This is a genomic window from Streptomyces beijiangensis, from assembly GCF_017315755.1.
Classification (GTDB): domain Bacteria; phylum Actinomycetota; class Actinomycetes; order Streptomycetales; family Streptomycetaceae; genus Streptomyces; species Streptomyces beijiangensis.
The window spans coordinates 1-54,427 of sequence record NZ_JAFLRJ010000179.1 but is presented as its reverse complement, the minus strand read 5'-3'; the positions used below and the strand labels follow the sequence as shown (position 1 = coordinate 54,427).

50 protein-coding genes, 1 tRNA gene and 1 pseudogene are annotated in these 54,427 nt (G+C 70.0%); 23 read left to right on the top strand and 29 right to left on the bottom strand.

The window, feature by feature from the left end:
• A pseudogene (locus J0695_RS19985) lies at positions 1–803 on the top strand (LCP family protein); the annotation flags it as partial.
• 19 nt (positions 804–822) lie between these two features.
• Here J0695_RS19985 and J0695_RS19980 read toward each other — a convergent pair.
• A tRNA-Trp gene (locus J0695_RS19980) sits at positions 823–900 on the bottom strand.
• 220 nt (positions 901–1,120) lie between these two features.
• Between J0695_RS19980 and J0695_RS19975 the strand changes: the two genes are divergently transcribed.
• The gene (locus J0695_RS19975) at positions 1,121–2,098 is read left to right on the top strand and encodes a formylglycine-generating enzyme family protein (protein WP_206963468.1); all 978 of its coding nucleotides are present in this window, start codon (positions 1,121–1,123) and stop codon (positions 2,096–2,098) included.
• Position 2,099: 1 nt separating this feature from the next.
• On the opposite strand, the gene J0695_RS19970 is transcribed toward J0695_RS19975, so the two are convergent.
• Entirely contained in the window at positions 2,100–2,645 is a 546-nt protein-coding gene (locus J0695_RS19970) for a hypothetical protein (RefSeq protein ID WP_242552918.1), read from the bottom strand.
• 98 nt (positions 2,646–2,743) lie between these two features.
• Between J0695_RS19970 and J0695_RS19965 the strand changes: the two genes are divergently transcribed.
• Positions 2,744–3,511, top strand: a complete 768-nt coding sequence (locus tag J0695_RS19965; RefSeq protein WP_307798698.1) for an ornithine cyclodeaminase family protein — start codon at positions 2,744–2,746, stop codon at positions 3,509–3,511.
• Positions 3,512–3,590: 79 nt separating this feature from the next.
• Here the strand turns inward: J0695_RS19965 and J0695_RS19960 are convergent, their stop codons facing one another.
• Together J0695_RS19960 and J0695_RS19955 are read right to left on the bottom strand one after the other, a co-directional pair.
• The gene (locus tag J0695_RS19960; protein ID WP_307798697.1) at positions 3,591–4,841 is read right to left on the bottom strand and encodes a L,D-transpeptidase; all 1,251 of its coding nucleotides are present in this window, start codon (positions 4,839–4,841) and stop codon (positions 3,591–3,593) included.
• A 133-nt stretch (positions 4,842–4,974) separates the two neighbouring features.
• Positions 4,975–6,045, bottom strand: a complete 1,071-nt coding sequence (locus J0695_RS19955) for a mechanosensitive ion channel family protein (RefSeq protein ID WP_206963465.1) — start codon at positions 6,043–6,045, stop codon at positions 4,975–4,977.
• Between the two features lie 157 nt (positions 6,046–6,202).
• Between J0695_RS19955 and J0695_RS19950 the strand changes: the two genes are divergently transcribed.
• Genes J0695_RS19950 through acuI form a run of 4 tightly spaced genes read left to right on the top strand, consistent with a single transcriptional unit; the run spans position 6,203 to position 9,785 of the window.
• The gene (locus tag J0695_RS19950; protein WP_206963464.1) at positions 6,203–6,874 is read left to right on the top strand and encodes a TetR/AcrR family transcriptional regulator; all 672 of its coding nucleotides are present in this window, start codon (positions 6,203–6,205) and stop codon (positions 6,872–6,874) included.
• Positions 6,875–6,895: 21 nt separating this feature from the next.
• Positions 6,896–7,654 (top strand): SDR family NAD(P)-dependent oxidoreductase, encoded by a 759-nt coding sequence (locus J0695_RS19945; RefSeq protein ID WP_206963463.1) that lies wholly within the window; start codon positions 6,896–6,898, stop codon positions 7,652–7,654.
• A gap of 43 nt (positions 7,655–7,697) precedes the next feature.
• Positions 7,698–8,738: an NAD(P)-dependent alcohol dehydrogenase gene (locus tag J0695_RS19940; protein WP_206963462.1), complete on the top strand. Its 1,041-nt coding sequence runs from the start codon at positions 7,698–7,700 to the stop codon at positions 8,736–8,738.
• A gap of 60 nt (positions 8,739–8,798) precedes the next feature.
• On the top strand, positions 8,799–9,785 hold the full coding sequence (gene acuI / locus J0695_RS19935) for an acrylyl-CoA reductase (NADPH) (protein ID WP_206963461.1): 987 nt from the start codon (positions 8,799–8,801) through the stop codon (positions 9,783–9,785).
• Between the two features lie 9 nt (positions 9,786–9,794).
• Here acuI and J0695_RS19930 read toward each other — a convergent pair whose 3' ends face one another.
• From J0695_RS19930 to J0695_RS19895, 8 genes are all read right to left on the bottom strand, one after another.
• Positions 9,795–10,724, bottom strand: a complete 930-nt coding sequence (locus J0695_RS19930) for a carbohydrate kinase family protein (RefSeq protein ID WP_206963460.1) — start codon at positions 10,722–10,724, stop codon at positions 9,795–9,797.
• A gap of 139 nt (positions 10,725–10,863) precedes the next feature.
• Positions 10,864–11,709, bottom strand: a complete 846-nt coding sequence (locus tag J0695_RS19925; RefSeq protein ID WP_242552917.1) for an NAD-dependent epimerase/dehydratase family protein — start codon at positions 11,707–11,709, stop codon at positions 10,864–10,866.
• A gap of 5 nt (positions 11,710–11,714) precedes the next feature.
• Positions 11,715–13,937 (bottom strand): FAD-dependent oxidoreductase, encoded by a 2,223-nt coding sequence (locus J0695_RS19920; RefSeq protein WP_206963459.1) that lies wholly within the window; start codon positions 13,935–13,937, stop codon positions 11,715–11,717.
• A 3-nt stretch (positions 13,938–13,940) separates the two neighbouring features.
• Complete coding sequence (locus J0695_RS19915; protein WP_206963458.1) at positions 13,941–16,235, bottom strand: hypothetical protein; 2,295 nt, start codon at positions 16,233–16,235, stop codon at positions 13,941–13,943.
• A 65-nt stretch (positions 16,236–16,300) separates the two neighbouring features.
• Positions 16,301–17,179, bottom strand: coding sequence for a carbohydrate ABC transporter permease (locus J0695_RS19910; protein WP_206963457.1), 879 nt, complete (start codon positions 17,177–17,179; stop codon positions 16,301–16,303).
• Positions 17,176–18,123: a carbohydrate ABC transporter permease gene (locus tag J0695_RS19905; RefSeq protein ID WP_206963456.1), complete on the bottom strand. Its 948-nt coding sequence runs from the start codon at positions 18,121–18,123 to the stop codon at positions 17,176–17,178. Before J0695_RS19905 ends, J0695_RS19910 begins: the two co-directional genes overlap by 4 nt.
• Positions 18,124–18,129: 6 nt before the next feature.
• Positions 18,130–19,509 (bottom strand): ABC transporter substrate-binding protein, encoded by a 1,380-nt coding sequence (locus J0695_RS19900; RefSeq protein WP_206963455.1) that lies wholly within the window; start codon positions 19,507–19,509, stop codon positions 18,130–18,132.
• A gap of 61 nt (positions 19,510–19,570) precedes the next feature.
• The gene (locus J0695_RS19895) at positions 19,571–20,557 is read right to left on the bottom strand and encodes a LacI family DNA-binding transcriptional regulator (RefSeq protein WP_206963454.1); all 987 of its coding nucleotides are present in this window, start codon (positions 20,555–20,557) and stop codon (positions 19,571–19,573) included.
• A gap of 192 nt (positions 20,558–20,749) precedes the next feature.
• Here J0695_RS19895 and J0695_RS19890 point away from each other — a divergent pair, with 192 nt between their 5' ends.
• A complete protein-coding gene (locus J0695_RS19890) occupies positions 20,750–21,892 on the top strand; it encodes a mandelate racemase/muconate lactonizing enzyme family protein (RefSeq protein ID WP_206963453.1) in 1,143 nt (380 codons plus the stop codon).
• Here J0695_RS19890 and J0695_RS19885 read toward each other — a convergent pair.
• Positions 21,879–22,682 (bottom strand): AraC family transcriptional regulator, encoded by an 804-nt coding sequence (locus J0695_RS19885; protein ID WP_206963452.1) that lies wholly within the window; start codon positions 22,680–22,682, stop codon positions 21,879–21,881. The two genes, J0695_RS19890 and J0695_RS19885, sit on opposite strands and share 14 nt — an antisense overlap.
• Positions 22,683–22,752: 70 nt before the next feature.
• On the opposite strand from J0695_RS19885, the gene J0695_RS19880 reads away from it, so the two are divergent.
• Positions 22,753–23,571, top strand: coding sequence for a phytanoyl-CoA dioxygenase family protein (locus tag J0695_RS19880; RefSeq protein ID WP_206963451.1), 819 nt, complete (start codon positions 22,753–22,755; stop codon positions 23,569–23,571).
• On the top strand, positions 23,568–23,840 hold the full coding sequence (locus J0695_RS19875; protein WP_206963450.1) for a hypothetical protein: 273 nt from the start codon (positions 23,568–23,570) through the stop codon (positions 23,838–23,840). Before J0695_RS19880 ends, J0695_RS19875 begins: the two co-directional genes overlap by 4 nt.
• Here J0695_RS19875 and J0695_RS19870 read toward each other — a convergent pair.
• The 8 genes from J0695_RS19870 to J0695_RS19835 all read right to left on the bottom strand — a co-directional run bounded on the left by J0695_RS19870 (position 23,827) and on the right by J0695_RS19835 (position 32,671).
• Positions 23,827–24,723, bottom strand: a complete 897-nt coding sequence (locus J0695_RS19870; RefSeq protein WP_206963449.1) for a hypothetical protein — start codon at positions 24,721–24,723, stop codon at positions 23,827–23,829. The genes J0695_RS19875 and J0695_RS19870 overlap by 14 nt on opposite strands.
• A complete protein-coding gene (locus J0695_RS19865; RefSeq protein ID WP_206963448.1) occupies positions 24,720–25,730 on the bottom strand; it encodes an SPFH domain-containing protein in 1,011 nt (336 codons plus the stop codon). Before J0695_RS19865 ends, J0695_RS19870 begins: the two co-directional genes overlap by 4 nt.
• A 105-nt stretch (positions 25,731–25,835) precedes the next feature.
• The gene (locus tag J0695_RS19860) at positions 25,836–27,263 is read right to left on the bottom strand and encodes an alkaline phosphatase family protein (protein WP_206963447.1); all 1,428 of its coding nucleotides are present in this window, start codon (positions 27,261–27,263) and stop codon (positions 25,836–25,838) included.
• Between the two features lie 256 nt (positions 27,264–27,519).
• The gene (locus J0695_RS19855) at positions 27,520–28,269 is read right to left on the bottom strand and encodes an ABC transporter ATP-binding protein (protein WP_206963446.1); all 750 of its coding nucleotides are present in this window, start codon (positions 28,267–28,269) and stop codon (positions 27,520–27,522) included.
• Complete coding sequence (locus J0695_RS45450; protein ID WP_206963445.1) at positions 28,269–29,171, bottom strand: ABC transporter permease; 903 nt, start codon at positions 29,169–29,171, stop codon at positions 28,269–28,271. Before J0695_RS45450 ends, J0695_RS19855 begins: the two co-directional genes overlap by 1 nt.
• Complete coding sequence (locus J0695_RS19845; RefSeq protein ID WP_206963444.1) at positions 29,164–30,111, bottom strand: TauD/TfdA dioxygenase family protein; 948 nt, start codon at positions 30,109–30,111, stop codon at positions 29,164–29,166. Before J0695_RS19845 ends, J0695_RS45450 begins: the two co-directional genes overlap by 8 nt.
• Positions 30,108–31,136: a MetQ/NlpA family ABC transporter substrate-binding protein gene (locus J0695_RS19840; RefSeq protein WP_206963443.1), complete on the bottom strand. Its 1,029-nt coding sequence runs from the start codon at positions 31,134–31,136 to the stop codon at positions 30,108–30,110. Before J0695_RS19840 ends, J0695_RS19845 begins: the two co-directional genes overlap by 4 nt.
• 293 nt (positions 31,137–31,429) lie before the next feature.
• Positions 31,430–32,671 carry an ROK family transcriptional regulator gene (locus J0695_RS19835; RefSeq protein WP_206963442.1) on the bottom strand — a complete coding sequence of 414 codons (1,242 nt, stop codon included), beginning with the start codon at positions 32,669–32,671 and terminating at the stop codon, positions 31,430–31,432.
• 229 nt (positions 32,672–32,900) lie between these two features.
• Here J0695_RS19835 and J0695_RS19830 point away from each other — a divergent pair, with 229 nt between their 5' ends.
• Positions 32,901–35,600, top strand: a complete 2,700-nt coding sequence (locus J0695_RS19830) for a glycoside hydrolase family 31 protein (RefSeq protein WP_242552916.1) — start codon at positions 32,901–32,903, stop codon at positions 35,598–35,600.
• Between the two features lie 399 nt (positions 35,601–35,999).
• Complete coding sequence (locus J0695_RS19825; protein WP_206963441.1) at positions 36,000–36,782, top strand: sulfite exporter TauE/SafE family protein; 783 nt, start codon at positions 36,000–36,002, stop codon at positions 36,780–36,782.
• On the opposite strand, the gene J0695_RS19820 is transcribed toward J0695_RS19825, so the two are convergent.
• Positions 36,779–37,435 (bottom strand): GNAT family N-acetyltransferase, encoded by a 657-nt coding sequence (locus J0695_RS19820; protein WP_206963440.1) that lies wholly within the window; start codon positions 37,433–37,435, stop codon positions 36,779–36,781. The genes J0695_RS19825 and J0695_RS19820 overlap by 4 nt on opposite strands.
• A gap of 94 nt (positions 37,436–37,529) precedes the next feature.
• Between J0695_RS19820 and J0695_RS19815 the strand changes: the two genes are divergently transcribed.
• The 3 genes from J0695_RS19815 to J0695_RS19805 all read left to right on the top strand — a co-directional run bounded on the left by J0695_RS19815 (position 37,530) and on the right by J0695_RS19805 (position 40,019).
• Positions 37,530–38,411, top strand: coding sequence for an N-acetylglucosamine kinase (locus tag J0695_RS19815; protein ID WP_206963439.1), 882 nt, complete (start codon positions 37,530–37,532; stop codon positions 38,409–38,411).
• A 91-nt stretch (positions 38,412–38,502) separates the two neighbouring features.
• Positions 38,503–39,096: a TIGR03086 family metal-binding protein gene (locus tag J0695_RS19810; RefSeq protein WP_206963438.1), complete on the top strand. Its 594-nt coding sequence runs from the start codon at positions 38,503–38,505 to the stop codon at positions 39,094–39,096.
• A 98-nt stretch (positions 39,097–39,194) separates the two neighbouring features.
• Complete coding sequence (locus J0695_RS19805; RefSeq protein ID WP_307798696.1) at positions 39,195–40,019, top strand: hypothetical protein; 825 nt, start codon at positions 39,195–39,197, stop codon at positions 40,017–40,019.
• Positions 40,020–40,047: 28 nt separating this feature from the next.
• Here J0695_RS19805 and J0695_RS19800 read toward each other — a convergent pair whose 3' ends face one another.
• Positions 40,048–41,331, bottom strand: a complete 1,284-nt coding sequence (locus tag J0695_RS19800) for an MFS transporter (protein ID WP_206963437.1) — start codon at positions 41,329–41,331, stop codon at positions 40,048–40,050.
• Between the two features lie 335 nt (positions 41,332–41,666).
• On the bottom strand, positions 41,667–42,032 hold the full coding sequence (locus J0695_RS19795) for a YybH family protein (RefSeq protein ID WP_206963436.1): 366 nt from the start codon (positions 42,030–42,032) through the stop codon (positions 41,667–41,669).
• Between the two features lie 272 nt (positions 42,033–42,304).
• Here J0695_RS19795 and J0695_RS19790 point away from each other — a divergent pair, with 272 nt between their 5' ends.
• Both J0695_RS19790 and J0695_RS19785 read left to right on the top strand, forming a co-directional pair.
• Entirely contained in the window at positions 42,305–43,252 is a 948-nt protein-coding gene (locus J0695_RS19790) for a LysR family transcriptional regulator (protein WP_206963435.1), read from the top strand.
• A gap of 21 nt (positions 43,253–43,273) precedes the next feature.
• On the top strand, positions 43,274–43,768 hold the full coding sequence (locus J0695_RS19785) for a GNAT family N-acetyltransferase (RefSeq protein WP_206963434.1): 495 nt from the start codon (positions 43,274–43,276) through the stop codon (positions 43,766–43,768).
• Between the two features lie 101 nt (positions 43,769–43,869).
• On the opposite strand, the gene J0695_RS19780 is transcribed toward J0695_RS19785, so the two are convergent.
• Positions 43,870–44,526, bottom strand: a complete 657-nt coding sequence (locus J0695_RS19780; RefSeq protein ID WP_206963433.1) for a hypothetical protein — start codon at positions 44,524–44,526, stop codon at positions 43,870–43,872.
• 451 nt (positions 44,527–44,977) lie between these two features.
• Here J0695_RS19780 and J0695_RS45445 point away from each other — a divergent pair, with 451 nt between their 5' ends.
• Both J0695_RS45445 and J0695_RS19770 read left to right on the top strand, forming a co-directional pair.
• Entirely contained in the window at positions 44,978–46,723 is a 1,746-nt protein-coding gene (locus tag J0695_RS45445) for a sensor histidine kinase (protein ID WP_307798695.1), read from the top strand.
• Complete coding sequence (locus J0695_RS19770) at positions 46,720–47,361, top strand: LuxR C-terminal-related transcriptional regulator (RefSeq protein WP_206963469.1); 642 nt, start codon at positions 46,720–46,722, stop codon at positions 47,359–47,361. Before J0695_RS45445 ends, J0695_RS19770 begins: the two co-directional genes overlap by 4 nt.
• A gap of 132 nt (positions 47,362–47,493) precedes the next feature.
• Here J0695_RS19770 and J0695_RS19765 read toward each other — a convergent pair whose 3' ends face one another.
• Genes J0695_RS19765 through J0695_RS19755 form a run of 3 tightly spaced genes read right to left on the bottom strand, consistent with a single transcriptional unit; the run spans position 47,494 to position 49,748 of the window.
• On the bottom strand, positions 47,494–48,156 hold the full coding sequence (locus J0695_RS19765) for an MOSC domain-containing protein (RefSeq protein WP_206963431.1): 663 nt from the start codon (positions 48,154–48,156) through the stop codon (positions 47,494–47,496).
• The gene (locus J0695_RS19760) at positions 48,153–48,779 is read right to left on the bottom strand and encodes a GNAT family N-acetyltransferase (RefSeq protein ID WP_206963430.1); all 627 of its coding nucleotides are present in this window, start codon (positions 48,777–48,779) and stop codon (positions 48,153–48,155) included. Before J0695_RS19760 ends, J0695_RS19765 begins: the two co-directional genes overlap by 4 nt.
• Positions 48,780–48,821: 42 nt before the next feature.
• Complete coding sequence (locus J0695_RS19755) at positions 48,822–49,748, bottom strand: alpha/beta hydrolase (protein WP_206963429.1); 927 nt, start codon at positions 49,746–49,748, stop codon at positions 48,822–48,824.
• A 256-nt stretch (positions 49,749–50,004) separates the two neighbouring features.
• Between J0695_RS19755 and J0695_RS19750 the strand changes: the two genes are divergently transcribed.
• Both J0695_RS19750 and J0695_RS19745 read left to right on the top strand, forming a co-directional pair.
• Entirely contained in the window at positions 50,005–51,015 is a 1,011-nt protein-coding gene (locus J0695_RS19750; RefSeq protein WP_206963428.1) for an Lrp/AsnC family transcriptional regulator, read from the top strand.
• 21 nt (positions 51,016–51,036) lie between these two features.
• The gene (locus J0695_RS19745; protein WP_206963427.1) at positions 51,037–51,369 is read left to right on the top strand and encodes a hypothetical protein; all 333 of its coding nucleotides are present in this window, start codon (positions 51,037–51,039) and stop codon (positions 51,367–51,369) included.
• A gap of 17 nt (positions 51,370–51,386) precedes the next feature.
• Here the strand turns inward: J0695_RS19745 and J0695_RS19740 are convergent, their stop codons facing one another.
• Positions 51,387–52,319 carry a DUF2510 domain-containing protein gene (locus J0695_RS19740; protein ID WP_206963426.1) on the bottom strand — a complete coding sequence of 311 codons (933 nt, stop codon included), beginning with the start codon at positions 52,317–52,319 and terminating at the stop codon, positions 51,387–51,389.
• Between the two features lie 74 nt (positions 52,320–52,393).
• Between J0695_RS19740 and J0695_RS19735 the strand changes: the two genes are divergently transcribed.
• Together J0695_RS19735 and J0695_RS19730 are read left to right on the top strand one after the other, a co-directional pair.
• Positions 52,394–53,620, top strand: a complete 1,227-nt coding sequence (locus J0695_RS19735) for a cytochrome P450 (RefSeq protein ID WP_206963425.1) — start codon at positions 52,394–52,396, stop codon at positions 53,618–53,620.
• Between the two features lie 92 nt (positions 53,621–53,712).
• Positions 53,713–54,427, top strand: a 715-nt coding sequence (locus J0695_RS19730) for a (Fe-S)-binding protein (protein WP_206963424.1), incomplete at its 3' end; no start/stop codon positions are given.

Genomic DNA, 54,427 nt, shown 5'->3' with positions numbered 1-54,427 from the left:
CTTCATGATGATCGACTTCTCGGGTGTGGTGTCGATGGCCGACGCTGTCGGCGGCGTACCGGTGTGTGTCAAGAGCAATGTCCACGACAAGCTGTCGGGCCTGAAGCTCACCAAGGGCACCCACACCATCAAGGGGCAGCAGGCCCTGCAGTGGCTGCGCACCCGGCACGGCTTCGAGGACGGCAGCGACATCGGCCGCACCCACGCCCAGCACCTCTATATGAACGCGATGGTGCGCCAGCTCAAGGCAGGCACCAAACTCACCGACCCCGGAAAGCTGATGAACCTCGCCGAGGCCGCGACCAAGTCGCTCACCGTCGACACCGGTCTCGGCTCGGTCGCGAAGCTGTACGGCCTGGCGGAGGACCTCAAGAAGGTCCCCACCTCCGGGATCACCATGACGACCATGCCGTGGGGCGCCGACCCCGAGAACCCGACGGCCCATGTGGTGCCGACCGCGGCGGCAGGCAAGCTCTTCACTCTGCTGCGCAACGATCAGCCGGTGGACGGCAAGAGCGCGGGAACGGACAGCAAGGCCACGGCCGCACCGACGGCGAGCGCCGCGCAGAAGGCCGGAATCGCGGTCACGGTACGGAACGGCACGTCCACCGACACCCAGACCCCGGTCAGCGGCCGGGCCGCCGAAGTCGCCGACAAGCTGACCTCCCTCGGCTATGCCAAGGCCGAGGTCGACGACACTCTGGTCTCCCGGTCGGGCAGCACGGTGGNNCGCGGCGGCCGCCGCGGTCAACGCGTCGGACGAGACCGCGTGCATGAAGGTCAATCCGAGCTACACCTGGTGAGGTGAGCGGCACCATGTCGTGGCAGGGGCGGCAGGATTCGAACCTGCGGCGTACGGGTTTGGAATCCGTGGCTCTGGCCGGGCTGAGCTACACCCCTCTGTGCCCGTAACACTGGCACACAGGGGTGCCCGCGATCCACGGGATTTCTCCCGCACAGGACGGTCGTGCGGCGTCCGGGATACGAGATCTCCGGCCGGACGATGTTGTCCCCGGTGCGCGCCCCGCCTAGGGTCGCGGCGTGGCGCGGACCTCGCGGGCCGATTTCCGCCCCGGCCGCATTCCGCACCCTCCCCGTACCACCGTCAGAGAGTCACCCCATGAGCCACGAGCAGAAGGCCTGCTGCGCCCCCGGCCGCGGCCCCGCCACGATCCCGCTCGGCGCACCGGCCGCCCCGGCGCCCGCACCGCCGTCCCCGGCGGCCGCCCGGATCGCAAAGCGGCTGCTGGCACTGCCCGGCGGGAGCTTCCTGATGGGTACGGACGACGCGATCGGCTACCCCGCCGACGGCGAAGGGCCCGTCAGGGAGATCGGGTTGAGCCCCTTCCGGATCTCCCCGACCGCGGTGACCAACACCCAGTTCGCCACCTTCGTGAAGGCGACCGGATATGTGACGGACGCCGAGAAGTTCGACTTCTCGTACGTCTTCGAGGGTTTTCTCAGCCGTGAACTGTCCGCCCGCGCACCCCGCGTCCCCGCCACCCCGTGGTGGCGCGGCGTACAGGGTGCGACCTGGCGGCGGCCCGAGGGGCCCGGCTCGTCCATCGACGCGCGCCAGAACCACCCGGCCACCCACATCAGCCACAACGACGCACTCGCGTACTGCACCTGGTCGGAAACCCGGCTGCCCACCGAGGCCGAGTGGGAGTACGCGGCCCGTGGCGGACTCGTACAGAAGCGCTACCCGTGGGGCGACGAGCTGACCCCGGGCGGCCGCCACCAGTGCAACATCTGGCGCGGCGTCTTCCCCACCCGCAACACCGCGGAGGACGGATTCCGTGCGACCGCGCCCGTCAACTCCTTCAGGCCCAACGGTTTCGGGCTCTACAACACGGTCGGCAACGTCTGGGAGTGGACGGCCGACCGGTTCAGCCGTGACCACCACCTGACCGGCGAACGCACCGATCCGACGGGCCCCGCGGCCGGCCCCACCCGTGTGATGAGGGGCGGCTCCCACATGTGCCACGACTCGTACTGCAATCGCTACCGCGTCGCGGCCCGCAGCTCCAACACCCCCGACAGCTCCGCCGGGAACATCGGCTTCCGTATCGCGGCGGACGGCCCGGCCGCCGGCTAGGTCACTCCTCGAAGTGGGAGTCGAGGACCGCGTCGAGCTGTGTCGTCCACTCCTCGAGGCGTTCCTTGTTCACGGCCGTGATCTCGACCCAGTACTGGTGGCGGTTGGGCATGTGGACGGTGACGGTGAGACGGCGGCCGAAGCGGGACGTGTTGTACTCGACCGCGCCGATCTCCTTCCAGTCGAAGTCGACCTCCAGATCGTCCTGGCGGAGCCGGACACCGTGGCGGTCCGCGACGACCGAGGCGCGGCGGTCCGAGGCCTCGCAGGCGGGGCTGTCGTCGTCATCACCGGGAGCACCGCTCTCGGCGACGCCGTCGTCGGAACTGTCGTCGGCAGCACTCGCATCGGGAGTGCCGTCCTCCAGTGCGGCCTCGTCCGGCTCGATCGCGGCGGCCTCGGGCGCACCGTCCTCGGGCTCGGCGGCCTTGACGTCGGGCGCGGCGGGGCGCGCGGGCATGGGACCGGGGACGAACGCCGGATCAATCGCGGCGGCGTGCACGGGAGGGCTGTCGGCGGGGTCTATGCGCTGGTCCACGGTGGGCATTATGGATGATGTACCTGTGTGGCGGGCGTCAACGCCGGGAAGCGGTCCGATATATGGGACCGCACTGTCCCGTTCGCCAGTTGAGTGAGGAAAATCCCGTGAACCAGCCGCTCTCGCTGCCGCTGACCGATGCCCGCGCCATCGCCCGGCTCGTCCCGATGTCCGCCGCCGTGGAGGCTGTCGAGACCGTCCTCGCGGCGGGTTTCGATCCGGAGGGGGAGCCGGACCGCTCCGTCGTCGACGTCCCCGGCGGGCAGTTGCTGCTGATGCCGTCGTCCACCGCCTCGTACACCGGGGTGAAGATCGCCACCGTCACGCCGGAGAACCCCGGGCGCGGAAGGCCGCGCGTGCAGGGCCTCTATCTGCTCCTCGACGGGGTGACGCATGCTCCGGTCGCCCTGCTCGACGGCATCGCCCTTACCTCGCTGCGGACCCCGGCGGTGTCCGCGGCGGCGCTGCGGAGCCTCGCGGTGGCTGACGCACGGCGGCTGTTGGTGTTCGGGACAGGACCGCAGGCGTGGGGGCATGTCGAGGCGGTGCGCGCGGTGCGGCCGATGCTGGAGCATGTGGATGTGGTCGGGCGCGACGCCGGCCGGGTGGCGGCCTTCGTGGCGCGCTGCCGCGCGGCGGGGCTCTCGGCGGACGCGGCGGGCGGGCAGGACGTGGCGAGCGCGGACATCGTGTGCTGCTGCACCACCGCGCGTGAGCCGCTGTTCGACAGCACGCTGCTCGCCCCGCACACCGCCGTGGCCGCGGTCGGCTCGCACGAACCGGACGCGCGCGAGGTGGACGAGCATCTCGTGGGGCGGTCACGGAACCGGGCGTGGCAGTCCCGCCGCAGCCGGAAATCAGCAGTGCGACGGTGAGGAATGCCAGTAACTGCCCCGCACGCGTTGCCACTTCCGGCCTCCCCGGCTCGCCCGACCGCACCGTACGGTCGCCATGCTAGACGGCGCTGCCCGCTTTCCAGCTCTCCCAGGAGAGGTTCCAGCCGTTGAGGCCGTTGGCGGGATCCACCGTGTCCTCCTTCGAGTTGACGACCTCCACCACGTCTCCGAGCATCGAGCTGTTGTAGAACTCGGCACCCGGCGTCGAGCCGTCGTCCGCGCCCTTCGCATCGTGCATACCGACACAGCCGTGGCTGGTGTTGCTGGAGCCGAAGACCGAGGTCGAGGCCCAGTAGTTGCCGTGGACGAAGGTGCCCGACGTGGTGAGACGCTGCGCGTGCGGTACGTCGGAGATCGAGTACTCGTCACCGAGGCCGACGGTCGAGGAGTCCATCTTCGTCTGCTTGAACCGCTCGCTGATCACCATCTTCCCCGACCAGGTGGGGTGCGAGGAGTTCCCGCCGCTGACGGGATACGTCGCGACGGTCCTGCCTCCCCGGCGGATGGTCATCTTCTTCGCCGACAGGTCGACCGTGCTGATCTGGTTGCGCCCGATGTGGAAGACGACGTCCTTGGACTGCTTCCCGTACACACCGTCCGCGCCCTCGACGTCCTGCAGCCGCAGGCTCAGGGTGACCTTCGTGCCCGCGGCCCAGTACTCCTCGGGGCGGAAGTCGAGCCGCGTGTCGCTGAACCAGTGCCCGACCACCTCCACCTGCGGGTCGGCGGTGACGGTGATGGCCTTCTCGACGGCGGCGCGGTCGGTGACGGCGTGCGTGAAGTTGATCGACACCGGCATGCCGACACCGGACGTCGAGCCCGCCTCGGGGGTGAAGTAGCCGACGAAGGTGGAGCCGGGGGAGCGGGTGGTGAAGGCCGAGGTGTGCGTGGTGCCCGCGCCGGATCCGCCGACCTGCGCCGTGACGGTGTACCGGGTGCCGGAGTACGGGTTGCCCGTGGACGTCCACAGGGTGCGCGCCGCGTTGAGTGTCCCGGCCAGGGTCTTGCCGCTCGCATCGGCGACCTTGACGGAGGCCAGGGTGTCGCCGGTCACCGCCACCGTCACCGGCGTGGTGAAATCGGCCTTGCCCGACCCGTTGGCCGGCGTGACGGTGACGGTCGCCGACGCGGACTTCGTGGCTGCCGCTGCCGCACTCGCACCGGAGGCGCCGGAGGTGCCCGCGGCGCCGGCGCACCCCGCCAGTGACGCGAGCGGGACGACGCCGAGCGCCGCCAGGACCCCGCGCCGGGTCCAGTGCCGGTCCGGGGCCGCTATCGGGGAGGAGCCAGCGGTCTCAGTGGTGCCCACATCACGCCTTTCGTACGTCCGACTACTGCCGTGACAGCGTGCTCCGCGTACATGTGGGCGGTCTGTGAGGGGCCGGTGGCACAGGTGAGATTCTCCTGAAAGTCCCCCCCGCAGGACGGGGCGCCGCCTCCGGTCAGGGGCTGACGGTGCGCTGGTGCGGGATCGGCAGGGCCGCTTCGGACTGCTGCACCGCCACGGTCCGCGTCGGTGCGGGGATCTTGATCCCCTCCGCGCGGTACCGCTGGTGCAGCCGCTTGATGAACTCGTGCTTGATCCGGTACTGGTCACTGAATTCGCCGGCCCGGAGGATCACCGTGAAGTTGATCCGGGAGTCCCCGAACGTGTGGAAGCGGACGGCCGGCTCATGGTCGGGGACGCCGCCTTCGATGTCGCGCATCACGCCCTCCACCACCTCGGTGGTCACCCGCTCCACGTGCTCGAGGTCACTGTCGTATCCGACGCCGACCTGGACGAGCACCGACATCTGCTGTTCCGGCCGGTTGAAGTTGGTCATGTTGGTGCTGGCGAGCCGGTTGTTGGGGATGATCACGAGATTGTTCGACAGCTGCTCCACCACGGTGTTGCGCCAGTTGATGTCGACGACATAGCCCTCCTCCCCGCTGGTCAGCCGGATGTAGTCCCCGGGCTGCACGGTCTTCGAGGCCAGGATGTGCACCCCAGCGAACAGGTTCGCGAGGGTGTCCTGGAGCGCCAGGGCGACCGCGAGACCGCCCACGCCGAGCGCTGTCAGGAGCGGGGCGATGGAGACGCCAAGGGTCTGCAGTACGACGAGGAAGCCCATCGCCAGCACCAGGACGCGGGTGATGTTGACGAAGATGGTGGCCGATCCGGCCACCCCCGACCTGGACTGGGCCAGGCGCTTCACCAGGCCGGTGATCACCCGGGCCGCGGTGAGCGTGGCCACCAGGAGGAGCAGCACGGTCAGCGCACGGTTGACGTTGTGCCCGGCCCGCGAGCTCAGCGGCAGTGCCGCGGCGGCCACGGCCGCCCCGGCGGCGACCGCCGCCCATGGGACCAGGGACCGCAGCGTGTCGACGATGACGTCGTCCCCGCTCCAGCGGGTCCTGCGGGCCCGCTCTCCCAGCCACCGCAGGGCGCCGCGGAGCAGCAGCCCCGCGGCGAGACCGGCTGCCACCGCGATTCCGGCGACGATCAGGTCATGGAGCGTGAGGGCCCGGTTCACCGGCCGTCTCCCGCTGCCGACGACGCCTGGGCGGACGGTATGTGATGTGTCGTCACCTTGTGTCTGCTCGATTCTCGGGTCCGAAACGATCTTTCATCCTGCCGTATGCGATCACCCATGTTATGTCCCATGGGGACATTAGTGTTACGGTCGTCGCATGGGCATCGAGAAGACCGGCCCGGACGGCCGGAGGCAGCGGACACTGCGAAGCCGCGAGGCCATGGTGGCTGCGGCGACCGATCTGCTGTTCGAGCGCGGCCTTGATGGTGTGACCGTCGAGGAGATCGCGGAGCGCGCCGGAGTGACCCGCCGCACCTTCAGCCGGCACTTCCCCGGCAAGGAGGAGGCGATCCTCGGCGAGATCGGCGACAGCGGGCACACGATCAACGACGCGCTCAGGGGCCGTCCCGCGGACGAGGCGCCGCTCATGGCGTACTGGCAGGCGGTCTGCGCATGGCTCGCCGACGAGTTCGGTGGCCACCGCACCACCGACCTGTCGCGCCGCATCGAGCTGTTCCGCAGGATCGACCGGGAGCCCGCGCTCTTCGCCGCCTTCCAGCACCTGCGGATCGACGCGGAAGAGGAGTCCGTACGGATCATCGCCGGCCGGCTCGGCGTCGACCCGGCGGTCGACCCCCGTCCCGCGGTGACCGTCGGCACCGGCGCGGGAACACTCACCGCGGTCCTCCGCGCCTGGGCCCGTGGCGGCGACCCCGACGCCCTCCCCGCTCTCGCGGGAAAGTACTTCGGAGCGCTCACCGGGCTGCTGCCCGGCGGGAGCACCGGACAGCAGCACACGCAACAAAAGCAGCACACGCAGCACCCGTAATTCCAGAAGGTCGTGAAGAACATGAGCACCACCCCTGAGTTCGACGGCAAGGTCGCCCTCGTCACCGGCGCCGCATCCGGCATCGGTCTGGCCATCGCGGAGAAGCTCGCCGCGAGCGGCGCCGCCGTCGTCATCGCGGACTACAACGAGACCGGCGCCAAGGAGACCGCGGACCGCCTCACGGCCTCGGGCGCCCGCGCCGCAGCCGTCGCCGTCGACGTCACCGACGCCGCCTCCGTCGAGGCCGCCGTCCGCTTCACCGTCGAGACGTTCGGCGCACTGCACCTGGCCGTCAACAACGCCGGGATCGGCGGCCCGTCGCGGCCGACCGGCGAGTACGAGATCTCCGACTGGGACCGCGTCGTCGCCACCAACCTCAGCGGCGTCTTCTACTCGCTGCGCCACGAGCTGCCCGCGATCGTCGCCTCCGGCGGCGGCGCCGTCGTCAACATGGCCTCGATCCTCGGCACCAACGGCTTCGCGGGATCGCCCGCGTACGTCGCCGCCAAGCACGGCGTCGTCGGCCTGACGAAGACCGCCGCGCTGGAGTACGCCGCCCAGGGCGTACGGATCAACGCGGTCGGCCCCGGCTTCATCGAGACCCCGCTGCTCGCAGGATCCGACGCCGCCTCCCATGACCACCTCGTCTCGCTGCACCCGCAGGGCCGCCTCGGCCGCGCCGAAGAGGTCGCCGAGCTCACCGTGTTCCTGCTCTCCGAGAAGGCCTCGTTCATCCAGGGCAGCTACCACCTGGTCGACGGCGGCTACTCCGCCCGCTGACCCCGCCGTTCCCCCGCATCCGTACAAGGAGGTACGAAGCATCATGAAGGCTCTGCAATACCGTGAGGTGGGTGCGGCCCCCGAGGTCGTCACCGTCCCCGACCCCGAACCGGGCCCCGGACAGGTCCTGTTGAAGGTGACCGCCGCAGGCGTCTGCCACTCCGACATCGCCGTGATGTCCTGGCCCGCCGAGGCGCTCCCCTTCCCGCTGCCGCTCACCCTCGGCCACGAGGGCGCCGGCACGGTCGCCGCACTCGGCGCGGGCGTCACCGGACTGAACATCGGCGACCCGGTCGCCGTCTACGGCCCCTGGGGCTGCGGCACCTGCGCCAAGTGTGCGGAGGGCAAGGAGAACTACTGCCTGCGCGCCGAAGAGCTCTCCATCCGCCCGCCCGGCCTCGGCGCACCCGGCGCCATCGCCGAGTACATGATCGTGGACAACCCTCGTCACCTGGTGCCGCTGGACGGCCTCGACCCGGTCAAGAGCGTTCCGCTCACGGACGCCGGGCTCACCCCGTACCACGCGATCAAGCGCTCCCTGCCGAAGCTGGTGCCCGGCTCAACCGCCGTCGTCATCGGCACCGGCGGGCTCGGCCACGTGGCCATCCAACTGCTGCGCGCCATGTCCTCCGCGCGGGTCGTCGCACTCGACGTCAGCGAGGAGAAGCTGGCGCTGGCCCGGACGGTCGGCGCGCACGAGACCGTGCTCTCCGACGCGAACGCAGCGGCCAAGGTGCGCGAACTGACCGGCGGACGCGGCGCCGAGGCGGTCTTCGACTTCGTCGGAGCCCCGCCCACCACCGCCACCGGGGGCGCATGTGTCGCGGTCGAGGGCGATGTGACCATCGTCGGCATCGGCGGGGGCACGCTGCCCGTCGGATTCGGTGTGATGCCGTACGAGGTGTCCGTCACCGCCCCCTACTGGGGATCCAGGGCCGAGCTGACCGAGGTGCTCGACCTGGCACGCGCCGGTGCGATCGACGTCCATGTGGAGACGTATTCGCTGGACGAGGCACCGCTCGCGTACGAGAGACTGCACGCGGGGAAGATCAACGGCCGGGCCGTGATCCTGCCCAACGGCTGAGTCCACACAGGGCACAGCCCGCAGTACGCAGCACACCGCAGAGAACCGGGAGAGCGAACCATGTCATTTCGCGCCATCAGGGTCGTCAGCGACGAGGCGGGCCGCCGCGCCGAGACCGTGACCCTCGACGAAAGCGATCTGCACGAGGGCGATGTGACCGTCGCGGTGGACTACTCCACCGTCAACTACAAGGACGGCCTCGCGCTCGCCGACAAGGGCATCGTGCGCACGTACCCGCTGGTCCCCGGCATCGACTTCGCCGGGACCGTCGAGTCGTCCGCGCATGCCCGGTTCGCACCCGGCGACAAGGTGGTCCTCAACGGCTACGGAGTCGGCGAGAGCCACCACGGCGGCTTCTCCCAGAAGGCCAGGGTCAGCGGCGACTGGCTCGTCCCGCTGCCCGCCGGGCTCACCACCCGGCAGGCAGCGGCGATCGGCACCGCCGGGTACACCGCGATGCTCAGCGTGCTCGCCCTGGAGGACGCCGGGGTGACACCGGAGAGCGGCGACATCCTGGTCACCGGCGCGGCGGGCGGCGTCGGCTCGGTGGCCGTCGCGCTCCTCGCGAAGCTCGGGTACCGCGTGCTCGCCTCCACCGGACGCCCCGAGACGTCCGACTATCTGCACGCTCTGGGAGCGGCCGAGATCATCGACCGTACGACCCTCTCCGAGCCGGGCCGCCGCCCGCTCGCCTCCGAGCGCTGGGCGGGGGCCGTCGACTCGGTCGGCAGCCACACCCTGGTCAATGTGCTCGCCGCCACCCGCTACGGCGGCACGGTCACCACCTGCGGCCTGGCCCAGGGGATCGAACTGCCCGGCACCGTACTGCCGTTCATCCTGCGCGGGGTGACCCTGGCAGGCATCGACTCCGTACAGGCTCCGATGGAGCGCCGTATCAGGGCGTACGACCGACTGGCCCGCGATCTCGACCTGGCGAAGCTGGAGTCGATGACCACGGTCGTCGGTCTCGACGAGGTGCCGGCCGTGGCGGACCGCATCCTCGCCGGACAGGTGCGCGGCCGCACGGTGGTGGACGTCAACGCCTGACGGGGGTACTCAGGCCCCCGACACGCCGGACGCCGGCAGTTCGTCGGCGTACGGCGGCTCGGCGCCAGCGCGCGAGCAGGTGACCGCCGCCGCGCGGGCGGCGAAGCCGAGCACCTCGGACCAGCCCTCGTGGCCAAGCGTCTCCAGTGCGCCCGGCGACAGCAGACCGCGCAGGGCGAGCGCGTGCAGCAGCGCCGCGTTCACCGTGTCGCCCGCGCCGATCGTGTCGACGACCTCGACCTTCTCGCCGGGCACCGAGAACTCCTCGCCGCCCCGGGCGAAGACCGTGAGCCCGTCGCCGCCCCGGGTGACGACGACCGCGGCGGGCCCGGCGGCCAGCCACCCCCGGACGTCGTACCCGAGCCAGTCCGCGTCCTCCTCGCTCAGCTTCAGCAGCGAGACATGCGGCAGCCAGCTCTTGAACCGCGCCCGGTAGGCGTCCGCGTCCTGAATCAGTCCGGCCCGGATGTTGGGGTCCAGTGCGATGAAGATCCCGCGCGCCGACTCCCGCCGCATCAGCTGCTCGTACGCACTCGCCCCCGGCTCAAGGACCAGCGAGCAGGTGCCGAACGACAAGGCCCGTGTCCCTGCGGGCAGTTCACCCGGCACCTCGAAGAGCCGGTCCGCGCTGCCCTCGACATAGAAGCTGTACGAGGCCGAACCGCCCGCGTCGACCGAGGCGACGGCCAGCGTGGTGGGCTCGGGGCCGCGCTGCACGAACCCCGTGCCGACCTTCTCCTCCTCCAGCCGCTCCACCAGCGCTCCGCCGAAGCCGTCGGAGGAGATCCGCGAACAGAAGGAGACCTCGGCCCCGAGCCGCCCGAGCGCGATCGCGGTGTTGTACGGACCGCCGCCGCGCGCGGGCAGCAGCGGCGTCAGCACGTCACCGCGGGTCTGCGGCACCAGGTCGATCAGAGCCTCACCGGCGACGACGATCACAGGGTGTTCCTTTCAGAGGTACGGCGGGACGGCCGGAGCCTACGAGTTCCGGCCGCCGCGATCCAGGACGGTCAGACCTTCACGGGCATACGGGCGGGCTCAGGGTCCGATGCGGGCAGGTCCGGGCAGGTCCGGCTCCTCAGTCCAGCAGGTGCCGCGCCCGGAAGCCGAGCAGTCGTTCTGCTGCCGCGAGCTCCACGGGGGCGGCGCGTCCGGGAAGCGGGCGCAGGAGCCGGGTGGTGGGGTGGTAGCGGCGCAGAAGGTCCTCGGTCTCGTACGGGACGAGGGTCTCGGGGGCGCAGAGGTGCACGGAGTGGGCGCCGGGGAGGGTGACGTCGAGCGCCAGGAGGGCGGCCCGGGCCGCGTCCCTGACTTCGAGGTATGTCCACAGGTCCCTTGCGCCGAGGGCCGGTTGGGCGGTGACGCGGGCCGCATGCGCACGCAGCCGTTCGTCGAAGCCGCCGACGAACGGGTAGCGCAGGCAGACCACGCTCATCCCGTGGCGTCGCGCCATCATCCGCGCGGTCAGCTCGTCGGCCTGCTTGGAGAGGCCGTACGCATCCTCCACCTGGGCCGGCATGGCCTCGTCGACCGGTACGTACGCAGGGTGCGGGTCCTCGACGGACGTCCAGGGCAGGCCTGTCACGCCCCACGAACTGGCCAGGGCGACATGCCGGACCCCCGCCCGCCCGGCCTCCTCAAGCACCGTGAAAGTGGCCCGGGTGTTGGACCCGAAGACCTCCAGGGGCGTGTTGCGCTCCGGTGTCGGGATGGCCGCCAGGTGGACGACCGCGTCGGCTCCCTCCAGCGCGGCCCGCACGGACTTCTCCTCGGTGGCGTCCCCCGTGACCACCAGCCGGGCGGAGAGGTCGCCCGGGTCGTCCAGGACAAGGGCGTTCGCCTCGATGCCCTGCTCTGCCAGCAGGGCGAGCACGGCGCGCCCGATCCGGCCGGCCGCCCCGGTGACCATGACTCTGCCGACCATGCCGACTACTCCTGTGCGTAGGCGCGTACGGCGACGATGTGCGCCGACGCGGCCCCGTTGGTCGCCTCCACGACGACCCGCAGCGCGTCCGTCGTCACCTCTTCCGCGAGGGGGTGGGACGTGCGGCGGCGCCGGTTGTCCTTCGTACGGGACAGTGTGTGCCAGGAGCCGTCGGGGCCGCGCGCCTCGATGCGGTAGTCGCGCAGCAGGGTGGGCAGCGTGTCGAACGGGGTCCTGTGGTGGTGCAGATTGATCAGATCCTCGTTGACGTCGTCGTCGGCGATGACCTCGATCCTGTGCAGGGTGACCGGCTCGGGCCAGGCCAGCTCCAGCCAGGCGCCGGAGACCGACGGCTCGGAGACCCATTGGTGCGGTCCCGCGTACGGGCGCAGATATCCGTCGACAGCCCTGGTGGGGGCGAAGGCTGACGTCTCTCCCGTACGAAGGCAGAAGGTGCGGCGCAGCAGACCGGCGTCGGTCCACTCGCGCAGTGGCTGCGGGGCCTCGTCCTGGGGGCGCAGCGGAATGCGGGTGAAGCAGAGGACGCCGGGGGTGGGCCGGTCGGCGGTGTGCAGGGCAAGCGCTTCATTGGCCCGTACGAGAACGAAGGCGTTGCGCGGAGTGGCGGGGGACCATTCCAGACCCGTCTTGACCCACTGGTGCGATCCGGCGGGCACGGGCACGGTGGCGGTGGCGACCAGGCGGCGCGGGACGTAGTTCTGGCCGAGCACGGGGTCGTACAGCTCGATGACGACCTCGGTGTCGTGCTCGGCGTCCAGGAGCAGTTCGATGCCGGTGAGCTGCGGATCGACGGGCAGCACGATGCCCGCGTCGGCGGTCAGTTGCCACGGCTCGTCCGGTGTTTCGACCGCGATGCAGGCCAGGGTGGAGGAGGCTGTGACCCTCGCGCGCGGAGCCAGGTCGGCGGAGTCGTCGCAGGTCAGGCCGATGACCGAGGCGTCCTCGCGCAGCAGCGTCCGCTGCAACGAGGGCACGTCCAGCGCGCGCGGGGTAAGACCCTGCTCCGCGCACAGTGCGGCCGCCGTCCCCGCCGCCTGCCCGATCGTGGCGCAGGTGGCCATCACCCGGGTCGAGCCGAAGGCGACATGGCTCGCGGAGATGTTGCGTCCCGCGAAGAGGAGGTTGGAGGTGTTCACCGAGTACAGGCTGCGGTACGGAATGTGGTAAATCCCGTCCGTGTAACGCTGCTTGGCGCCGTCCTCGGCCGCGTACACGCCCTGCGGCGGATGCAGATCGATGGACCAGCCGCCGAAGGCGACCCGGTCCGCGAACTCGCTCTGGCCGAGGATGTCCCCCTGGTGGAGAACGTAGTCGCCGAGGAAGCGCCGGTACTCGCGCTTGCCGGGCACCGAGCCCACCCACTCCAGGGTCATCGTCTCGGCGTCGAACCCGCCGGAGTTCTTGATGTGGTCCCAGATGCCGTAGATGACCGCCCACAGTTCGTCGCGGATCTCCTCGTTGTCGTGGACCGTGTCGAGCTCGCCGCCGAACTCGATCCACCAGTACGCGCAGCCGTTGTCACCGGCCTTGATGATGCGGCGCTGCGGGATGGAGGTCTTGGAGATGTCCTTCGCGAAGTTCGGCGGCACGTACTTGACCGGCCGCCCGGCGTCCTTCGTATAGAAGAGCAGCGTCGAGCCGAGCGTGATGTCGTCGGCGGCCCCGGGTGCCCACGGCTCTCCGTACTCGGCGTGTGCCTCGCGGCCGATGCGGTGGTGCGCCCCCGCGAGATGGCCGATCAGCCCGTCGCCCGTGCAGTCGAGGAACACCTTGCTCTCGAAGCGGATACGGCGCTCCGAGCCCATTGTCCAGCCGGTGACGGCGGTGATGCGCCGCATGTCGTCCGGACCTTCGGCCTCGACCTCGCGCACATCGGTGTTGAGGTAGAGCGTGAGATTGGGTTCGGCGCGTACGGCGTCCAGCACCACGGTGTCCCAGTAGTACGGGTTCCCGTCCGGGTTGCGGAACTGGTTCTCCACCAGCAGCTCGCCCATGATGCCGCCCTCACGGGCGTGGTGGTTCTTGCCGTGCCCGGTCGCGCCGCACACCCAGACCCGGACTTCGCTGCTCGAATTGCCGCCGAGCACCGGCCTGTTGTTGATCAGCGCGACCGTCCGGCCGAGGCGCGCCGCCGCGATGGCGGCGCAGACCCCGGCCAGGCCGCCGCCGACGACGGTGATGTCGTGTCGTGCGGTTTCGTTCCTCATGGCTTACTTCCAGTCGGGGTTGGCGGCGAGACCGTAGTAGACGCGCGGTGCGCCGTCGAGGGTGAGGGTGACCTTGCCGGCGGCGGCGGTGAGCGTGCTCTCCTGGCCGATGCAGTTCAGTACGGTCACCGTGCCCGCGACCGCGCCGGAGTGTGCGACGACGGCGGTCTTCGTCGTCCAGGTCTCGGTCCAGGGCTCCGGAGAGGCGTACCAGGCGTCGTCGCCGTGGTCGGCGTTGAGGACATAGCCGTCCTTTCGGCTCCACAGGATCGACACCGGACCCCGGTCCGGTGTGGTGAAGAGGAGCCCCTTGACGTCGGGGTCCGCGAAGACGAGCGGGCGGACGAAGGTGGCCCGGTCGAGGACGCGGGCGGCGGTTGCGTACGCGAAGAGCGAGGGCTTGGCGCTGGTGTCGCGGTTCATCAGGCCGGTGTGGTACTCGACGTTGGTGGGGTCCGCCGACTGCGGGTGGCTGATGACCGAGTCGTGCAGCTGGTACCAGTTGACGCCGCGCACCCCCTCGGACTTGGCCAGCGCGAGCGAGAGAAACACGTTCTCGGCGGCGTGCCGGTAGGTGTCGTGCCACCAGGAGTTGGGCTTGGTGGGGGCGTACGCCTCGCTGAGCCAGAGCTCCTTGTTCCCGCCGTACGTGTCGACGAGCTCCCTGGCCTTGCGCACCGCTCCCAGGAAGTTCCAGTACGAACCGGTCGACCCCAGGGTCCACTCCTCCACCGGCGGGGCGTAGTCGGCGGTGAAGTTTCCGCGGCCCGGGTGGATGGCGAAGGCGTCGATGAGGTCCCAGCCGCCCGCGGCGCGGAAGTTCTCGGTCCAGACGTAGTCCATGCCGCCGAGGCCCGCGTTCATGACCTTCATCGTCGATCCTGCGGCGGCCAGCCGGTCGGTGACCTGGCGCAGCCCGTCCCTGACGTACACATCGGCGCCCCGGCCCGACATCCAGGGGGTGTTGACCTCGTTGGCGACCTCGAAGTACGGGGCCTTCGAGTCCAGTGCCTTGGCGACGTTGGTGTCGGCCCAGGCGGCGATCTGTTCGGCGGTGCCGCCGAGGGGGATGCTGCTGAGCTCGACGTTGTGCCCGATGCCGTGGGCGTCGAGGGTCGCGATGTCGATGCCGGGCGCACCGGCGTAGGCGTTACGGACCCGCTTGATGCCCAGCGTCCTCATCAGACCGAGCACCGCGTCCTGGCTCGGCTTCAGCAGCCACGGGTAGTTGGCGATGCCGAACATCGACTCGCCGCCCGCCTGGTACGCGAAGTCCGGCAGGACGGAGAGGTTGGTGCGGGCCAGCGCCTTGTCGCTCCCCGCGACCGCCTCCACCTCGGTGAAGACGATGCCCTGCGACGGGGAGGTGAGAGTGAAGGCGGCGTCCCACGCCGTTCCGGCGGCGACCGTACGGGAGACCGTGCCGCCGGCGATCCGGGTCCCGGCGAAGTCGCGCGCCCACCAGTTCAGGGTCACCGACCGGTCGGCGGGCGCCCCGTTGACCACCTGGGTCTTGAGCGTCATCGTCTGCCCGGCGGCCTTGTAGAGGTTGAAAGGCTGGTCGGTCCAGACCTCCACGCCCAGCGGCCGGCCCTTCGCGAGGGCGCCCGCGCCGCGCGGCCGCATGGTGCCGAGCACGATGTCGGCCTCGGTGACGGCAGTGGTCGTGCCGGTCGACGTACCGGGGGCGTGGACCCACGTGGCGTTGGTGTAGGAGGGGGTGGTGGCGGACAGGCAGGTGAAGGCGGTGGCGTCCGGCCAGGTGTCGGTGTAGACGGCGCCCGCGTTGACTTCGTACGGGATGCCGCCCCGAGCGTCCTTCTCCCAGACGGTCAGCGCTTCGTACGACTCGCTCGCGCCGGTGCCCTGCGCGGTGCGGGCGAACAGGAAGCCGGTCGGCGTCAGCGTGGTGGAGCCTGCGACCTCCCACTTCAGGTGCGCCTTGTGCGCGGTGACGTCGAACGTGCCGGTCACCGTGATGCCGGGGGCGCCGCCGCCCAGGATGTACGTGATCCGCAGCGCGGGGCGTCCGTCGGGCAGCGTGATCTGCGACGGAGTGCCGCCGAAGGTGCGCTGCTGGCCCAGCACACTGTCCTTGATCATGAAGTGGGTGAGCAGCAGACGGTCGGTGCCGGCGGCGTCCTTGAGCAGCACACTCCCGTCTGCCTGGCCGACGAGCGTGATGCCATCGGCGGTGAGGATGACGGGGTCCGCGGCGTGCGCGACACCCGCCGGGAGGAGGGCTGCGCCCGTGGCGACGGCGGTGCCCTGGAGGAATCTGCGGCGTGCGACTGACATGGCAGTGCCTTTCTCTTGTCCCGAAGAGGAAGCTGCAATGAGGGGGCTGGACGTGAGGAAGGGCGTCAGCCCTTGACGCCGGTGAAGCCGAGTCCGGCGACGATGTACTTCTGGCAGACGACGAACACAAGGACCGGCGGAGCGACGGCGAGCACCATCGCGGCGATGAGCTGGTCCTGCGGCGCCTGGGTGGCGAGCTGGGCGAGGGCGACACTGATCGGCTGCTTCTGCGGATCGGTGATCGCGACCAGCGGCCAGATGAAGTCCTTCCAGCTGTGCATGACGGCCAGCAGACTGATCACGGCGAGTACCGGCCGGCTCATGGGCAGCACGATCTTCGTCAGGAGCTGCCAGGTGTTCGCGCCGTCGACCCTGGCGGCGTCGAACAGCTCCTTGGGCAGCGCGTCGAAGAACTGTTTGGCCAGGAGCACGGTGAAGGCGTTGGTACCGGCAGGCAGCCAGAGCGCCCAGTAGGTGTCGCCGAGGTTGAGGTGGAGCAGGGGCACGTCGATCACGGTCATGAAGAGGCTGACCATGTTGACCGAGTACGGCACGAACATCGTGGCCAGGATCGCCCCGTAGATCACCTTCCCGAACTTGGGCCGCAGCACGGACAGGGCGAAGCCCGCCGTCGAGGAGATGAAGAGCTGGACGAACCACGATCCGCCGACCACCAGGAAGGTGTTCATCAGGTAGTGGCCGATGCTCAGATCGGTGTACGCGGTCGAGAAGTTGCCCAGCAGCGGACGGTCCGGCCAGAGGGCGAGGGGGTGGTTGCTCAGCTCGGTGGGCGGGGTGACCGCCCCCTTGATCATCCAGTACAGCGGCCCGATGCCGATGAGCAGCAGCAGGATCAGGGTGAGTCCCTGGACGGAGCGCACGGCGGCCCGTACGCCCGGCCGCTGGCGGTCGTTGACGGAGACGAAGGTGGTCAGCGAGGTCATGTCTTGCTCCAGCTGCGGGTGGCCCGCAGATAGACCGCGGAGAGCAGGGCGAGGGCGAGCACCATCAGGAAGGAGAGCGCGGCGGCCTCGCCGTACTGGCCGTCCTGGAAGGCGTAACGGAAGATCAGCAGCAGCACGGTGAGGGTCGAGTTCTCCGGGCCGCCGCCGGTGAAGACGTACGGCTCGGTGAAGACCTGGACGGTGGAGATGAGCTGCACCAGGAGCAACAGGCCGATGACCGAACGTAGTTGGGGCAGCATGATGTGCCAGATCCGGCGCCAGATCCCGGCGCCGTCGACCTCGGCCGCCTCGTACAGCTCGCCGGGAATGCCGACCATCGCCGCGAGGTAGATCAGTACGGCGCCGCCCATGCCGGCCCAGGTGGCCTCCAGGACCAGCGAGAGCATCGCGGAGTCCGAGGACTCCAGCCAGGTGTACGGGCCGAGGCCGATCGTGCCCAGGGCGCTGTTGAAGAGGCCGCTGCCCGGATCGTAGAACCACTTCCACAGCAGGATCGCGACCACCGGCGGGATGACGACCGGCAGATAGACCAGGAAGCGGTACACCCCGGCGCCGCGCCGGACCGTCGACATGACGGCGGCCAGGATCAACGGGGCGGGGAAGCCGATGAGCAGGCCGAGACCGACGAAGAAGAGGGTGTTGCCGACGGCGGTGGAGAGCAGGGGGTCGTCGAAGAGCGCACGGAAGTTGTCCAGGCCGACCCAGGTGGCGGGCTCGACGAGGTTGGTCTTCTGGAAGCTCATCAGCAGGCTGCGCACGATCGGCCACCAGGCGAAGAGCCCGAAGACGATCAGGGTGGGCACGAGGAAGAGCCAGGCCGTCAGCTGCTTGCGCAGTGCGCCTCCGCGTCTGCGGTCCACGGCCCGTTTCGCGGGCTCCTTGGACACGGCTGCGGTGCGCCGGGGGTGGGTGAGCAGGGTCATGGCCGGCTACTTCTGGGCGGCGGCGAGCTTGGCGTTGACGTCCTTCTCCGCTGCGGCGAGCAGCGAGGGGATGTCCGCGTCGCGCTTGGTCAGCACCGCCTGGACGACCGTGTCGAGCGCCGTGTAGAGCTGCTGGGCCTGGTACGGCGGCTCCGGCTTGAGATCCAGCTTCGACAGGCCGTCGATGTAGGGCTTGAAGTGGTCGAGCTTCACATTGACGTACGGCTTGATCGCGGCGTTGATCTGCGCCTGCCGCGCTGCGTCGAACACCGGCAGGGTCGGCACGCCCACCGCGGACTTGGGGTCGGCGGAGAGGGCCTTGGCCTGCTGGGCGGCCGCGTCGGTGCTGTACTGCGGCTGGGCGTAGGCGAAGGTCAGCCACTTGACGGCGGCCGCGGCGCGCTGGGTGTCGGCGGACTTGGGGACCATGTAGATGTCGCCGCCGGTGAGGGTGGCGTTGCCGCCCGCCTGGGGCAGCGGGGCGACCCCGAAGGCGTCGGTGTTCTCCATGGAGAACTGCATCTTGGCGAGCCGGTAGGTGCCGGGGCTGCCCATGAACATGCCGACCTGCCCGGCCGCGAAGTTCTTGATGACGTCGTTCTGGTTGTTGAGCAGGTTCTTGCCGAGGGAGTCGTCCTTCCAGCGCATGTCCTTGAGCAGGCCGAGTGCCTTCTGGGTCGCCTCACCCGTGAAAGTGGCGGTGTACTTGCCGCCCTGCTGCGTCTGCAGGTCGCCCCCGAACGCGTAACTGAGCATCGTCAGCTGCCAGCCGCCCTGGTTCTCCTTGGACTCCTGGACGAAGCCCGCCTTGCCGGTCTTCTCGCTGATCGCCTTGGCGGCGGCCCGGACCTCGTCCCAGGTGGTGGGCGGCTTGTCGGGGTCGAGACCCGCCTTCTCGAAGAGTTCGCGGTTGTAGACCAGACCCTGCGCGTAAGGGTTCTGCGGTACGCCGTAGACGTCGCCCGCGGAGTCGCTCAGGGGCTTGAGGACCTGCGGGTTGAACTCCTTGAAGTGGTCCCAGGCCTTGAGCTGGCCGGTGATGGGCTGCACCTGCTTCTGCTGGATGAGGCGCTGCGGCTCGGTGAGCGGGACCTTGATGACGTCCTCGACGCTGCCGCCGGCGAGCTTGGCGGAGAAGGTCAGCGGGTCGAAGACGGTGGTCGAACCCTGCACCTTGATGCCCGGGTTGGCCTTCTCGAAGTCGGAGACCTGCTTCTTGAACAGGGCCAGGCCCGGCTTGTCGGTCGCCGGTGGCATGCCCTGGACGCGGAGCACGACATCGCCGTTCGCACCGGATTTGCTGGGCGTGACAGCCGCACAGCCCGAGAGGGCGACGGTGACGGCCACGCAGCCAAGTACGGCCGCACGGCGGGTTATTGGTGACATTTCGACTCCAAGAAGAGCAGGGGGTACCGAGGGAGGGCGGGCCTGAACGTCGTGAGAGGGGTCAGCGGGTGGGTGCGGGACCCGTGGAGGCGCGCGGGACCAGACGGGAGCCGATCTCCACGACCGAGGTCCCGTCACCACTGTTCGCGCGCCCGGCGATCGTTTCGAGGAGCAGATCGCCCGCCTTGGCGGCGATCTCCTCCGGGTCGATCCTGATGGTGGTGAGGCTGGGGGTGGAGACGGAGGCGAGCAGTGTGTCGTCGATGCCGATGACGCTGACGTCGCCAGGGACGCTCACTCCGAGCGAGCTCATCTGGTGCAGTACGCCGAGGGCGACCAGGTCGTTGTGGGCGATGACGGCTGTGGCCCCGTGCGCGGCGACGAGCGTGGCGGCATGCACGCCGGTCTCGAACCGCGGCTCGTAGGGGCCGAGTTCGACGATGGACAGGTCGAGGGCCTCGAACGACTCGTGAATGGACTTGCCGCGGCTGAGCTCGTCACGGGAGGCGTTGATGAAGACGCAGCGCCGGTGTCCGTACGCCCGCAGATGCTCGACCGCCTGGGTGATGCCGGCGGAAAGGGAGATGCGTACCTCCGCGATGCCGGGCACGTGCCGGTTGACGATCACCAGGGGCATCTGGCCCGCGAGTTCGAGCAGCCGGGCCTCGCTGAGCGTGGAGGCCCACAGGATCAGACCGTCGACCCGCTTGGACACGGCCGCGATGGTGGCCAGCTCGTCCGTCTCGTGCTCGTCGCTGTCGGCGACCAGGACGGTGTAGCCCTGGCGCCTGGCCCGGGCCTGGATCGCCTTGACGATCGGCGGGAAGAAGGGGTTGGCGATGTCCGGGATGATCATCCCCAGGGTTCCGGTGGAGCCGCCGCGCAGGCTGCGGGCCGCCGGGTTGGGTGAGTAACCGAGCTTGGCCGCGGCGTCCAGAATGCGCTGCCTGGTTCTCGGCTGCACCTGGTCGGGGGCGGTGAAGGCGCGGGACACCGTCGAGACCGAGACGCCCGAAGCGCTCGCCACCTCCCGGATCGTGACTGCCACGGACCGCCTCCTCGTCGTCGTACACCTGCTGGATGCGGTGGATCCTTGCGAACGTTCCCGGACGTGTCAAGAGTGTTTCAAAAAGGAAAATCCTTTGGTTGCAAGGGGCTTGTGCGGGTCGCACCTGGCTGCCGATGATTCCTTCTCAGCAACATCTCTGAAATTGCGGGAACGTTTTCATAGAGGAGTGGCATGAAGATCACCGGCCTGGAAGTGCTGACCCTCCCCGACCACGGAGACAGCATGATGCTGGTCGTCGTGGACACGGACGAGGGCATCCACGGACTGGGGGAGGTCGGTATCAGGTCCCGTCAGAAGGCGGTGGCGGGCGGGCTCGAACACCTTGCGGAGCTGATCGTGGGAGAGGACCCGCGGCGCATCGAACACCTCTGGCAGGTGATGTTCCGGCGCGGCTTCTTCCCCGCGGACCGCATCCTCGGATCCGCCATCGCCGCGGTGGACGTAGCGCTGTGGGACATCCGCGGCAAGGCGCTGGACGTGCCGGTGCACGAACTTCTCGGCGGCCGGGTGCGCGACCACGTCCCCGCGTATGTGCATGTCGGTGATGGTTACCACGACCGCGAGGGGTTCCTGGACCGCTGCCGCGAACTGGTCGCCGATGGCTGGAGCCATCTGCGCTTCGCCGCACCGCACGATGCCGACGACGTGCTGGACGCTCGCCGTTGTCTGCGTGACTCGGTCGCGCTCTTCCACCAGGTGCGTGAGACCGTCGGGGACGAGGTGGAGCTCATCCTCGATGTGCACACCCGGCTCGACCCGCCCGAGGCGCTGACGCTCTGCCGCGAAATCGAGGCGGCGCGACCGTACTTCGTCGAGGATCCGCTGCGCTGCGAGAACCCGGAGAGCTACCGGATGCTGCGGGCACGCACGGGTGTACCGCTGGCGGCGGGTGAACAGTACGGATCCAAATGGGAGTTCAGGACCCTCATCGAGGGCGACCTCATCGACTACGCCCGCGTGGACATCGGCGTCGCCGCCGGGCTCACCGAGGCGAAGAAGATCGCGGCGATGGCGGAGACCCACCACATCAAGCTCGCCACCCACAATCCCCTCGGCCCCGTCACCGCGGCCTCCTCGCTGCAACTCAATCTCGCCTGCCCCAACGTGGCGGTACAGGAGCACCAGACCGACCCCGAGCCGGCCATCGCCGCCCTCTTCACCCAGCGGCCCACCGTCGTGCCCGGGCGCATCGAGTACAGCGACCTGCCCGGCATCGGCGTCGTCATCGACCGTGAGGAGGCGCGCAAGTACCAGGCCACCGCGGCCGAACGGCCCCACCTGCGTACGGCGGACGGTGCCTTCACCAACTGGTAGAACCGGTTCGCGTGGCAGAGCGAACAGCACCGGACCGCACCGCGCGCGGTGAGCCGCCCAGTTCGCGGCGGCACGCCTTGTTGAACGCCTGGAGGTCGGGAATGCCCACGGCCGCCGCCACGGCCGGGATGGCCAGCGTCGAGGCGCGCAGCAGATGGCCGGCCCGCTCCAGGCGCCGCCGCCGGATGTAGGCGACGACGGTGAGACCGGTCTCGGCCCGGAAGAGCCGGGTGAGGTGGTTGTGGGAGAGCCCGGCCGCACGGGCGATGTCCGGCACGGTCAGCGGGCCGGCGAGTCCGGCCTCGACATGGGCCATGGCGGTGGCGACTGCCGGGGCGGGGCCCTCGGCGCGGCCGGGCGAGCTCAGTTCCACGATCTGCCAGAGCGCCGACCAGAGCGCGGCGGCCGCTTTCGCTGGCGAGCCGGGCATCGCCGTGACGCCCTGCCGCAACAGGGTGGAGAGCACCGGTGCTTCGGTGCCCGCGTCCTGCATCACCGGCACGGTGTGCGCCGTGCCGACGCCCGGCAGGCGGAAGTGCGCGTAGAGATGCTCGGACCTGCCCCGGTAGCGGTAGTGGACTTCGGTGCCGGGCGGGATCAGGCTGACGCGCCCCGGTCTGATGGGGTGGACCGAGGCGCCGAGGGCGAGCTCGCCCTCGTACCCGTACAGGTGCACCTGCCAGAGCCCGGACAGCCGGAAGACGTCGTGCGGACTCGTGACCCCGTGCACCCCGATGCCGATGTCGGCCACGCGGGGCGGCTCGTCGAGGGAAAGCGCCACTCGGTCCATGGTGAGAAATTACCAGTAGTCGATGATTGCAGGCCACGACAGAAAGCGCGTGGAAATCTACGGTTGCCCCATGACAACCAGCACCGAGCCGCTGACCTCGGTCCAGATGGCGCGCTTCGTCGCTCACGGATATCTGCGGATGGACGCGGTCGTCCCGCAGGCGATGAACGACAGGGCGATCGAGGTCCTCGACGCCGGAATCCCCGAGGTGCCCTACGGCACACCGCTCGACCAGGCCTTCCCCGAGGGGTCGTTCGCCCGCGAGCTCGTCCGGCTTCCCGTGGTCGCGGGGGCTTTGGCCAGCCTGGTCGGGCCCGGCCCGACCGTCGACCACCACGCCGTGCATATCCGCGAGGCCGAGAACGGCACCGCGCAGCCGCTGCACGGCGACGCGATCATCGACGTACGGCCCGATGCCTTCGACGTACAGCTCATGTACTACCCGCACGAGGTGACCGCCGACATGGGCGGCACCCTGAGCGTGCCGGGCAGTCATCTGCGCCGTACCAACGAGAGCGACACCGGCCGCTACCAGAACCTGCGCGGCCAGACCCGGCTGACCTGCCCGGCCGGCACGGTGGTGCTTCTGCACCACGGGCTCTGGCACGGGGGCCGCCGCAACGACAGCTCCGTACGCCGCTATATGTTCAAGATCCGCTTCAATCCGACCGTGCCACAGGTCCGCCTCTGGGACACCGGCGACCTCGCCGATCCGGCGGTCGCCGCCGAACTGCGCACCCAGTTCCCCTGGTACGAGCACGCCACCGGGCGGCTCGAGATCCACAACCGCATCCTTCTGTGGCGCGCGCTCACCGGCGACGCGACCTTCGACATCGACCACTGGACGACCAGGGTGGCCAACCGCCCGGCCGTCGGGAGCGACGCATGAGCACGAGACAGCAGGTCCTGGTCCTGTATCTGGCCACCTCGGCCCTGGACGCGGAGGTGGTGGGCTGGTCGCGTTACGACGGCACCGGCCTGACCCGCCCGGCCACCGGTGACAGCGACGAGCCGCCGTATGCGACCGGGGTGGCCGCCCTGGAGGACGGCTGGCGGCTCTTCCAGGCCTCCCAGCTGATACCGCCGCAGCCGGGCCACGAATACGACACGTCCTTCCTCAAGCACGAGTTCTTCTTCGAGAAGCTCACAGCAGTCTGAGGGAGTCCGCGCAGATGCCCACGCGGACGGTCTGGCCCCAGGTGAGCTGCAGTGCGTCGGTCTCGATCCCGTCGCCGAAGGCGATCAGCCGGTCGGACTCGACGGTCAGCCGCAGCTGGTCCGTCCGCGTGAGCAGCCCTTCCACGTACGAGGTTCCGGTGACGGGGGAGGGCCAGGCCTCCCGTACGAACCAGAGCAGCCGGGGATCGGTGGGGGCGGGCAGCGGCAGGGAGCTGGCGCGCTGCTGCCATAGGGAGCGCAGCCAGCCCGTCGCGCCGGTCCCGGTGCCGACCAGGACGCCCGAGGAGGCCTGGGGTTCGGCGGGGGCCGTGCCGTCGTCGGGGCCGAGGCGGTAGCGGGCGGTCTGGTGTCCCGGCGGGCCGAGGTAGATCTCGTTCAGGGCGAGCAGCCGCTGGGTGTCGTCGGCGACCGCCTCCACCATGGTGAGTTCATCGGCGGCCGCCCCGGGGGAGACCGCGGAGGCGAGCAGCTTCGCGGTGTCGATGGGGCTGTGCCGCACCAGGACGCCGGGGTTGCGGCCCGGGTCCGTGTCGATGCCCACGACCGGCTGCCCCGACAGGTACTTGGCCGCGTTGGCGACGAGACCGTCCTGGCCGACGACGACCACCACGTCCTCGGGGCCGAAGAGGAACCGGTCGAGGTCCGCCCGCTCCACGGTCGTCTGCCGCCACTGCAGCGGTACGGCCGAGGCCACCTGGGCGAGGGCCCGCCGCGTGCGGTGATGCCGCTCCGCCACCTCGTCGATCGACCTGCCACGGCCGCCGAGGAAGAACGCGGCCTGACCGTGGGTCCCGTGCCGCGCGAGCAACTCCTCGTACTCCGTGATGCGGTGGACCAGCACCGCGCGCGGGGCCAGGCTCATGACGTGCCGTCGCCGGGACGGGCGAGCTTGGCGAGCAGGCCGGTCAGGACGTCGGGGGAGAGGGTGAGGCTGTCGATCCGGGGGAGATTCTCGGCGAGACGCCCGGCGGCCAGCGCGTGGAGCGTTGCGGTGTCCGCGTCGCCGTGCACCCGCAGCCAGGCGGCCTGCGCCTGGGCACGCGCCTCTCCGACCTCGCGGGCGGCCTCGGCCTCGGCGCGGGCGAGCCGTACGGTACGTGCCGCCTCGGCTTCGGCACGTACCCCGTCGGCCGCCGCGTTCTCCTCGGCCTCGCGGCGGGCGTTGATGCCGTTCTGGTCGACCAACTGCTCTTCCTGGCGCGCCAGTTCAATCTTGCTGGCGAGTTCGTTCTCGGCGATGGTGCGCTCGCGCTGCACGGCCACGGCCCGCCGTTCGTACGTCGCCCGGTCCGCCTCCTGCTGGATCTGCTCCCGCGCGGGGGTACGGAGCGCACGCTCCACCTCCGCCTCGGGCCGCACCGCGACGACCCGTACGGCCACCACTTCGATGCCGGTGGCGGGCAGTCTGGGCTCGGCCGTGAGTCCGGAGGTGATCCGGTCCCGTACGGCTGATACCCCGTCAACCAGCGCCGAGGCGAGGGAAGTCCGGGCCAGAACATCGAGCGCGTGCTGCTGCGCGGTCTCGGTGAGCAGGGTGGCGAGCTGTTCCAGCGGTGCGCCGCGCCAGGCGCCGGTGTCGGGGTCGACGGAGAAGTCGAGGCGGGCGGCGGCGGTGGCCGGTTCGCTGATCCGGTAGGTCACGGTGGCCTGCAGGGTGACGTCCTGGAAGTCCGAGGTGCGGGCGTGGAACGCCATTGCCAACTCGCGGTCGTTGACCGGTACTTCGGAGAGTGCGGCGGTCAGCGGACGGAACCAGAAGCTCAGCCCGGTGCCGTCGTGGGCGAGCTGCCCCTGCTTGTGGTGGCGGATGTGGGAGGTGGGTGCGGAGCGGAGGTGGCGCCAGCCGAGGCGCCGGGTGATGTCTGCCATGGGAGGACCCTTCTCTTTTCGTCACCAAGACGATATTGGGTGGCGTCGATCTCGTCAAGGTGACGAAAAGGGAAGAGCGGTGGCCCGGGAGGACGGGCGGTCCTTCTATGTGTGCGGCCGGTGGCCCTTCTCCTGCTTCGGGAACGTCTGCTCGGCACCCGGAAGTGTGGGCTTCGGCAGTGTGGCCACGTCCTCCTTGGCCTGCGCAAGCTGCTCCGCCGTGTTGTGCGGCAGGCGCGGCGGGCGCGGACGGCTGTGGGAAAAGCGGAACGCGGACGTCAGATCACCGAAGGTGCGGCGGCGCCACTCGGTGACATTGGGCTCCTCGACGCCGGTGAAGCGCTCCAGGAACTGCAGCGACGAAGTGTGGTCGAACGCCTCGCTCGCCACCCAGCCGCCCACCGTCCAGGGCGAGATGATGATGGCCGGAACCCGGAATCCGCCGCCGATGGGCAGCCCCTGGACGAACTCGTCCGTCGTGCCGGCCTTCGGGGTGGGCGGGGGCACGTGGTCGAACAGGCCGTCGTTCTCGTCGTAGTTGAGGATGAAGGCCGTCTTCGCCCAGACCTTGGGGTTGGACGCGATGGCCTCGATCTTCTGGGCGACGAAGTCCGCCCCGGCCGCCGGGAGGTAGTCCGGGTGCTCGGACTGGAAGCTCGTCGGCATGATCCAGGAGACGGTCGGCAGGCGGTCGTTGCGGGCGTCGTCCTCGAAGGTGCCCTCGGGCTGCCGGCGCATCCCGCGCTCGTAGAGCTCGCCGCCCGGCTTGGCGTCCTTGAAGGTCTGGAACTGCTCCAGCATGTTGGTGCCGTAGTTGTCCTCCTGCTGGTACACCTTCCAGCTGACGCCCGCGGCCTGCAGTCGCTCGGCGTAGGTCGTCCACTGGTACGGCTTGGGCGCCTTGTTGCTGAGGACCGGACCCCCCTTGGTGCCGCCCGGGTCCACGGTGCCCGTCATCCAGTACAGGCGGTTCGGCCACGTCGGCCCGAAGACGGACGAGTAGTAGTTGTCGCAGATGGTGAAGGTCTCCGCGAGGGCGAACTGGAACGGTATGTCCTTGCGGGTGTAATACCCCATCACATAAGGGCCGTTGACGCCGTCCGCCTTGCGGTGCGCAGGCAGCCATTGGTCCATCTTGCCGCCGTTCCATGCCTCGTGCTGCACGGACCAGGCGTGGCTGGTGGAGGGGATGGCCTGAGCGCTGGAGCTGTGCGTGTCCAGGTGGAACGGGAGCATGTAGCCGTCGGGGTTCACCGCGTCGGGCTGGTAGAACACCGACCGGCCGTCCGCGAGTTTCAGCGCGTCCGGGTCGCGGAAGCCGCGTACCCCGGAGAGCGTGCCGAAGTAGTGGTCGAACGAACGGTTCTCCTGCATCAGCATGACGACGTGCTCGATGTCGCGCAGCGAACCGTGGCGCGGCGGCCCTGCCGCGACGGCCTTCTGCACGCTGGGCGGCAGAAGGTTGAATGCCGCGGCGCCACCGACCGCCCCGGCAGCGGATCCGAGCAGTCTGCGGCGTGTCAACTCAGCCATGAACATCCCTTCCAGAACCGTGTGTGGGGCACTTGTCGTGACCCCGTCGGAACTCTTCCGGGAGCGTGGAGAGGGGGGAAAGGGGGAGCCGATGAACAGGCGGACAATGCGTGGCAAGGGCATGGTCAAGTGCGGGCCGCGCACTTCTTTGCCGTTCCTGTACGGGCGAGGGATTGACATGCCCTGTCCGGCCGGGCCTCCACGGCCCGGGCCGCCGGCCCCGCCCGCCAGGTCCGGCGCCTCCCCGCGTCGGGCTTCAGCCCTCGGCCACCCCCAGTTCGGCCAGCAGATCCCCGCGCAGCCGCGCGAAGTCCGGGTCCGTGCGCCGGCGTCCCTCCGGCAGGTCCACCGTCCTGGGCGGGCCGATCCTGCCGTCGGTCAGTACGAGCACCCGGTCGGCGAGCAGAATCGCCTCGTCCACGTCATGGGTGACCAGCAGGACCGCCGGGCGGTGCACCGCACACAGCTCACGCAGCAGTGCGTGCATCCGCAGCCGCGTCAGGGCGTCCAGCGCGCCGAACGGCTCATCCAGCAAAAGCAGTTCGGGCTCGCGTACGAGCGCCCGGGCGAGGGCGGCGCGCTGCGCCTCGCCGCCCGAGAGTGTGCCGGGCCAGGCGCGTTCGTGGTCCGTGAGACCGACTTCGGCGAGCGCTGCCCTGCCCCGATCGCGCGCACCCTGCCGGGGCAGCCCGAGAATGACGTTCTCCAGGACCCGCTTCCAGGGCTGCAGCCGGTGGTCCTGGAAGACCACGGCCCTGCGCCGCGGCACGAGCAGCCGGCCGCCGGTCTCCGGGTCGAGTCCCGCCATCGCACGCAGCAGCGTCGACTTGCCGGAACCGCTGCGCCCGAGCAGGGCGACGAACTCGCCCCGGAAGATGTCGAGATCGATCCCGGAGAGGACTTCGCGGCCCGCGAAGGTGCGGGTCACTTTCCGTGCGGACACCGCCAGTTCGGCCGTCGCCGTATGCGCTGCCGTGTCCTTGTCCGTGTCTGACGCCGTCGTCATCAGGCACCTCCTTCGAATCCGTGCCGCCACGACAGCAGCCGTCGCTCCAGGAGCCGTACGAGCGCATCCGCCCCGAGCCCGAGCAGGCCGTAGATCAGCAGACCGAGCACGATGATGTCCGTCCGGTACCAGCTCTGCGCCTGGTTCATCAGGTAGCCGATGCCGTTGGTGGCGTTGAGCTGCTCAGCGATGATCATGATGAGCCAGGCGCCGGTGAGCGCGAACCGCAGCCCGACCAGGAAGCCCGGCACCGCGCCGGGCAGGATCACATGGCGTACGAGACCGAGCCGGCCGAGTCCCGCCGTGCGGCCCGACTCCACGAGCCGGTGGTCGACTCCGCGGATCGCCGAGTAGGTGTTCACGTACACCGGGAACGCGGTGCCGAAGGCGACCAGGGCGATCTTCGGGGTCTCGCCGACCCCGAACCAGATGATGACCAGGGGCAGCAGGCCCAGTACCGGCAGTGCGCGCAGTACCTGCATGGTCGAGTCGAGGAGCTCGTCGCCGAGCCGGAACAGACCGGCGACCACCGCGATGACCAGTCCCGCGCTGACGCCCAGCGCAAGACCGGAGGCGACGCGGGTGAGCGAGGCCAGCAGATGGTCCGTCAGTTCGCCGGTACGGGTGAGCTCCCAGCCCGCGGAGAACACCGCGCTGGGCGGGGCGAGCACCCGCTCGCCCACGACGCCGAACGTGCCGAGCAGCTGCCAGACAAGGACGAGCAGCAGCGGCCCCGCCAGCCGGCGCACCGGGCGGGGGAGGGGGATCAGGGTACGCCGCGGCTTGTTCAGCGCCACGGCGTCGACCAGTGCGCTCCCGGGCCCGGGGCCGGGAGGGCGCGCGGCGCCGCCGTCCCCCGTGAGGGACGACGGCGCCACGGCCTGGGCCAGTGCGTCAGGCACCGACGACCACCTGGTGATCGGCGGTGAAGGGCTTGCCCGACAGCAGCTCCGATTCCGTTCCGTCGGGCCCGACAGGGATCTCGCCGATCAGGGTGACCCGGTGCAGCGTGCGCTGTACGTCGAGGTGCTCGATGTCGCGCGGGGCCAGGTGCGCGGTGGCGCGGTTGTCCCAGAACGCGACGCTGCCCGGCTCCCAGCGGAAGCGGACCGTGTACTCGGGGCGCGTGATCTCCCCGTACAGCAGATCCAGGACGGCCTTGCTCTCGCGGGCCGAGACGCCCACGATGTGACTGGTGAACCCGGGGTTGACGAACAGGGCGCGCTCGCCGGTGCGCGGGTGGACGCGGACCACCGGGTGGACGGCGACCAGCAGATTGTCGTTGATGCGCTTGGCGTACTCGCTGTTGCCTTCGGTCTTCTCCGAGCCGCCGTAACGGTGTTCGGCGCGGAGCGTGTCGACGAAGGCGCGTACCGGCTCGGAGAGACCCTCGTACGCCGCCACCAGGTTGGTCCAGGAGGTGTCGCCGCCGAACTCGGGGACGGTCTCGGCGCGCAGGATGGACCCGGCGGGCGGGTTGACGGCGGCCGTCACATCGGTGTGCCAGCCGGAGAAGTAGCTGTACTGGCGCTTCTTGACGGCATCGCGGAAGCCCTTGCCGTACCGCTCCTCGTACCGTCGCGGGTCGATCGTGAAGATCTCCGGGTGGTCGGCCGGCGGGGCGTCGTCGTGCGGGTGGGCGTAGGTGAGGTCGCCGAACTGCCGGGCGAAGGCGATCTGCGAGGAGTGGTCGAGCTCCTGGCCGCGGAAGAAGACGACCTTCCAGCGGTCGAGCGCCTGCTGGATGGTGGCGAAGTCGTCCGCGGAGAGCGGCTTGGAGAGGTCGACGCCGGAGATGTCGGCGCCGGTGTGGCCGGATGCGGGGCGGGCGGATGCGGTCATGAGGAGGAACCCTTCTGTACGGTGCGGGCGTTGAAATCCCTGGATACGGATGGATCGAACTGCCCGGAGAGGTCGACCTTTCCGGGCAGTTGGCCGTTGGCGGTGAAGAGATCGGCCTGCTTCTGCTGGGCCTGGATCACCGCGTCGTCCACGGGGACGTAGGAAGTGCGGCCGACGGCCTCGAACACCTGCCGGCCGAGCGCGGGAGTCTGCTTGCGGATCTTGACGTAGTACGCCTGGACCCAGGCGTCCCGATGGCCGGCGATCCACGTGTTCGCCGTCGACAGACGCTGGGCGAAGTCGAGGAGCGCCTTGCGTTTGGCCGGGTCGGCGAGGGCCTTGTCGGTCGCGATCCGGAAGGCATAACCGGGCGTCACCGTACGGCCGTTGATGACCTGGACGGCGTCCGGGTGAGCCTGGAGGTACTTGGCGCGGGTCTCCTCGCTGACGGTCGCGGCGTCGACCGTCCCCGACTCCAGTACGTTCCCGACGTTCTGCAGTGGTACGTCGACGGGCGTGATGTCCTTCTGCTTCAGCCCGGCCTTGTCGAGCACGCGCAGCAGGAATCCGTGGTTGGCGGTGTTCTTGGAGAAGGCGATCTTCTTGCCCTTGAGGTCGCCGATCGAGGTGATGCCGCTGCCGGCGCGGGCGACGAGGGTGTAGCCGGGGCCGACCGTCCGGGTCACCGAGACGACCTTCGCCGGGATGCCGCTGGCCTGCGCGAGTACGGCGGGGGTGTCGCCCAGCACGCCGAAGTCGATCACACCGGCCTGCAGCCCCTGGTTCACCAGCGGGCCGCTGTCGAACTGGCTGATCTTCACGTCGTACGGAAGGTTCTTGAGCTGTCCGTAGACCTTGAGCGTGGTGAGCAGACTCTGCCCCTGGTCGCCGATGCGCAGGGTCACCTTGCCGCCGCCCGTCCCTTCGGCGGCACTGGACTCACCGCCGCAGGCGGCGGCGAAGGGCAGCAGTGCGAGGGCGAGGGCGGTGGCGAGCAATCGGTGGCGCGCAGCGGAAAATGTCATGGCAGAGCTCAGCTCCAGGGGAGGGCGGCAGGGGTGAACGGACCCACAGAAAAGGGCCGTTGGGAGAACTGGAGAAACTGGGAGAAACTGAGGAGTGTGCGCGTGTCAGCGCACGGCGCTGCGACGACAGCCGAGACCGGCGAAGTGATGGGCGCGGAAGGCGTTGACCGTCTCCCGCCCGGCGGCGTCCCGCGCCGCGGCCCTCACTGTTGCGTCCATGCCCTGATTCTCGACCAGCGGGCAGGCCCCCGGCAATGATTGGCGACGGCGTGGAACAAACCCCCGCGCCGCCCTCATGCGGAGCGTGCGGTACGCAGGTCCATGGGCCTGCGGTAGACCGCGTCCAGGACCACCGCCCCGGCGGCGACCCCGAGCACCTGGCTGCCGAACGGGGTCGGAACGACGGCCCGTTCCGGGTCGGTGCACAGATGGGAGTGCGCGGCGATCTCCTCGTACAGGTCGGGGAGCAGCTCCGGCAGATGGATGGCGGTCGTGTCGGTGAGCACCAGCACTTCGGGGTTGATGACGTCGAGCAGGAGGGCGCAGGCGCGTCCTGTCGTACGGAGCCGCTCGCGCAGGATGCGCAGCGCCGCCGGGTCGCCGTCCCCGGCCCGCTGCAGCAGCAGCGGGAACCGGGGGGCCGGGATGATCCCGGCCTCGAACGCCCGCCCGGCGACAGCGCGGTCGGAGACCGCGTCCTGCAGACAGCCGCGCCGTCCGCAGCCGCACCTCAACTCCGGGTCCCCGAGCGGCAGATGGGCCACATCACCGGCCCCTGACCTCCGGCCGCGCAGCACCGACCCGCCGGTGGCGATCGCCGCGTCCACCACATTGGCGACGAAGAGCTGCACCATCTCGGTGCGGCGCGATGCCGCCCCGAACAGCAGCTCGGCCTGCGCCAGCGCCCGTGCGTGGCCGTCGACATGGACCGGGAGCCGGGTCCCGGCCGCGAGGGTCTCCCGTACGGGAATGTCCCGCCAGCCCAGCGGGTCGTGCTCGACGACGACGCCCTGGGCGCTGTCCACCCAGCCGCCCGTCACCACCCCGATGCCGAGGACCGAGCGCCCGGCTGCCCGGCGTGCCAGGAAGGCGGGCAGGTGGTGCAGGATCTGTCCGAGCACACCGGGGGCGTCGCCGCTGTGCGGGATCCGCTGGAAGGCGGTGACCCGGCCGAGCAGGTCGACGACCGCGAACGTGGTGTGGGTGAGCGCGATGTGCACCCCGCAGACCACATGGTGGGCCGGATCGATGCCGACGGGGATCTGCGGACGGCCCGCGCGCGGCGGCCCGGCGGGCGGGGCGAGTTCGTGCAGCAGGCCGAGTCCGATGAGATCCGCGGTGTGCCGTGAGACGGCGGCCGGGCTGAGGCCGGTGGTCCGTGAGAGCGCCGTACGGGCGAGCGGGCCCTCGCGCAGCACCGTACGCAGGACGGCGGAAGGGCCGGTGCCATCGGCCCGGCCGGGGGGTTCCAAGGGTGCGGGCAGGGCGCGAAGGAGGGGCGGCGGCAGCGGAGCGGTGCTCGTGGCGGGCGGCATGGGGTGATGCTGGCAATCCGGACAAGGGACGGTCAACGGCGGGGAGTTAAGGCTGTGTGCCATTCCTGCGAAGTGGGACCCGGGAACTCCCTTTTACCGTTCCGGTACAGGCAGGTCGTTGACATGTACTGACCGAGAGGTGAATCGTGATGCTCGAAATCCCAGTGTTCCAAGCAACTTTGAGCAAGTCTCGCCCACTCTGCTGTGCGGTACGAACGGAGAACACTCCTTGCGGATCTTCCGAAACCGGCTCATCCCCAGAAGCCGGCGCATCTTCAGAAACCGGCCCGGTCGGCCGGCGACCGCCGCCGGGGCGGCGGCCGTCCTCGCCCTCACCCTCCTGACCGTCCCGGCCTCCTCGGCCCAGGCGGCGACCCCGCCCTCGGGCGTCCTGGACAGTGCGAGCAAGAGCGTCAGCTGGAAGAGCCCGGTCTATCCCCAGGGCACCGTCGGCTCGCCGGACAAGTGTCCCGCCGCCGCGGACGACCCGGACAACGCAGTCTGCGACCGCTTCGACCTGACGGTGAATCCGCCGGCCGGGCAGTGGGACGACAACCCCGAGGGCGGTGTCCCCGTCTCCATCCAGTGGGAGACGCCCACCGACGACTTCGACATGTACATCTACGACTCGGCGGGAAAGAAGGTCGCCGAGAGCGCGGGCACGGCCGATCCCGAGGCCACGGTCATCCCGAAGGCGTCCGGGACGTACCACGTGGTCGTCGTCCCCTACGACGTCCACAACAACTCCTTCACCGGCAAGGCCTACCTCCCCGAGGCCACCGACGCGGGCAACCTCACCGGCTTCAGCGGCTCGCACGGTACGTACGAGATCGCGGCCGGCGCCCTCAAGGCGCGCGCCGACTTCCTCGCCGACGACGCGCTGCGCCTGCAGGCCTCCCCGGACGGCGTCCTCGCCGACCCGCCCGGCAGCCACATGATCCGGACGCAGCCCGCGGCCCAGCGGCACACGAGCTCCTTCGACGCGGGCACCTACTACGGCATCCGCTCCAAGGACACCGTGCTGCGCGTCTACAAGAAGCCGCTGCGCTTCGGCCTCTACAAGGCCGACAACCGCACGCCCGTCTGGCAGGAGGACGCGCCCCTGCGCTGGACGTCGGGCGGGATGCGCCAGAGCCTGGGCCGAGGTGCCACCGAGCAGTTCTTCGGCGGCGGTGAGCAGAACGGTTCGTTCTCCCACCGCGACCAGGTCATGAACGTCGGCAACAACACCAACTGGAACGAGGGCGGCTTCAACAACTCCCAGCCGTTCTACCTCTCCACGGCCGGCTACGGGGTCTTCCGCAACACCATGACCCCCGGCGTCTACGACTTCGGGCCGCACGTCCGCACCGGCCAGCAGGAACGCCGCCTGGACGCGTACTACTTCACCGGTGACACGAAGAAGGTCATCGGCAAGTACACCTCGCTGGTCGGCAAGCCCTTCATGCCGCCGGTGTACGGCCTGGAGCCCGGCGACTCCGACTGCTACCTCCACAACGCCAACCGCGGCGAGCGCCACACCCTGGACGCGCTGAAGGTCTCCGACGGCTACGTCCAGAACCAGATGCCGCTCGGCTGGATGCTCGTCAACGACGGCTACGGCTGCGGCTACGAGAACCTCCCCGAGACCGGCGCGGGCCTGAACAAGAACAACGCCCAGCTCGGCCTCTGGACCCAGGACGGACTGCCCAACCAGGCCGACGAGGCCAAGGCGGGCGTCCGGGTACGCAAGCTCGACGTCGCCTGGGTCGGCGGCGGCTACGGCATGGCGCTCGACGCCTGCGACGAGGCCAAGGCCGGCATCGAGGACAACAGCGACGCCCGCGGCTTCGTCTGGATGCCCGTCTCCTGGGCGGGCGCCCAGCGCTGCAGCGTGCTGTGGAGCGGCGACCAGTCCCTGTCGTGGGACTACATCCGCTGGCAGATCCCGACGTACGCGGGGGCGACCCTCTCGGGCATCGCGTACAACACCGGTGACGTCGGCTCCATCTACCGCCACGACGCCAAGATGTACGCCCGTGACCTGCAGTGGAAGGCTTTCCTCCCGACCATCATGACGATGGACGGCTGGTCGAGCGACATCACCACCAAGAAGCCCATCGACCAGCAGCCCTGGCTGGACGGGGAGCCGTACACCTCCATCAACCGCAAGTACCTGCAGCTCAAGGAGCGGCTGCTGCCGTACATGTACACGCTCTCCAAGGACGCCACGAAGACCGGCGTCGGCGCGGTGCGGCCGCTCTCCCTGGAGTACCCGGACGACCCGGCGACGCTCGGCGCCGACGCCAAGTACGAGTTCATGTCGGGCCCGGACTTCCTGGTCGCGCCGGTCTACAGCGACACCAGCGTCCGCAACGGCATCTACCTGCCCAAGGGCACCTGGACCGACTACTGGACGGGCAAGACGTACCAGGGCCCGACGACCGTCGACAACTACGCGGCGCCCCTGGACACGCTCCCGCTGTTCGTGAAGAGCGGCGCGATCGTGCCGATGTGGCCCAAGGGCACGACATCCTGGCAGACCCGCGACAAGGGCGAGCTCGACTACGACATCTACCCGCAGGGCACCACCAAGTACACGCTGTACGAGGACGACGGCGTGACGCGCAAGTACGCGAAGGGCTCCTCGGCCACCCAGCAGGTCGAGGTGCGCGCACCCGGCCACGGCAGGGCGACCGTCATCAAGGTCGGTGCGAGCGTGGGCCGTTACGACGGCAAGGCGGCCTCGCGCTCGTACGGCTTCACGGTGCACGCCAAGACCGCACCGAAGCAGGTCGTGGCGGCGGGCGGCAAGCTGCCGCACCTCGCGGACGCGAAGGCGTTCGATGCGGCTGCCTCCGGCTGGTACACCGACCCCGCGACCGGAGTGACACACATCAGGACGCGGTCCCTCTCCACGGACCACGGCTTCTCGGTCGAACTGCGATAACCGCACCTCAGCTGGGGGTCGCCTCCGGGCGGCCCCCAGGCCCTGTCCGGCGGATCATGCCGCGGTCGCGCCGGTCTGGTGCGCACTCCCCCAAGCTCTTAAGGAGCAGGGGGGACCCCCTCCGGCGTTGTCGTCAGTTGCCAACTTCCCCAAGCTCTCGGCTTCTTCCCCAAGCTCTCAACTTCGTTCGAGCAGGGGAGGCCCCATTGAGCAGGGGAGGCCCCATTCGCGTTGTCGCCCTCCTCCGCCTTGCAGCTGCGCTCGGCATCCGGAGGATGAATCAAGAGCCGAGACGGAGCGAAGCGCAGTGCACCAGACCACCGCTCACCAGTGCCAGTTGCTCAACGCAAATCGCAGGCGGCCTGATCCGCCGGACAGGACCTAGCATGTGTGATCAACATGGACACGCTCATAGGTTCACCCAGCATCTGGGGAATGGTCGCGCTCGCCGCGGCAGCCGCGCTCGTCGGCTTCTCCAAGACCGCGGTCAGCGGCGCCAACACCGTCAGCCTCGCGGTCTTCGCCGCCGTACTGCCCGCCCGTGAATCGACCGGCGTACTGCTGCCGATTCTGATCGCCGGCGACCTGCTGGCCGTACGCACGTACCGCAGACACGCCCACTGGCCCACGCTCTGGCGGCTGTTCCCCGCCGTCGCCGTGGGTGTGGTGATCGGCACCGCCTTCCTCTTCTGGGCCGACGACGGCGCCGTACGGACCTCGATCGGGGAGATCCTCCTGCTGATGGCAGGCGTCACACTCTGGCGGCGACGCAGCGCGACCGACGAGGCACCGACCGACGAGGCACCGGACGACGGGGCGACCCGCGCGGGCCGCGTCAAGGCGCGCTCGTACGGAATCCTCGGTGGTTTCACCACCATGGTCGCCAACGCCGGCGGCCCGGTCATGTCCCTCTATCTGCTCTCCGCCGGATTCCGGAAGCTCGGCTTCCTGGGCACGTCGGCGTGGTTCTTCCTCATCGTCAACACCGCCAAGGTCCCCTTCAGCGTCGGGCTCGGCCTGATCGACGCGAAGTCCCTGCTCCTCGACGCGCTGCTGGTGGCCTTCGTCGTCCCCGGCGCGATCATCGGCAGGTACTGCGTGGACCGGATCGACCAGCGGCTCTTCGAGAGGCTGGTGATCGGCGCGACGATCCTCGGCGGCGTCCAGCTGCTGCTGCGCTAGCCCCTGACGTCCGTCGGGTCGATCACCATGACCGACCCCCAGCCGTGCCGCTCGGCCTCCGTGAACCCGAGCTTCAGATAGAAGGCGCGCGCCCCCGGATTACTGGCGCCCACACTCAGGTGCAGCCCCCGGACCCCGCGCTCGCGCAAGGCGTCGAGCAGGACATCGATCAGCCTCCGGCCGAGACCCGTGCCCTGCCCGCGCGGCAGGATGTCGATGTGGAGATGGGCGGGCCAGCGGTCGTACAGGGCGTCCGGGCCCGAAGGGCGGGGGGTGTGGATCTGTTCCACGCGCTGCCAGTCGAGGGTTCCGTCCCCCGGGTCCGCGGCGAGCGAACGCGGATAGCGGTGGCGCAGCGGGGGCAGCCAGGTCTTCTCGAGCCAGGCGTCGAATCCATGGCTGTCGGCCGTCGCCACGACATAGCCGAGCACACCCTGCTCGTCGGCCGCGACGAAACTCAGACCGGGATCGGCCACCGGATAGGGGCCCGCATAGATGTGGGCCAGCAGATCCGGATCGCGGTAGAGGGCGGTCGCGTCCTGGCCGGAGGCCCCGGTCTGCAGACAGACCCGGTACATCCCGGGCAGATCGAAAGCCGCGTAAGGGCGTATCTCGATACTTATCGGCTCACGGTCCTGCAGTTCGGCGCTCACCTCGGCAGCCTACGCGCCTCACCTGCGATGGCACCCGCCCGCCCTGGCAGACTCACGGGCACCACGCCGTCCCCACCACCGAGGAGCTCCTCGTATGCGCAGCACCGTCGCCGGGATCGACATCGGCGGTACCAAGACCCGCATCGTCCTCGCGCACGCGCACGACGGCACCGTGATCGAGGACCGCACCCTGCCGAGCACCGGATGGCAGACCCGGTCCCTCCCGGAAGCCGCGGCCTGGATCGTGGCGAAGCTGACGAGTGTCCCGGCGCGGATCGCCGTCGGCGCGCATGCCAGCGAGACGCCCGAGCAGTGCGAGAGCCTTGCCGACGAACTTCGGGCACTGCTCTCCGTGCCCGTCACCGTCGTCAACGACGCCGAACTCCTTGTCCCCGCAGCCGGGTTCGAGCACGGTGTGGGCGTCGTGGCGGGCACCGGCTCGATAGCAGTCGGACGGCACCGCGAGACAGGCGCCCATCTGACAGCGGGCGGCTGGGGCTGGGTGCTCGGCGACGAGGGTTCGGGTTCGGCGCTCGTACGGGAAGCAGCGCGGGCCGTCCTCGGACGCGCGGACGAAGGGGCATCGCCCGACCCGCTGGAGAAGGCGCTGCTCACGGCCTTCGGCGTCCCCGCCCTGCCCGAACTGGCGGCCGTCATGAGCTGGGACGGCGGTGTGGAGACCTGGGCACGCCACGCCCCGGTGGTCTTCGCGGCCGCCGACGAGGGCTCCGCACTGGCCGCGGACGTCATCGAGGAGGGCGGACGTCAACTCGCCATCCTGGTGGGCAGACTGGTCGCACGCGGGGCGCGGACCGACGCGGTCGTGGTGGCCGGCGGGGTCATCACCGCCCAGCAGCGCCTTTTCGACGCCTTCGCGCGCGCTCTCGCCGACGGGCTGCCCGGCACCGTACCAGTCCTGCTCGACGCACCGCCCGTACGGGGCGCGCTCGCCCTCGCCCTCGCGCTCCGCGAATGAATCCCGTATCGCCCCGCGTGAGCGACGACCGTGCTTAGGATCTGGCCAAGCGACCGGAAAACAGCACGAGTTGACCAGAGGCGGGGAACAGATGACCGGCACGGGTGCAACAGAATGGGCCGTCCTGGCCGAGGCGCACGAGGCGCTGCGTACCGCGGTCCGGGGTGTGCCGGCCAATGGCTGGAGCGGGCCGACTCCGTGCGCGGAGTGGAACGTCACCCAGGTGCTCCAGCACGCCGCGGGCGACCAGATCGCCTATGCGGCGGCCCTCACGGGAGGCCCCGGCCCTTCGGAGAATCCGTTCGAGCCGTCGGGGAAGCTGAGCGAGGACCCGGTGGAGTTCGCCGAGGCGGCGCTGAAGACCACAGCCGACGCGTGGGCGGCGGTCGCCCCTGACACGGGCGAGGTGGCGGTGCCGATCCCGCCCGGCAGGCTGACTGCTGCCCTGGGGGTGCGCGCCTGCGCCCTCGATGCCGCGGTGCACGCCTGGGACATCGCCCGCGCCACCGGAGGCCCGTCGCCGCTGACCCCGGCGCTCGCCGCCGAACTCCTCGGCGCGGCCCGCCAACTCGTCGAGCCCCTGCGGGCGTTCGCCTTCGCGCCGGCCATCGGACCGCAGGAGGGCGACGACGCGGCGGCCGAGCTGCTGCGCTATGTCGGCCGCCGCCCCGACTGGACCGCCTGATCTGCGATGGAACCGCGCCCGGTCAGCGTACGTCGGAGCACTGATGACGCGCGAGTGACAGGGGTGGGGACGTGCGGAGATGGACGTGGGGAGTTCTGGTGGCGGGAGTTGCCGCCACCGCGGGGTGCGGTGGCGGGGGCTCCGTCTCCGTGACCGACGGACTGGTGGTGAAGGGCAGCGCGCCCCCTTCCCCGTACGCGGGCCCGCTCCGCGTGAAGGCCGCCGCGTCACGTGACGACGATCCGCTCGCGGGAGCGGGCGCCGCCCTGAGGGCGCTGGAGTGCACGGGCAAGCCGTACCTGGGAGGTCCCGGCGAGGGCGAATGGGGAGACGGTGACGGAGGCGGAACCGCAGCCCAGGCACTGCAGTTGTTCCTGCGGGACGGCTACGAGGACACGGTGCCGGGGACCGGCTACCGCGTCGAACACCAGGACGCGGACCAGGTGCTGTACTCCTTCGACGCCGGCGGCCGTACACGCGTCGCGGTGATCGTCGCCAAGGACCGCCCGCACCAGCCCGGATGGGGTTGGGAGACGTTCGCGCAGTGCGATCCCTCCGAATTCCCGAAGTCCGTACGGGATGAACTGCCCCTCCGGGTCTGGGAGGACCGCACGGGCAGCCCCGTGCCGGTCACAGTCGTGCAGAGCCGTGCCGGCGCCGAGCACTGCGACTGGCAGGGCGTCGAGTTCCTGTCGCTCGGCACGCGCAGTTACGTACGGGACCCCGGGCACGCGCTCTCGCGCGAGCTCCTTCGCTCCGCCTACGGGGGAGACGTCCCGATGCCCGACGGCGCCACCGACACCGGATACCGTCGCGAGGGCCGCGCGCTGTGGCTCGCCGCCGACGGCTCGAGCGCCTATGTCCGTACGGCCGACGGGATCGAGCGCTGGCCGGGCACGACCGGGACGATCGCCTGCCAATAGTCGAGGCGGGCCGGCTCCCGGGAGCGGTTCAGCGCGCCAGTTCCTTGTGAGCGCTCTCCGGCAGCCGCAGGTACACCACGGACGACACCACGCAGAGCGCGGCCACGTACCAGGGGAAGAGTCCGGGGTGCCCTATCTCCTTGAAGAGCGTGCCGACGTACGGCGCGGTCCCGCCGAAGAGCGCGACGGTCAGCGAGTAAGGGAAGCCGATGCCGGCCGCCCTCACCCGCGCGGGAAAGATCTCGGCGTTGACCGCGGCCGAGATCGAGGTGAACCCGGTGAGCAGTACCATCCCCGCGCACTGGACCATCAGCAGCGAGATGAAGGAGCCGTTCAGGGAGCGCAGCAACGGCACACAGAACAGGGCGAATCCGACACCGAAGAAGAGCAGCAACGGGCGGCGGCCGAAGCGGTCCGAGAGCAGACCGCCGACCGGCTGCAGCAGCCCGAAGAAGGCCAGTGAGAGCGTGGAGGCGAGCAGGGCGTCGGACTTCGAGATCCCCGCGTTCAGTTCGGCGTACGTCGGCAGATAGGACGTCCAGGTGTAGTACGCGAGGGTGCCGCCCGCGGTGATCCCGCAGATCAGCAGCGACTGCCGCGGATGGTGGCGCAGGGCGTCGAAGAGCCCGGGGCGCGCCGCGTCTTCCTGTACCTCCTGGTGCGTCTCCTGCGCACCGCGCCGGATCCAGAAGCCGACCAGGCTCAGCGCCGCGCCCGCGAAGAACGGGACGCGCCAGCCCCAGCCGTCCATCTGCCCTTCGTTGAGGGTGTCGACGAGGAGGGTGGCGACACCGGAGGCGACGAGCTGGCCCGCCGTGGTGGAGACGTACTGGAAGCTGGAGAAGAGCCCGCGCCGTCCCGGTCCCGCCGATTCGACGAGGAAGGTGGTCGACGCGGCGAACTCGCCCCCGACGGACAGCCCTTGGAGCAGCCTGGCGACCACCAGGAACACCGGGGCGAGCACGCCGACCGCGTCGTACGTGGGCGTGAGCCCCACCAGCAGGCTGCTGCCGCCCATCAGCAGAATGGTCACGGTCAGGGCGGCCCTGCGACCGCGCCGGTCCGCGACCGCACCCATCAGCAGCCCGCCGACGGGCCGCATGAAGAAGCCGACGGCGAAGACGGCGAAGGTGGACAGCAGCGGGACCAGGGAGTTCCCGGACTCCTTGGGGAAGACCTCCCCGGCGATGTACGTGGCCAGGAAGGTGTACGCATACCAGTCGTACCACTCGACGGCATTGCCGATGGAGGCGGCTATGAGCTGGCGGAGTGGGTGGACAGGGCGGGTGGCAGTCTTGGTGATCTCTGTCATGATCCTGTCCCGTTCCCAGGAACACCCCTGTTCACGCGCAGGTTGAGGCAGTCGCCATCCTGCCCAGGCGGTCATCCGCTACGCACTCGACCGGATCTGATCCGGCACCGCGACGACCTTCAGGACGATGCGGGATCAGATGACGCTCAGCCGTTCGCCTGTCTCGGCGCCGGTCTGACGTGTCCGGGCGGCCAGGAAATCCTTTCCGCGGATCAGGGCGAAGGAGCAGGCGCCTGCGTTCAGGGCCACGACGCCGGGTCGCGGCAGAGACGACCACCAACATCCACCAACGTCCCAATGGAACGAGCCCAGATGCGCCGCGGCGGTGTCGCCGGTCAGTTACTGGGCGAGACGAACTCGGGCTGGTCGAGAACGCGCAGCCACGTGCCATCGGGTTGACGGCGTACCACCTGGGCGCGGGCACCGGCGCCGTCCTTCGGCGGGGTGGACGTGAGCGCGATGTCCCCGCTGATCAAGGTCGGCAGGGGCGGCTCCGGTTCAAAGTGGGGTCCGCTCGCCAGAGCCCTCTCCCACAGCGTCCGGATGGCATCGCGTCCCACCGTCAGCTGCCCCGGCGGAAAGGCGATGACCGCCTCCTCCTCATAGAGTTCCGCGACCCCTGCCGCGTCGCCCTTATTGGCGCGCTCGACAAACAGGCGCGTCAGGTCTTCCGGCTTGTACGCCTTCTCTTCGACAGACATGTGATCCCTCTCGTTGAGCACCGAACTCAGTACCGTCAAGGTTGGCCTCATAAAGCACGCAGGTCCAACACCTGTTGGTTCTGGCGGCCAGAACCTGCGGCTATGGAAAGCCGCGGCCGCGCCACGGAGGAACTGAACCGGGCCGCGCGGGCAGAGGCCGTCTCTCTGGCACCCGCAGGACTCCCGCGTCCGCCGCCTGGCCGCGGACGGTGCGAGTACCGCCGGACGACAAGCGGGACGGATGGAATTGGCGGTCGCTAGAATCAGCGGACATGGAGCTGAGGCAATTAGAGTATTTTATCGCTGTGGCCGAGGAAGCGAACTTCACGCGCGCGGCCGAGCGGGTGCACATCAGCCAGTCCGGGGTGAGCTCGCAGGTCAGGCAATTGGAGAACGAGCTCGGGGCGCAGCTCTTCGACCGCTCGGGCCGGACGGCTCGGCTCACACCGGCCGGGATCGCCGCACTTGAGCATGCCCGGGCCGCACTCGCCTCTGTCGAGGCGGCTCGCCAAGCGGTGGACGACGTGAACGGCCTCGTGCGGGGCAAGCTTGTGGTCGGCATGGTGACCGCCTGCACAGTCACCACACTCTTCGACGCCCTTTCCACCTTCCACCGCAGCCACCCCGGCGTGGAGATCACCCTGCTGGAGGACACCTCCGAACGCCTGGTGGAACGGCTGCGCGCCAACATGATCGACTTGGCCCTGGTAGGCACCTCCGTAACGAATCCGGCAGGCCTGGAAGCGTACGAGATCGCCCGTGAGCCCCTCGTCGCCGCCGTGCCGGTCGGTCACCCGCTCAGTTCACAGGGCCGAACGACCCTGGCCGACCTGGGACGTTACTCACTCATCAGCCTGCCGAGCGGTACCGGAGTACGCACCGCTTTCGACGACGCCTGCACGGCGATGGGCGTCCGTATGAGGATCACCCTCCAGGCGGGAGCGCCCGCCGCGGTCGCCGACTTGGCGATCCGCGGTCTCGGAGTCGCCATCATCTCCGCATCCATGGCCGCCCAGCAGGCGCCCTGGCTGACAGCCCTCCCCATCGAGGGCGTCGAGGCGGAGACCGTCCTCTCCTTGGTCTGGACTTCCGTGACGAATCCTGCCACGCAGCACCTCATCGGCCACTGCCGTCGTTCGTTCGCCGCCTCCCGGCCCCTCTCTCACCCCGCGCCGGAGCCTGAACTGTCCGCCCCCGTGAGCTCCTATGGTTCCAGCTGACGATCTGGGTAGGGTCGGGCAATGCCCGAGCTGAAGCAGTTGCGTGCCGGCCAGGCCTCGGCGGTCCTGGCCTTCGAGTTGGCGAACCGCGCCTACTTCGCCGCGTCGATCTCCGACCGCGGCGACGAATTCTTCGACCACTTCACCGACCGGTACAACGCCTCACTGGCCGAGCAGGAGGCCGGCATCTGCGCCTTCTACGTGCTCGTCGCCGAGGACGGCTCGGTACTCGGCAGGTTCAACCTGTACGACGTGGAAGACGGCACTGCCAGACTCGGCTACCGGGTCGCTGAGCGGGTCGCCGGCCGTGGCGTGGCGACCGCGACCGTCCGGGAGCTGTGCCGGATGGCGACGGAGATGCACGGCCTGCGCACACTGCGGGCGGCCACCTCCCACGACAACGCCGCGTCCCAGAAGGTCTTGGCCAAGGCCGGGTTCGTCCCGGATGGCCCTGCCACCCCGGCCGATCTCGGCGGCAAGGCAGGCACTTGGTACCAGCGTGACCTCCGGCCATAGCCCTTGATCTTGCTCATGGTTCGGCTGCGGGAAGGCTGCGGCCACCGCTGATCGCCGGCGTGTGAAGACCAACGATCTTGCGGGTCTTGGCACTGGGCAATCTATTCGGCCGGGTCAGCGTTCCCGTTTCCGCCGGGCCGACCTTGCTCGCCCCGCCCGACCATGACCTCGACCAACACGGTCAACGCGGTGGCGCGTTGCTCCTCGCTCAATCCTGAGTCGGCGATGAGGCGTTCCGCGGCGAGGTACCGGGAGAATTCCAGCGGTTGGTCGAAGTACGCGCGCAAGTGGCCGGCGGCGGTCTCCTGGGAGCGAATGAACGTACGGCTCACGTAGGCGGCCAATCCGGCTGCGACCGCACCCAGGCCGCCCGCGACGACGCTCCCGGCGGTGGTGTCGGCACGCAGGGCGACTATCACGAACGCGACGAGGAGAACGAAGCCGAGCACCATGGCGGCCTGGGCGTTGCGAAAGGAACGAGACGCCTGGCCCAGCGCGATTTCGTGGTAGAGGTCGAGGCGTCCGTGGTTGACGGCCCACAGGTGGGACAGTGTGAGCCGTGTGTCTCTGGGGGCGGAGGCATCGGTGATCACGCGCCGGCCGTTCTGTGAACTGGGTTCTTCCTGCTCGTCCTCATCTCTCGGGGAGTCCGCGCCTGGTTGCGGAAACACGACGTTGCCGTGCACTACGAGGTTGGCGCCCTCAAGCAGTGCCGGGGGCCTGAGCGCCTGTTCGAAGCCGTCTTCCGCGGCACGCAACCGTTCCCGCCCAGCTGACACTCTCTGAGCCTGCCTGGCATTTCTCCGCCAGAGAGCGAAAAATATGGCGGGTACAGAAACCGCCGTCACGCCCGCAAGTACGGCCCCAGCGGTTGCGGGCGTCATGCCGGGCATGACGGAGGCACCCGTGACGGCCGCTGAGCCGGCGCCCACGAGGCCGCCCACGAGGCCGCCTCGCGCACCTGCCGAAATCGGAATCCGACGGAACCAGTTCGAGGGACCGGGATCCTGCGGGCTGTCGGGGCCCGCAGGGGGAGAGGGCTCGCGAGCGGGTTCGGCGTCCATGAGTGACGAGCATGCCCAGCGTGGCGTTGATCGGCCACCCGTTCTGAGAATTCGTGGGTACGGTCGCGCGCCGCGTTGCTGAATGTCCGTGCCCGGCGTGCTCGCCCCGTACGCCCGTACACGGGCATGGCCTACGGTGTGGCGCGTGGACAGGCAGGGAAAGCGGGCGCCGAGCCTCCGGTGGGGCGCGGCCGCCGCGGCGGCGGTCGCCTCGGGGGCGGCAGGCAGCTGGGCATACGCACAGGCGGGCGGGTCCGGCGCGGACATCGCGCGGGACCTCGCGGTGGGCTGGGCGTACGCCGGGGCGGGACTGGTCGCCTGGTGGCGCAGGCCCGGCAACCGCACCGGACTGCTGATGGTCGCCGAGGGCGTCACCTGGTTCCTCGGCAACCTCCAGGGCACATCCGTCCCCGCGCTCTTCGCCGTCGGCGCCTGGTGGGAGGCGCTCAACATGGCGGTCCTCGTCCATCTGGTGCTGGCCTTCCCCGAAGGGCGGGTGGCCTCCGCGTTCGCGAGGCGGCTGGTCGTCTTCTCGTACGGACTCGTCGCCGTCGGCGGACTGCTGCGCACGCTGGCCTTCGACCCCGGCATCTCCACCGACGCCACCTACCTGGCCTGCCACGGCTGCGGTCCCAACCCGCTCCTGGTGCCGGGCGCCGCGCATCTCTTCGACGCCGTGGACGCCGGCTACCGTGCCATCGGCTGGGCGATCACGCTCGTGATGCTGGCGGCGATCGTACGCCGCTGGCGGCATGCCTCCGTCGCACGCCGCCGGGCACTCCTGCCCGCCTGGATCGCCGTCGCGATCGCCACCTCCTTCCTTCTCTGGGACCTGATCCACTACGCGCTGCCCGCGCTGAGCGGTCCCGCCGAGTCCGTCGTCCTCCTCCTCTCCGACCTCGCCCAGGCTGCGGTGCCGCTTGCCTTCCTGGCCGGACTCCTCCGTATGCAGCTGCAGCGCGCCGAAGTCGGCGGCCTGGTCATCGAGGTGGGCGCTGACCCCGACCCGGGCAGACTGCGCGAGGCGCTGGCCCGGGTGCTCGGGGACCCCGGCCTCCGGCTCGGTCTGTGGCAGGAGGAGCAGGGCCGGTACGCCGACGCTGAAAGCCTTCCCGTACGCGCGACCGGCTCCGGCTCCACGCGCGTCGACTCCTCGCGCGGCACACCCCTCGCCCTCCTGGTCCACGACCCCGTACTCGCCGAGGACCCGGAACTCCTGCAGGCCGTCGGGGCGGCCCTGCGGCTCGCGCTGGAGAACCTCTGGCTGCGCAACCGCGCCAAAGAGGTCACCAGCCGGATCGTGCAGGCCGCCGAGGCCGAACGCGGCCGCCTTGAGCGGGACCTGCACGACGGTGCGCAGGCCAGGCTGGTCTTCGCGCTGATGTCGCTGCGCCGCGTCGACCAAGGCCTCGTCGGCCATCCGGACCTGTCGCTGCGCCGGTCGGTCGCCGAGGTCGAGAGCAGCCTGAAGCTCGCCCTGGAGGAGTTGCGGGGGATCGCACACGGCATCCACCCGGCCGTCCTCACCCGCGAGGGCCTCGGCCCCGCGCTCGCAGCGCTGGCCCAGCAGGCGGCGCTGCCGGTCGTCGTGGCGGCGGACCCCCGGCGTTACGACCCGGTCGTCGAGTCGACCGCGTACTTCACCGTCTGCGAAGCGCTCGCGAACGCGGCCAAGCACGCCAGGGCCAGGGCTGTCAGCGTCTCGGCGCGTCACAGCGAGGGCACCTTGGTCGTCGAGACGGTCGATGACGGCATAGGCGGCGCCGACAGCGGGCGCGGCAGCGGCCTGCGCGGTCTCGCCGACCGTATCGCCGCCGTCGACGGCGTGCTGCACGTGCACTCTCCAGCAGGCGGCGGGACCAGGATCAGAGCGGAGCTGCCGTGCGGGTGATCGTGGCCGAGGACTCGGTGCTGCTGCGGCAGGGCATCGTACGACTCCTGGTGGACGAGGGGTTCGAGGTGCCCGCGGCGTGCGGCGAGGCGGGCCCGCTGCTGCTCGGTCTGGTGGCCGAACACCGGCCCGACGCCGTGCTGCTGGACATCAGGATGCCCCCGACCCACACCGACGAGGGCCTGGTCGCCGCGGCACAGGTCCGTGCCGCGTATCCAGGGACGGGAGTGCTGCTGCTGTCGCAGTACATCGAGACGACGGGCACGGTAAGGGCGCTGGCCGACAACCCGCGCGGATTCGGTTATCTCCTCAAGGAGCGCGTCGCCGACATCGGCGAGCTGGCCGGGGCGCTGAAGAGGGTCGCGGCGGGGGAGACCGTCGTGGACCCGCTGGTGGTCGACAGGCTGCTGCACACACCGCGCACCGCGGGCCCGCTGGACGAACTCACCGCGCGCGAGCGGGAAGTGCTCGGTCTGATGGCCGAGGGCCGGTCCAACGAGGCCATCGCCCGGCAGCTGGTCATCGGCGGCAAGACGGTCGAGACGCATGTACGGAACGTCTTCACCAAGCTGGGGCTGGCAGCGGATCTGCTCGACCACCGCCGCGTGGTGGCCGTGCTGACGTATCTGCGCGCATGAACCGCGCGACCGCGAAGGTTCGGCGCTCCGTTCCGTGGACGGCGACCTCCCCCGAGTGTCCCCCGTACGGCGTCCACGGAACGGTGCCGGTCCGATTGACGGTATGCGGGCAGGGACCGCAGGTCATCAGGGTCAGCCCTGAGATCCGCCCGCGGTACGACGGCGGACCATCTCCCTGTCCTCCGCGGGCAGGGCATCCGCCACCAGCAGCCGTGGCAGCAGTTCCGGTTCAAGGGTGAACGCACGGAATGCGAGGGCTACCGTCACGTCGTGCCCCGGCCGGTGAATGATCTCGACCGGGTCCCCGGCACGGATCTCGCCCGGCTCGATCACCCGCAGATACGGACCGGGAACGGCAGCCTGCGTGAACCGCTTCAGCCACCCCTCCTGCTCCAGCCATCCCTGGAAGGTCACACAGGGGATCCGCGGGACGGACACCTCGAGCACGACGTCTCGACCGATGCGCCAGCGCTCGCCGATCAGGGCGCCGTTGAGGTCCAGGCCGAGAGTGGTGAGGTTCTCGCCGAAGGAGCCGTTCGGCAGCTTCCGGCCCAACTCCGCTTCCCAGCCGTCGAGATCCTCCCGCGCATAGGCGTAGACGGCCTGGTCGGTTCCGCCGTGGTGCTTGACGTCGTAGACCCGGTCACCGGCCAGCCCGACCGCGCCGTCGCCCTTGGGGCCGGGGGCAGTGACGGCCACCGGTCCATCGACGGGTTGTTTGTCGATACCTGTCGAGGAGATCCCCTTCCAGGGGTTGGGCCGTGGCCTGCCGACATTGACGGTGAGCAGCTTCAAGCGACACCTCCTGCTGTGGTGCGGCCAAGATAGGTCAGCTCACCTGCGTCGGGCACCGGGATTACGTGGAAGCCGACCCGGTCGTAGAAGGCCCGGGCCGCGGTGTTGGCCGTGACCATGCCCAGATGGACGCCGGACACGTCCTTCGCGGCGAGTGTGGAGAGGAACCGGGTCATCAAGGCCCGCCCGAGTCCTGCGCGTTGGTGTCCGGGGAGCAGATCGATGTGGAGATGGGCAGGGTGGGCGGCGAGCTCGGGCACCAGCATGCGCTCGGGCCGGTGCAGCAGGGCGGCCATCTGGTCGTCGGCTGTCAGGAGCGGTCCGGCGGGGTCGGGATAGCGGCCCCCGAGGCGCGGGATCCACTCCGTACGGAAGCGCTCGACGAAGGCGGCTGTGTCGGCGGTCCCGACGATGTATCCGACGGCCCGGTCCCCGTCGTCGGCGACGAAGGCGAGGTCGGGCTCCAACTCGGCGTAGGGCGCGGCGAAGAGACTGGGCAGCAGGTCGTGGTCGTCGTACAGATGGCGGGCATCGCCGCCCTCGTGGCCCGTTCGTACGCAGATGTCGTACAGCGCGGTGCGGTCCTCGGGGCGGTAGGGCCTGATGAAGGGAGAAGTGGTCATGCAGCACACCATGCGGGAGCTGGGAGCGCTCCCACAAGGTGTTCAGGGGTTCCGGGGTTGCTGCCGGGAAGGGGGCAGATGTTTTTCCAGGAACGAGATCTCCGCCTCGACGGCCTGTTCATGTGCTTCGAGGAACGGCGCGTAATGACGACCCGTCAGGTGGACGACCTCGGACTCCGGTGCGTTGCGCGCCGCGCTGACGGCGGGTCCCGGGAGCACACTTTGGTCCTGGTCGCACACGACGACCAGCAGGGGGCACCGGATCCGGGAGGCATGGCGGCCGGGCCGGTACCACCCGAGCCGCAGCACGATGCGTGCGGCCACCGTCTGCTCCCAGCCCGGATGGCGGTGGTCGGGATCCAGGGCCCGGCCGGCGTCCATGGCGTCGGGTGTGGTCAAGGAGGCGACGTCACCGCGTGCTCCGGAGGCCGGGACCAGCAGGGGCGGCCGGACGACGAGGCTGCCGAGCGCATCCGCGATGCCGCGGCCGAAGAGCCGCAGCAGCGCGAGGGTCGTCATGGCGCTCAGCGCGTGGGGAGCGATCGCACGCCCGTCGACGAGCGGTGTCTGTGCGATCGCGGAGGCCAGCTTCGGATGGCCGGCCGCCACCTGGAAGACATGGCCGCCTGCGAGCGAGAAGCCCCAGACCGAAATGCTGGCCGGGTCGACGTCGGGCAGACCGGCCGCGCACTCGATCGCGGCCTGCCAGTCGGCGAGTTGCTCACCGATCCGGACGACCTGGCGAGGCGCGCCCCCGCTCTCCCCGAACCGCCGGTGGTCGAAGGCAAGGACGGCGAAACCGGCGTCGTTGAACCGTGCGGCGAAGAGGTCCGAGGCCGGCTCCTTCGTCACCGAAGTCCCTCCGGCCATGATCACGCAGCCGCCGTTGGACCCCGGATAGTGCCAGGCGGCGCACGAGGTGTCACCGCTGGCGAACCGTACTTTTTCGCGTTTCCTGTCTGCGGGCACGTGGACCTCCGTAGCCAAGCGTGTAGAGCGGAGAGGGGGCTCGCGGCAGCCCGCAAGCCCCCTCTCCGGATGCGGTGGCAGTCAGCCGACCAGGATGGGGAACCAGATGCGCGGGTCGATGATCATGGCTGTTCCTTTCGTGTCTCGGGTCCGCTGACGAACGTCAGGGACGGGGCGGGTAGGACGACTTCCATCCTTGGGGCGTGTCCACCGGAACGGGCATCGCACAGCCGCGATATGAGCGAAACTTGCGCTCATGGCGCGCGCATCGGCGGATTCCGTACTGAGCCTCCTGGACCAGCGGCTGGTGGCCGCTCTGCAGTGCGACGGCCGTGTCACCGCGGAACGGGTGGCCCAGGTGCTGGGCCTCAGCGCTGCCACCGTGCGCCGCCGCCTGCACGTGCTCGGCGCCGACGGGACCGTGCGCGTGGTGATCTCACCGGTCGCCCGGCCGCGCAACGGGGGCTCCGCCGGGGCCCTCTTCCTGCGCATCCGGGTTCTGCGGGGAAAACTGGACACGATCGTCGCCGCACTCGCGGCGCGCGAGGACATCCCGTTCATCGACGTCTCCACCGCGGGCGACGAGATTTTCGCGGTCGCCCGCACCGAACCGGGTTCGCGCGACCCGTTGGTCTTCCGACAGCTGCCCTCCACCCAGGCGGTCACGTCCCTGGAGAGCGCCACCGTCCTTCACGTATTCCGGCTGACCTCCGAGTGGCGACACCAGGTGCTGACCGCAGCTGAACGCACGGCCCTGAGCGCGGCGGGAACATCGTCCGGATCTTCCGGCTCTCCGGGCCCGTACGGCGTCGACACCGACCCCCTGGAACAGTCCCTCATCGACGCCCTCGCCCCCGACGCGCGCCTGCCCGCCGCGACCCTGGCCACCCGCACCGGACACGCGGAGACCACAGTGCGCCGGCGCCTGGCCCAACTGGCCGTCCAGGGACGCCTGATCACCCAGGTCCTGATCGATTCCCGGCGTCTCGGGCTGCCCATCGAGGCGAAGCTCCTGCTGCAGGTGGCTCCCGACCATCTGGCCGCCGCCGGGCAGGCACTGGCTGACTACCCCTCGGTGCACGGCGCGTTCGCGACGTCGGGCCCCTCGAACCTGCACGCGGCCGCGTACTTCCCGGACCTGGCAGCTCTGTACGGCTTCCTCTCCCGCGACCTGGCCGGCCTGGGGATCACCCATGTCGAGACGGCCGTCGTGAGCCGCGCCGCCAAACGTGGTGATTCGGTGGGTGTGGGCCGAGCGATCTCTTGAACGCCGGTACGATTCCGCCCCATGAGCGCATCTGACCAGAGCCAGGCCGTGGACGCAGTCATATCCGATCCCGAGCCCGAGGCAGGGCCCGAGCGGCAAGGGATGACGCCGCGTCAGGCGCGGCGGGTGCGCATCGCCGTGGCCTCCGTGCTGATGGTCGCCATGGCCCTGGTTCTCTGGGTACGGCTCGCCAGCCGGGCGTCGCTCCTGGTCGTCGCCGACTACGGGCTCGCCCTGATCCTGTGCGGCGTGGTGATCGAACTCAGCCGCAGCGGCCGTACCCGGCTCGCGAGCTGGCTGCTCGGAGCCGGGCTGGTCGCTGCGGTGGGAGCCGACTGGCTCGTGCTTCCCTGAGCCGGTTCGTCAGAACTTCAGGTGGTCTTGCCCGAACCTGATCCGTCCACGGCAGCGGCCTTGATGCCCTTGGTGATGGTGTCCATGACGGACAGCGCGGGCGCCTTGCTGCTGACGTCGAATCCGGAACGTACGACGACCAGCGTGGCCGAGTCGCCGGGGGAGGGGAAGGCCACCGACTGGACGTACCCGTCCTCGCCGGTCTTCGTCACCACCTTCCAGCGGACCAGATAGCCGGGCTGTCCGGCGACCGTGACGGCCTCGGACTTGAGCTGCTGGTGCGAGGTGATCGCCCCGTAGCTCTTCCCGCCGTACGATTCCGTGGCGTTGGGGGAAATATCCTTCTCCGCGGCCGCCTTGGCCGTGGTGGCCTGGATCTTCCAGGCGATCGCGGGCGCCGAGAAGACCCCGCCGCGCGAGCACTTGGCGGTGGTGTCGCCGGGGCACTTGTACGTACCCGTGGACACCCCCGCGCCGAGCTGGCCGGACGCACCTGTCCAGCCGTCGGGCACCGGGATGCTGATCCCGCTGGCCAGGTCGGTGGCGTAACCGGCCTCGGTCTGCGGCTGCTGCTGTTCGGGTGCCTGGCTCTCGCCGCCGCCAGGACCGCCCTGCCCGCCCTGTCCGCCTTGTCCCTCCTGCCCGCCGGGACCGCCGGGCTGCGAGGGGGCGGTCGAGGGTGCGGAGCCTGCCGTGTCCGACGAGCCGCCGCTGTCCTTGGATCCGTCCGTCAGCAGATAGACACCGCCCGCGATGGCGGCAACCACCGCCACCCCCGCCACCACGGCTATCCCCATGCGAACCCGACGGCGGGCGAGCGAAGGGGGAGCGGATTCCATCGGGCGCAGCGCGTCGGTCCACTGCTCACCGTCCCACCAGCGTTCCTGGAAGGGTCCTATACCTGTGTGCCCGGGGTCTGCGTGCCAGCCGGGCGGACTTGTCTGGGTCACGGGCGCCACGGTAAACGCGCTGCGTGAAAAACGCATGAGACCGGGCGCGTTGACAGCCGTGCCACGATGGTCCCGTGGAGAGGCATGAGCACGACACGCTCGACGCGCTGACGCGCGACCCCTACCCGCACTACGCACGCGCCCGCGGAGTCGAAGGCCTGACCTTCGTGCCCGAGCTCGACGCATGGCTGATCGCCAGGGACGCCGATGTACGGGAGGTGCTGCGCAGGCCCGACGAGTTCTCCTCGGCGAACGCGCTGCGACCCGATGTGCTCCCCTCGCCCGCTGTACTGGCGGAACTCGGCAAGGGTTTCGGCGGCCGGCCGGTCGTCGTGACCTCCGACGGAGAGACGCATCAGCGATTACGGGCCCCGATCGTGCAGGGCCTCTCGCCCGCGCGGGTCGCCGCGATCATCCCGTATATGACAGAACAGGCCGAACTGCTCGTGGACGCCCTGGTGCGCGAGGGCGGCGGTACGGCCGAGCTCATGGGGGCATACGCGACAAAGCTCCCGGGCCGGGTCATCGGCCGGCTCATCGGTCTCGACCCCGCCGACGTCCCGGTCGCCGTGCGCGGCGGACATCGGGCCGAGGAACTCCTCTTCCGCCCGCTCGACCCGGCGGAACAGCTCGCCGCTGCCCGCGACGTCGTCACCATGCAGCGGCTCCTCGACCGCTGCATCCGCGAGCGCCGTGCCGAGCCCCGCGACGACCTCTGCTCGGGCCTCCTCGAAGCGCTCGCCCCCGGGACCGGCGACCTCACGCTCGACGAACGCCACGAGGTGGTCGCGCATCTCCAGAACTTCCTCCTGGCCGGCCACCTCACCACCACGGCCCTCATCGGCACCACTCTGCTGCATCTGCTCTCCCACCGCCCGCAGTGGGAACGCCTCTGCGCAGAGCCGGAGCTGATCCCCCAGGCCATCGAGGAAGCCGCACGCTACGACACCGCGCTCCAGGGGTTCCGCCGCATCACCACCCGTACGGTCACGCTCTCCGGCACGGAACTCCCGCCCGGCACCGCGGTGTTCGTCGCGTACGGATCCGCCAACCGCGACGCCCTTCGCTACGACCGGCCGGACGCGTTCGACATCACCCGCCGCGGCTCCCGCCACCTGGCCTTCGGGTACGGGGTGCACGCCTGCCCCGGCGTACAGCTCGCACGCGAACAGCTCCGCCTCACCGTCGGCCTGTTCGCCCGACGCCTGCCGGGCCTGCGGCTCGCGGACGACCGCCCGGTGGAGATGCGCCCGACGATGATCCACCGGTCCCCGGCAGCCGTGCATCTCGCCTGGGCATGACGCAGTCCGGTTGATGCCGATACGCCGCTCGGGGACACCATGGTCATCCACCCCCTTACGGAGGCAGCCGACGTCGGCATAAGCTCCGACCTATGCGTGTCGCACTCTTCGTCACCTGCGTCAACGACGCGGTGTACCCGTCCACGGGCGTAGCCGTCGTCAAACTCCTTGAACGACTCGGGGTGGAGGCGGATTTCCCACCCGGACAGACCTGCTGCGGGCAGCCCCAGTTCAACACCGGCTACCGGCGCGAGACCGAGCCGCTGATGCGGCGGATGGGCCGCGTCTTCGAGGGTTACGACCATGTGGTGACCCCCTCCGGGTCGTGCGCGGCCATGGTGCGCGACAACTACCCGCGCATGGCTCGCAAGGGCTCTGACCCGCAGCTTCAGCGTGTCTCGGACGCGCTTGTCCCGCGGATGTACGAGTTGACGGAGTTCCTGGTGGACGTGCTGGGGGTGACCGATGTCGGTGCGTACTTCCCGCACACCGTGACCTACCACCCCTCGTGCCACGGACTGCGCATGCTGGGCCTGGGGGACCGGCCGCGCAGACTCCTCGAAGGGGTGAAGGGACTTGAGCTGAGGGAGTTGCCGGGGGCGGAGGAGTGCTGCGGGTTCGGTGGGACCTTTGCCGTGAAGAACTCCGATGTTTCGGTGGCGATGGGTGAGGACAAGATCCGCAACGCCGCGTCGACCGGAGCCGATGTGCTGTGCGGGGCGGACAACTCCTGCCTGATGCATCTGGGTGGTCTGCTGCACCGGAGGGACGCACCGCAGCGCGCGCTGCATTTGGCGGAGATTTTGG

Coding starts and splice junctions, on each gene's coding strand:
- J0695_RS19975 (WP_206963468.1), top strand. CDS start 1,121: ATGAGCCACGAGCAGAAGGCCTGCTGCGCCCCCGGCCGCGGCCCCGCC.
- J0695_RS19970 (WP_242552918.1), bottom strand. CDS start 2,645: ATGCCCACCGTGGACCAGCGCATAGACCCCGCCGACAGCCCTCCCGTG.
- J0695_RS19950 (WP_206963464.1), top strand. CDS start 6,203: ATGGGCATCGAGAAGACCGGCCCGGACGGCCGGAGGCAGCGGACACTG.
- J0695_RS19945 (WP_206963463.1), top strand. CDS start 6,896: ATGAGCACCACCCCTGAGTTCGACGGCAAGGTCGCCCTCGTCACCGGC.
- J0695_RS19940 (WP_206963462.1), top strand. CDS start 7,698: ATGAAGGCTCTGCAATACCGTGAGGTGGGTGCGGCCCCCGAGGTCGTC.
- acuI (WP_206963461.1), top strand. CDS start 8,799: ATGTCATTTCGCGCCATCAGGGTCGTCAGCGACGAGGCGGGCCGCCGC.
- J0695_RS19925 (WP_242552917.1), bottom strand. CDS start 11,709: ATGGTCGGCAGAGTCATGGTCACCGGGGCGGCCGGCCGGATCGGGCGC.
- J0695_RS19920 (WP_206963459.1), bottom strand. CDS start 13,937: ATGAGGAACGAAACCGCACGACACGACATCACCGTCGTCGGCGGCGGC.
- J0695_RS19915 (WP_206963458.1), bottom strand. CDS start 16,235: ATGTCAGTCGCACGCCGCAGATTCCTCCAGGGCACCGCCGTCGCCACG.
- J0695_RS19910 (WP_206963457.1), bottom strand. CDS start 17,179: ATGACCTCGCTGACCACCTTCGTCTCCGTCAACGACCGCCAGCGGCCG.
- J0695_RS19905 (WP_206963456.1), bottom strand. CDS start 18,123: ATGACCCTGCTCACCCACCCCCGGCGCACCGCAGCCGTGTCCAAGGAG.
- J0695_RS19900 (WP_206963455.1), bottom strand. CDS start 19,509: ATGTCACCAATAACCCGCCGTGCGGCCGTACTTGGCTGCGTGGCCGTC.
- J0695_RS19890 (WP_206963453.1), top strand. CDS start 20,750: ATGAAGATCACCGGCCTGGAAGTGCTGACCCTCCCCGACCACGGAGAC.
- J0695_RS19885 (WP_206963452.1), bottom strand. CDS start 22,682: ATGGACCGAGTGGCGCTTTCCCTCGACGAGCCGCCCCGCGTGGCCGAC.
- J0695_RS19880 (WP_206963451.1), top strand. CDS start 22,753: ATGACAACCAGCACCGAGCCGCTGACCTCGGTCCAGATGGCGCGCTTC.
- J0695_RS19875 (WP_206963450.1), top strand. CDS start 23,568: ATGAGCACGAGACAGCAGGTCCTGGTCCTGTATCTGGCCACCTCGGCC.
- J0695_RS19870 (WP_206963449.1), bottom strand. CDS start 24,723: ATGAGCCTGGCCCCGCGCGCGGTGCTGGTCCACCGCATCACGGAGTAC.
- J0695_RS19865 (WP_206963448.1), bottom strand. CDS start 25,730: ATGGCAGACATCACCCGGCGCCTCGGCTGGCGCCACCTCCGCTCCGCA.
- J0695_RS19860 (WP_206963447.1), bottom strand. CDS start 27,263: ATGGCTGAGTTGACACGCCGCAGACTGCTCGGATCCGCTGCCGGGGCG.
- J0695_RS19855 (WP_206963446.1), bottom strand. CDS start 28,269: ATGACGACGGCGTCAGACACGGACAAGGACACGGCAGCGCATACGGCG.
- J0695_RS19845 (WP_206963444.1), bottom strand. CDS start 30,111: ATGACCGCATCCGCCCGCCCCGCATCCGGCCACACCGGCGCCGACATC.
- J0695_RS19840 (WP_206963443.1), bottom strand. CDS start 31,136: ATGACATTTTCCGCTGCGCGCCACCGATTGCTCGCCACCGCCCTCGCC.
- J0695_RS19835 (WP_206963442.1), bottom strand. CDS start 32,671: ATGCCGCCCGCCACGAGCACCGCTCCGCTGCCGCCGCCCCTCCTTCGC.
- J0695_RS19825 (WP_206963441.1), top strand. CDS start 36,000: ATGGACACGCTCATAGGTTCACCCAGCATCTGGGGAATGGTCGCGCTC.
- J0695_RS19815 (WP_206963439.1), top strand. CDS start 37,530: ATGCGCAGCACCGTCGCCGGGATCGACATCGGCGGTACCAAGACCCGC.
- J0695_RS19810 (WP_206963438.1), top strand. CDS start 38,503: ATGACCGGCACGGGTGCAACAGAATGGGCCGTCCTGGCCGAGGCGCAC.
- J0695_RS19800 (WP_206963437.1), bottom strand. CDS start 41,331: ATGACAGAGATCACCAAGACTGCCACCCGCCCTGTCCACCCACTCCGC.
- J0695_RS19795 (WP_206963436.1), bottom strand. CDS start 42,032: ATGTCTGTCGAAGAGAAGGCGTACAAGCCGGAAGACCTGACGCGCCTG.
- J0695_RS19790 (WP_206963435.1), top strand. CDS start 42,305: ATGGAGCTGAGGCAATTAGAGTATTTTATCGCTGTGGCCGAGGAAGCG.
- J0695_RS19785 (WP_206963434.1), top strand. CDS start 43,274: ATGCCCGAGCTGAAGCAGTTGCGTGCCGGCCAGGCCTCGGCGGTCCTG.
- J0695_RS19760 (WP_206963430.1), bottom strand. CDS start 48,779: ATGACCACTTCTCCCTTCATCAGGCCCTACCGCCCCGAGGACCGCACC.
- J0695_RS19750 (WP_206963428.1), top strand. CDS start 50,005: ATGGCGCGCGCATCGGCGGATTCCGTACTGAGCCTCCTGGACCAGCGG.
- J0695_RS19745 (WP_206963427.1), top strand. CDS start 51,037: ATGAGCGCATCTGACCAGAGCCAGGCCGTGGACGCAGTCATATCCGAT.